Source organism: Oceanimonas pelagia (assembly GCF_030849025.1).
GTDB lineage: Bacteria > Pseudomonadota > Gammaproteobacteria > Enterobacterales > Aeromonadaceae > Oceanimonas > Oceanimonas pelagia.
The window spans coordinates 3505515-3561804 of the sequence record NZ_CP118224.1 but is presented as its reverse complement, the minus strand read 5'-3'; the positions used below and the strand labels follow the sequence as shown (position 1 = coordinate 3561804).

55 protein-coding genes and 1 pseudogene are annotated in these 56290 nt (G+C 62.1%); 31 read left to right on the top strand and 25 right to left on the bottom strand.

What is annotated here, in order from left to right:
- The first annotated feature begins 53 nt into the window (after positions 1 to 53).
- On the top strand, positions 54 to 455 hold the full coding sequence (locus tag PU634_RS17005) for an NUDIX hydrolase (protein WP_306762023.1): 402 nt from the start codon (positions 54 to 56) through the stop codon (positions 453 to 455).
- A gap of 48 nt (positions 456 to 503) precedes the next feature.
- Here the strand turns inward: PU634_RS17005 and metL are convergent, their stop codons facing one another.
- Together metL and metB are read right to left on the bottom strand one after the other, a co-directional pair.
- Positions 504 to 2936, bottom strand: coding sequence for a bifunctional aspartate kinase/homoserine dehydrogenase II (gene metL / locus PU634_RS17000; RefSeq protein ID WP_306762022.1), 2433 nt, complete (start codon positions 2934 to 2936; stop codon positions 504 to 506).
- Complete coding sequence (gene metB / locus PU634_RS16995; protein WP_306762021.1) at positions 2937 to 4097, bottom strand: cystathionine gamma-synthase; 1161 nt, start codon at positions 4095 to 4097, stop codon at positions 2937 to 2939.
- A gap of 175 nt (positions 4098 to 4272) precedes the next feature.
- On the opposite strand from metB, the gene metJ reads away from it, so the two are divergent.
- Complete coding sequence (gene metJ, locus PU634_RS16990; RefSeq protein WP_306762020.1) at positions 4273 to 4599, top strand: met regulon transcriptional regulator MetJ; 327 nt, start codon at positions 4273 to 4275, stop codon at positions 4597 to 4599.
- A gap of 31 nt (positions 4600 to 4630) precedes the next feature.
- Here the strand turns inward: metJ and cysQ are convergent, their stop codons facing one another.
- Positions 4631 to 5446, bottom strand: coding sequence for a 3'(2'),5'-bisphosphate nucleotidase CysQ (cysQ, locus tag PU634_RS16985; RefSeq protein ID WP_306762019.1), 816 nt, complete (start codon positions 5444 to 5446; stop codon positions 4631 to 4633).
- A gap of 2 nt (positions 5447 to 5448) precedes the next feature.
- Positions 5449 to 6006 (bottom strand): ADP compounds hydrolase NudE, encoded by a 558-nt coding sequence (gene nudE / locus PU634_RS16980; RefSeq protein WP_306762018.1) that lies wholly within the window; start codon positions 6004 to 6006, stop codon positions 5449 to 5451.
- Between the two features lie 158 nt (positions 6007 to 6164).
- Here nudE and hslR point away from each other — a divergent pair, with 158 nt between their 5' ends.
- The 3 genes from hslR to pckA all read left to right on the top strand — a co-directional run bounded on the left by hslR (position 6165) and on the right by pckA (position 9356).
- A complete protein-coding gene (hslR, locus tag PU634_RS16975; RefSeq protein ID WP_306762017.1) occupies positions 6165 to 6557 on the top strand; it encodes a ribosome-associated heat shock protein Hsp15 in 393 nt (130 codons plus the stop codon).
- Positions 6558 to 6575: 18 nt separating this feature from the next.
- A complete protein-coding gene (gene hslO, locus PU634_RS16970; RefSeq protein ID WP_306762016.1) occupies positions 6576 to 7439 on the top strand; it encodes an Hsp33 family molecular chaperone HslO in 864 nt (287 codons plus the stop codon).
- A 303-nt stretch (positions 7440 to 7742) separates the two neighbouring features.
- Complete coding sequence (gene pckA, locus PU634_RS16965; protein ID WP_306762015.1) at positions 7743 to 9356, top strand: phosphoenolpyruvate carboxykinase (ATP); 1614 nt, start codon at positions 7743 to 7745, stop codon at positions 9354 to 9356.
- A 59-nt stretch (positions 9357 to 9415) separates the two neighbouring features.
- Here the strand turns inward: pckA and PU634_RS16960 are convergent, their stop codons facing one another.
- Both PU634_RS16960 and PU634_RS16955 read right to left on the bottom strand, forming a co-directional pair.
- Entirely contained in the window at positions 9416 to 11917 is a 2502-nt protein-coding gene (locus PU634_RS16960) for a putative bifunctional diguanylate cyclase/phosphodiesterase (protein ID WP_306762014.1), read from the bottom strand.
- A 117-nt stretch (positions 11918 to 12034) separates the two neighbouring features.
- A complete protein-coding gene (locus PU634_RS16955; RefSeq protein WP_306762013.1) occupies positions 12035 to 12922 on the bottom strand; it encodes a LysR family transcriptional regulator in 888 nt (295 codons plus the stop codon).
- Positions 12923 to 13063: 141 nt separating this feature from the next.
- On the opposite strand from PU634_RS16955, the gene fdhD reads away from it, so the two are divergent.
- The gene (gene fdhD, locus PU634_RS16950) at positions 13064 to 13879 is read left to right on the top strand and encodes a formate dehydrogenase accessory sulfurtransferase FdhD (RefSeq protein ID WP_306762012.1); all 816 of its coding nucleotides are present in this window, start codon (positions 13064 to 13066) and stop codon (positions 13877 to 13879) included.
- Positions 13854 to 16145, top strand: coding sequence for an FdhF/YdeP family oxidoreductase (locus PU634_RS16945; RefSeq protein WP_306762011.1), 2292 nt, complete (start codon positions 13854 to 13856; stop codon positions 16143 to 16145). Before fdhD ends, PU634_RS16945 begins: the two co-directional genes overlap by 26 nt.
- A 6-nt stretch (positions 16146 to 16151) precedes the next feature.
- Here PU634_RS16945 and PU634_RS16940 read toward each other — a convergent pair whose 3' ends face one another.
- Positions 16152 to 17096 carry a LysR substrate-binding domain-containing protein gene (locus PU634_RS16940; protein WP_306762010.1) on the bottom strand — a complete coding sequence of 315 codons (945 nt, stop codon included), beginning with the start codon at positions 17094 to 17096 and terminating at the stop codon, positions 16152 to 16154.
- Positions 17097 to 17258: 162 nt separating this feature from the next.
- Here PU634_RS16940 and PU634_RS16935 point away from each other — a divergent pair, with 162 nt between their 5' ends.
- The 9 genes and pseudogenes from PU634_RS16935 to PU634_RS16895 all read left to right on the top strand — a co-directional run bounded on the left by PU634_RS16935 (position 17259) and on the right by PU634_RS16895 (position 24307).
- Positions 17259 to 17816 (top strand): TRAP transporter small permease, encoded by a 558-nt coding sequence (locus PU634_RS16935; protein WP_306762009.1) that lies wholly within the window; start codon positions 17259 to 17261, stop codon positions 17814 to 17816.
- The gene (locus tag PU634_RS16930; RefSeq protein ID WP_306762008.1) at positions 17809 to 19107 is read left to right on the top strand and encodes a TRAP transporter large permease; all 1299 of its coding nucleotides are present in this window, start codon (positions 17809 to 17811) and stop codon (positions 19105 to 19107) included. Before PU634_RS16935 ends, PU634_RS16930 begins: the two co-directional genes overlap by 8 nt.
- Positions 19108 to 19125: 18 nt before the next feature.
- Positions 19126 to 20127, top strand: coding sequence for a TRAP transporter substrate-binding protein DctP (gene dctP / locus PU634_RS16925; protein WP_306762007.1), 1002 nt, complete (start codon positions 19126 to 19128; stop codon positions 20125 to 20127).
- Positions 20128 to 20179: 52 nt separating this feature from the next.
- The gene (locus PU634_RS16920) at positions 20180 to 21304 is read left to right on the top strand and encodes an NAD(P)/FAD-dependent oxidoreductase (protein ID WP_306762006.1); all 1125 of its coding nucleotides are present in this window, start codon (positions 20180 to 20182) and stop codon (positions 21302 to 21304) included.
- Entirely contained in the window at positions 21282 to 21614 is a 333-nt protein-coding gene (locus PU634_RS16915; protein WP_306762005.1) for a (2Fe-2S)-binding protein, read from the top strand. Before PU634_RS16920 ends, PU634_RS16915 begins: the two co-directional genes overlap by 23 nt.
- Complete coding sequence (locus PU634_RS16910) at positions 21601 to 22995, top strand: NAD(P)/FAD-dependent oxidoreductase (protein WP_306762004.1); 1395 nt, start codon at positions 21601 to 21603, stop codon at positions 22993 to 22995. The genes PU634_RS16915 and PU634_RS16910 overlap by 14 nt, the downstream gene beginning before the upstream one ends.
- 95 nt (positions 22996 to 23090) lie before the next feature.
- Positions 23091 to 23228, top strand: a pseudogene (locus tag PU634_RS16905) (Rid family hydrolase); the annotation flags it as partial.
- A gap of 315 nt (positions 23229 to 23543) precedes the next feature.
- Positions 23544 to 24020 carry an Lrp/AsnC family transcriptional regulator gene (locus PU634_RS16900; RefSeq protein ID WP_306763715.1) on the top strand — a complete coding sequence of 159 codons (477 nt, stop codon included), beginning with the start codon at positions 23544 to 23546 and terminating at the stop codon, positions 24018 to 24020.
- Between the two features lie 41 nt (positions 24021 to 24061).
- Positions 24062 to 24307, top strand: coding sequence for a Rho-binding antiterminator (locus PU634_RS16895; RefSeq protein WP_306762002.1), 246 nt, complete (start codon positions 24062 to 24064; stop codon positions 24305 to 24307).
- Positions 24308 to 24311: 4 nt separating this feature from the next.
- On the opposite strand, the gene PU634_RS16890 is transcribed toward PU634_RS16895, so the two are convergent.
- The 4 genes from PU634_RS16890 to PU634_RS16875 form a co-directional block, all read right to left on the bottom strand.
- Entirely contained in the window at positions 24312 to 25109 is a 798-nt protein-coding gene (locus PU634_RS16890) for a hypothetical protein (RefSeq protein WP_306762001.1), read from the bottom strand.
- A gap of 186 nt (positions 25110 to 25295) precedes the next feature.
- Positions 25296 to 27020: an Lnb N-terminal periplasmic domain-containing protein gene (locus PU634_RS16885; protein WP_306762000.1), complete on the bottom strand. Its 1725-nt coding sequence runs from the start codon at positions 27018 to 27020 to the stop codon at positions 25296 to 25298.
- A 65-nt stretch (positions 27021 to 27085) separates the two neighbouring features.
- Entirely contained in the window at positions 27086 to 27451 is a 366-nt protein-coding gene (locus tag PU634_RS16880) for an adenosine deaminase (RefSeq protein ID WP_306761999.1), read from the bottom strand.
- A gap of 157 nt (positions 27452 to 27608) precedes the next feature.
- Complete coding sequence (locus PU634_RS16875; protein ID WP_306761998.1) at positions 27609 to 28235, bottom strand: DUF1826 domain-containing protein; 627 nt, start codon at positions 28233 to 28235, stop codon at positions 27609 to 27611.
- 98 nt (positions 28236 to 28333) lie between these two features.
- Here PU634_RS16875 and zigA point away from each other — a divergent pair, with 98 nt between their 5' ends.
- From zigA to PU634_RS16840, 7 genes are all read left to right on the top strand, one after another.
- A complete protein-coding gene (zigA, locus tag PU634_RS16870; RefSeq protein WP_306761997.1) occupies positions 28334 to 29533 on the top strand; it encodes a zinc metallochaperone GTPase ZigA in 1200 nt (399 codons plus the stop codon).
- 158 nt (positions 29534 to 29691) lie between these two features.
- Complete coding sequence (locus PU634_RS16865) at positions 29692 to 30699, top strand: catalase family peroxidase (RefSeq protein ID WP_306761996.1); 1008 nt, start codon at positions 29692 to 29694, stop codon at positions 30697 to 30699.
- A gap of 98 nt (positions 30700 to 30797) precedes the next feature.
- The gene (gene greB, locus PU634_RS16860; RefSeq protein WP_306761995.1) at positions 30798 to 31280 is read left to right on the top strand and encodes a transcription elongation factor GreB; all 483 of its coding nucleotides are present in this window, start codon (positions 30798 to 30800) and stop codon (positions 31278 to 31280) included.
- A 3-nt stretch (positions 31281 to 31283) separates the two neighbouring features.
- Positions 31284 to 33608 carry a Tex family protein gene (locus PU634_RS16855; RefSeq protein ID WP_306761994.1) on the top strand — a complete coding sequence of 775 codons (2325 nt, stop codon included), beginning with the start codon at positions 31284 to 31286 and terminating at the stop codon, positions 33606 to 33608.
- Positions 33609 to 33727: 119 nt separating this feature from the next.
- A complete protein-coding gene (locus PU634_RS16850; protein ID WP_306761993.1) occupies positions 33728 to 34831 on the top strand; it encodes an ADP-ribosylglycohydrolase family protein in 1104 nt (367 codons plus the stop codon).
- 35 nt (positions 34832 to 34866) lie between these two features.
- The gene (locus PU634_RS16845) at positions 34867 to 35319 is read left to right on the top strand and encodes a GNAT family N-acetyltransferase (RefSeq protein WP_306761992.1); all 453 of its coding nucleotides are present in this window, start codon (positions 34867 to 34869) and stop codon (positions 35317 to 35319) included.
- 149 nt (positions 35320 to 35468) lie between these two features.
- Positions 35469 to 37034: a BCCT family transporter gene (locus PU634_RS16840; RefSeq protein WP_306761991.1), complete on the top strand. Its 1566-nt coding sequence runs from the start codon at positions 35469 to 35471 to the stop codon at positions 37032 to 37034.
- A 43-nt stretch (positions 37035 to 37077) separates the two neighbouring features.
- Here the strand turns inward: PU634_RS16840 and PU634_RS16835 are convergent, their stop codons facing one another.
- The 3 genes from PU634_RS16835 to PU634_RS16825 form a co-directional block, all read right to left on the bottom strand.
- Positions 37078 to 38034, bottom strand: a complete 957-nt coding sequence (locus PU634_RS16835) for a porin (protein ID WP_306761990.1) — start codon at positions 38032 to 38034, stop codon at positions 37078 to 37080.
- Positions 38035 to 38158: 124 nt separating this feature from the next.
- Complete coding sequence (locus PU634_RS16830) at positions 38159 to 38455, bottom strand: hypothetical protein (RefSeq protein WP_306761989.1); 297 nt, start codon at positions 38453 to 38455, stop codon at positions 38159 to 38161.
- Positions 38456 to 38848: 393 nt separating this feature from the next.
- Complete coding sequence (locus PU634_RS16825; RefSeq protein WP_306761988.1) at positions 38849 to 39583, bottom strand: endonuclease/exonuclease/phosphatase family protein; 735 nt, start codon at positions 39581 to 39583, stop codon at positions 38849 to 38851.
- Positions 39584 to 39687: 104 nt separating this feature from the next.
- Between PU634_RS16825 and PU634_RS16820 the strand changes: the two genes are divergently transcribed.
- From PU634_RS16820 to PU634_RS16805, 4 genes are read left to right on the top strand one after another with little or no spacing between them, the layout of a single operon-like run.
- Positions 39688 to 41196, top strand: a complete 1509-nt coding sequence (locus tag PU634_RS16820) for a thymidine phosphorylase family protein (RefSeq protein ID WP_306761987.1) — start codon at positions 39688 to 39690, stop codon at positions 41194 to 41196.
- Positions 41193 to 42089: a ribose-phosphate diphosphokinase gene (locus PU634_RS16815; RefSeq protein ID WP_306761986.1), complete on the top strand. Its 897-nt coding sequence runs from the start codon at positions 41193 to 41195 to the stop codon at positions 42087 to 42089. The genes PU634_RS16820 and PU634_RS16815 overlap by 4 nt, the downstream gene beginning before the upstream one ends.
- 19 nt (positions 42090 to 42108) lie before the next feature.
- A complete protein-coding gene (locus tag PU634_RS16810) occupies positions 42109 to 42483 on the top strand; it encodes a VOC family protein (protein ID WP_306761985.1) in 375 nt (124 codons plus the stop codon).
- Positions 42484 to 42509: 26 nt separating this feature from the next.
- Entirely contained in the window at positions 42510 to 43865 is a 1356-nt protein-coding gene (locus tag PU634_RS16805; protein WP_306761984.1) for an MBL fold metallo-hydrolase RNA specificity domain-containing protein, read from the top strand.
- A gap of 58 nt (positions 43866 to 43923) precedes the next feature.
- Here the strand turns inward: PU634_RS16805 and cyoE are convergent, their stop codons facing one another.
- The 7 genes from cyoE to PU634_RS16770 all read right to left on the bottom strand — a co-directional run bounded on the left by cyoE (position 43924) and on the right by PU634_RS16770 (position 50225).
- On the bottom strand, positions 43924 to 44811 hold the full coding sequence (gene cyoE, locus PU634_RS16800) for a heme o synthase (RefSeq protein ID WP_306761983.1): 888 nt from the start codon (positions 44809 to 44811) through the stop codon (positions 43924 to 43926).
- 266 nt (positions 44812 to 45077) lie between these two features.
- A complete protein-coding gene (gene cyoD / locus PU634_RS16795) occupies positions 45078 to 45398 on the bottom strand; it encodes a cytochrome o ubiquinol oxidase subunit IV (RefSeq protein WP_306761982.1) in 321 nt (106 codons plus the stop codon).
- Complete coding sequence (gene cyoC / locus PU634_RS16790; protein ID WP_306761981.1) at positions 45395 to 46015, bottom strand: cytochrome o ubiquinol oxidase subunit III; 621 nt, start codon at positions 46013 to 46015, stop codon at positions 45395 to 45397. Before cyoC ends, cyoD begins: the two co-directional genes overlap by 4 nt.
- The gene (gene cyoB, locus PU634_RS16785; protein ID WP_306761980.1) at positions 46015 to 47997 is read right to left on the bottom strand and encodes a cytochrome o ubiquinol oxidase subunit I; all 1983 of its coding nucleotides are present in this window, start codon (positions 47995 to 47997) and stop codon (positions 46015 to 46017) included. Before cyoB ends, cyoC begins: the two co-directional genes overlap by 1 nt.
- A 1-nt stretch (position 47998) precedes the next feature.
- Positions 47999 to 48907 (bottom strand): ubiquinol oxidase subunit II, encoded by a 909-nt coding sequence (gene cyoA, locus PU634_RS16780; RefSeq protein ID WP_306761979.1) that lies wholly within the window; start codon positions 48905 to 48907, stop codon positions 47999 to 48001.
- 168 nt (positions 48908 to 49075) lie between these two features.
- A complete protein-coding gene (locus PU634_RS16775; RefSeq protein ID WP_306761978.1) occupies positions 49076 to 49489 on the bottom strand; it encodes a hypothetical protein in 414 nt (137 codons plus the stop codon).
- A 127-nt stretch (positions 49490 to 49616) separates the two neighbouring features.
- Positions 49617 to 50225, bottom strand: coding sequence for a LysE family translocator (locus tag PU634_RS16770; protein WP_306761977.1), 609 nt, complete (start codon positions 50223 to 50225; stop codon positions 49617 to 49619).
- A gap of 152 nt (positions 50226 to 50377) precedes the next feature.
- Between PU634_RS16770 and yjjG the strand changes: the two genes are divergently transcribed.
- Positions 50378 to 51055: a pyrimidine 5'-nucleotidase gene (yjjG, locus tag PU634_RS16765; protein WP_306761976.1), complete on the top strand. Its 678-nt coding sequence runs from the start codon at positions 50378 to 50380 to the stop codon at positions 51053 to 51055.
- 5 nt (positions 51056 to 51060) lie between these two features.
- On the opposite strand, the gene pyrE is transcribed toward yjjG, so the two are convergent.
- Entirely contained in the window at positions 51061 to 51702 is a 642-nt protein-coding gene (gene pyrE, locus PU634_RS16760; protein WP_306761975.1) for an orotate phosphoribosyltransferase, read from the bottom strand.
- A gap of 50 nt (positions 51703 to 51752) precedes the next feature.
- A complete protein-coding gene (gene rph / locus PU634_RS16755) occupies positions 51753 to 52475 on the bottom strand; it encodes a ribonuclease PH (protein WP_306761974.1) in 723 nt (240 codons plus the stop codon).
- A gap of 153 nt (positions 52476 to 52628) precedes the next feature.
- Between rph and PU634_RS16750 the strand changes: the two genes are divergently transcribed.
- Entirely contained in the window at positions 52629 to 53492 is an 864-nt protein-coding gene (locus tag PU634_RS16750) for a YicC/YloC family endoribonuclease (RefSeq protein WP_306761973.1), read from the top strand.
- Between the two features lie 60 nt (positions 53493 to 53552).
- Here PU634_RS16750 and PU634_RS16745 read toward each other — a convergent pair whose 3' ends face one another.
- Positions 53553 to 54164 (bottom strand): TetR/AcrR family transcriptional regulator, encoded by a 612-nt coding sequence (locus PU634_RS16745; protein ID WP_306761972.1) that lies wholly within the window; start codon positions 54162 to 54164, stop codon positions 53553 to 53555.
- A 190-nt stretch (positions 54165 to 54354) separates the two neighbouring features.
- On the opposite strand from PU634_RS16745, the gene PU634_RS16740 reads away from it, so the two are divergent.
- The gene (locus PU634_RS16740; RefSeq protein WP_306761971.1) at positions 54355 to 55053 is read left to right on the top strand and encodes a glutathione S-transferase family protein; all 699 of its coding nucleotides are present in this window, start codon (positions 54355 to 54357) and stop codon (positions 55051 to 55053) included.
- A 126-nt stretch (positions 55054 to 55179) separates the two neighbouring features.
- A complete protein-coding gene (locus tag PU634_RS16735; RefSeq protein WP_306761970.1) occupies positions 55180 to 55968 on the top strand; it encodes a glycosyltransferase family 32 protein in 789 nt (262 codons plus the stop codon).
- A 3-nt stretch (positions 55969 to 55971) separates the two neighbouring features.
- Here PU634_RS16735 and PU634_RS16730 read toward each other — a convergent pair whose 3' ends face one another.
- Positions 55972 to 56280 (bottom strand): DUF6482 family protein, encoded by a 309-nt coding sequence (locus tag PU634_RS16730; RefSeq protein WP_306761969.1) that lies wholly within the window; start codon positions 56278 to 56280, stop codon positions 55972 to 55974.
- Between the last annotated feature and the right edge of the window lie 10 nt (positions 56281 to 56290).

The window sequence follows — 56290 nt, the reverse complement described above, 5'->3', positions numbered from 1 at the left end:
GCCGTTCGAGCTTTGGCACAATACCCACTTATTCATTCAGCCAGGGAAGACTCATGAAGGCACCCAAGGTCGGCGTTATCGCCGTGGTCTGGCACCGGCAGCGCGTGCTGCTGGTGAAACGCAAGCACGCTCCCCACGCCGGGCACTGGGGCTTTCCCGGCGGTAAGCTGGAATGGGGCGAAACCATGAGTGCCGGCGCGGCCCGGGAATTACTGGAAGAAACCGGCGTCACCGCCCGCATGGATGCTCCCTTTGCCTGCTACGACGTGCTGGCCGAAGACGCCGGCAACCTGGCCCATCACTATGTGATGGTGGCGGTGCGCGGCCACTATCAGCGCGGTACCCCAGTGGCCGACGACGACGCCGAAGCCGTGGCCTGGTTCAGCCCCGAGGCCCTGCCCTCGCCCCTGTGCCCGGATCTGCAAGAAATTATTGAGCGCTCGCAGCAGGACTGAGCAGCGACACGCCTGTATCAAAAAGGCTCCCGCAGGAGCCTTGTTTCGTTACAGTGCCGCCAGCAGCTGCCACAGATCCGCCTGCACGGCGGCGGCGGTCACTTCCCGGCCGGCCCCCGGCCCCTGAATGACCATGGGGTTCTGACGGTAATGGCGGGTTTCGATGGCGAACACATTATCGCCGGGGCGCAGCGGCACAAAAGGATGGTTGGCGGGTACCACCTCCAGCCCCACGCTGGCTGCCCCGCTGTCGGCATGAAAACGGGCCACGTGGCGCAGCACGCCGCCCTGCTGTTGCGCCTCGGCCAGGCGCTCGGCCAGCATGCCGTCGAGCCGGTGCAGATGTTCCAGGGCCTCCGCCTTGTCGAGCGCCGCCAGCTCCTCGGGCACCAGGCTGGCCACCTGTACCTGCTCGGGGTCGAGATCAAAGCCGGCTTCCCGGGCCAGAATCACCAGCTTGCGCTTGACGTCCTGACCATTGAGATCTTCCCGCGGATCCGGCTCGGTCAGGCCCTGCTGCCAGGCCTGCTGCACCAGCTCGGAAAACGGCCGGCTGCCGTCGAAGTGCTGGAACAGCCAGCTCAGGCTGCCGGAAAAGATACCGCTGATGGCCCGGATCTGCTCTCCCGACTGGCGCAACTGGTGCAGGCTGCTCTGTACCGGCAGGCCGGCGCCCACGGTGGCATTGCTGAGAAACTTCACCCTGTGCTCGGCCAGCGCCTGCTTCAGTCCGGCATACACATCCCGGCTGGCGGCTCCGGCCTGCTTGTTGGCAGCAATCAGGTGAATATGCTGCTGCACCAGGGCCGGATAATACTGCACCAGGCTGTCGGAGGCGGTGCAGTCCAGCGCCACCATGGTGTCGAAGCCGTGCTCTTCCAAGCTTTCCAGCCAGTCGGGCCACACCAGGCTGCGGGGTTCAAACGCGTTCAGAACCTGGTCCACTTCCAGCCCCTGGCTGGCCAGCATGGCGCCGCGAGAGTCGAACACCCCGTACAGGGTCAGGCGCAGGTTCAGCTCCTGCTCCAGCCGGGCCTTCTGCTCCTTGTACAGCCGCAGCCAGGCCTGGCCGATGTTGCCCCGGCCAAACAGCAGTACGCCCACCCGGCGGGGACGGCTGAACAGGCTCTGGTGCAGCCGCAGCAGCAAGGGATCCAGGCTGGTTTTACGCACCACCCCCACCAGGCTGAGGCCGTTTTTCGCCGGCTGAACAAACTCCAGCGGCTGCTCGTTGAGGGCATGGTAAAACTGCAGGCACTGCTCGGCCTGAGCGGTCACGTTCTTGCCCACCAGCGCCACCAGGGAAAAGCCGTCCCGTTGTTGCAGCCCTTCAAAGCCGCCGGCGGGCTGGTGATCCCGCAGCAGCAGAAACGCCTGCTCGGCCTGCTCCCGGGTATAGGCAATCTGCCACAACTTGCGATCGGGCCGGCGCTTGCACGCCAGCGGGGCCAGCTCCCGTTTGGTAAGCCATTCGGTGAGGGCGTCCACCCGCTCCTGGTAGCGATCGGAAATGGTCATTTCCACCAGCACGGTGTCGTCCACCGCGGTAACGATGCGCGCGCCCTGCTCGCGGCGGGGCTTGCGCTCAATGCGGGTATGGCCGTCGTCCGGGTGGTAGCTGCAGCGCAGCATCAGTTGCTGGCGGCTGGCGGCCACCGGCCCCAGGGTGCGGCTGTGCAGCACCGGCGAGCCCAGCCGGGCCAGCTCGGCGGCCTCGGGCAGGGCCAGCCGTTTGAGCAGGTGCGCCTCGGGAATGCGTCGCGGATCGGCGCTGAACACCCCGGGTACATCGCTCCAGATGGTGGTGTGAGTGCTGTCGGCCAGGGCCGCCAGCAGGGTGGCGCTGAAGTCGGAGCCGTTACGCCCCAGCAGCCGGGTGTTGCCGTCGTCATCGGCGGCGATAAAACCGGTCACCACCAGTATCTGTTGGCCATGCCGCGCCAGAATATCGGCCAGCAAGCGGCGCGATGCCTCTTCCTGCACCCGAACCGGCGTGCCCGTCACCCGCAGAAAACGGCGCGCATCCAGGCTGTCGGCGGCCAGCCCCTGATGACGCAGCACCTGCGCCAGCAGCCGGGACGACCACACCTCGCCAAAGGACTGAATAAAGCTGCGTTGAACCTCATCGAGCCGGCTGTGCTCCAGCACTCGAGCAATGGTGACGATGTCGTCGTTCAGCGCCGCCAGCAGGGGGGCCGCCTCGGCCTCGGGCAGAGAGGTCTCGATCAGATTGCGCTGAAAAGCGTGCAGGCCCGCCAGCGCCTCGGGGGCGGCGGTGTCGCCGCTGGCGAACAGGCCGAGCAGTTCAATCAGCCGGTTGGTGGTCTTGCCCGGCGCCGACACCACGATCAGGGCGTCGGGCTGGTGCAGGTTGTGAATGATACCGGCTACCCGGTGAAAACAGGCGGCATCGGCCAGGCTGCTGCCGCCAAACTTGTGCACCGGTCGCCAGGCGCCGGCCTCGGGCTCGAGAATGGTCATTTACTTGCTGAGTACCTTGAATGCGTTTTCCAGATCGTGGATCAGATCGCCGGCGTCCTCAATCCCTACCGATACCCGCAACAGTTGCTGGCTGATGCCGGCCTCGGCCAGGGCCTCGGGGCTCATGGCGGCGTGGGTCATGGTGGCCGGGTGGGCGATCAGGCTTTCCACCCCGCCCAGGGATTCGGCCAGGGAGAACAGCTGCAGTTGCTGCAAAAAGGCCTTGAGCCCGGCCTCGTCGGCATCCAGCTCAAAGCTGAGCATGGCGCCGAAACCGGCCTGCTGGCGGGCGGCAATGGCGTGGCCCGGGTTGCCCGGCAGGCTGGGGTGATACACGGCTTTTACCCTGGGCTGGGTTTGCAGAAAGGCCACCAGCGCCTCGGCGTTTTCGCAGTGCTGGCGCATGCGCACCCCCAGGGTGCGCAGGCCGCGCAGGGTCAGGTAGTTGTCAAAGGCGGAACCGGTCAGCCCCAGGCAATTGGCCCACCAGCGCAGTTGCTCGGCCAGATCCGGATTCGCCGCCACCACGGCGCCGCCGAGGGCGTCGGAGTGGCCGTTGATGTATTTGGTGGTGGAATGCAGCACCAGATCGGCGCCCAGTTTCAGCGGCTGCTGCAACGCCGGCGACAAAAAGGTGTTGTCCACCACGCTGAGCGCGCCCACCTCCCGGGCGGCGGCGCACAGCGCCTGAATGTCCACCACCCGCAGCAGCGGGTTGGACGGGGTTTCGATCCACAGCATGCGCGGCTTGCGCGCCATCACCTCGGCCAGAGCATCGGCGTCGGTCTGATCCACATAGGCCAGTTCAAACAGGCCCTTGGCGGCCAGGGAGTTGAACAGCCGCTGGCTGCCGCCGTAGCAGTCGTGGGGCACCACCAGCAGATCGCCGGGTTGCAGCTGGGAAGTCACGATCAGGTTGATGGCGCCCAGGCCGCTGGCGGTGACCGCCGCGCCGGCGCCGCCTTCCAGGTGGGTCAGGGCGTCGAGCAGGGTCTGGCGGGTGGGATTGCCGGAGCGGGCATAGTCGAACTGGCGCTTCTGGTTAAAGTCGGCAAAGGAATAGGTGCTGCTGAGGTAAATGGGCGGCACCACGGCACCATGCTGAGTGTCACTCTCAAGGCCGGTACGAACGGCGTGGGTCTGAGTCTTGTAAGTCGGCATGTGCTTCTCCTTTGCGCGCGGCAGCCTGAAACAGAATTCTGAGGAAGTGCACAGTAACCCGAACAAAATAAGCCGTCAAGCCACCCAGACGTCCATAAGGCTTTGCCGTTGGATTGCCAACACAAAATGCAGGGGTTACAATTCGCCGGAACCAATTTCCGAACGCAGGTGGACGATGAAAACTGAATGGAACGGCGACTATATCAGCCCCTACGCCGAACACGGCAAGAAAAGCGAGCAGGTCAAAAAGATCACCGTCTCCATCCCGCTCAAGGTGCTCAAAGTGCTCACCGACGAGCGCACCCGGCGCCAGGTGAACAATCTGCGTCACGCCACCAACAGCGAGCTGCTGTGCGAGGCCTTTCTGCATGCCTACACCGGCCAGCCCCTGCCCCAGGACGACGACCTGCGCAAGGATGTGCCCGACCAGATCCCCGCCCGGGCCCGGGAAATCATGACCGAGCTGGGCATCGAAATCGAGGATTTCGAACAGGAAGACTGAACAAGGGCGGCCAAGGCCGCCCTTGTTGCATTCAGGATCTGCCGCGAAGAATGTCCCGCCAGGGCAGGTTTTCATCCCCCAGGGTGATGAAGTTGGGGTTGATCAGGCTGTCGCGCTCGTTGTAGCTGAGCCGCGCCAGCTCCAGGTCGAGAATGCGACCGCCCGCTTCTTCCACAATGCACTGGGTGGCACCGGTGTCCCACTCGCCGGTGGGGCCGATGCGCATGTACAGGTCCGCCGCTCCTTCCGCCACCAGGCACGACTTGAGCGAACTTGAGCCCAGAGGCAGCAGCCGGTAGTCCAGCTCGTCGGAAAGCCGCGAGCGCACCCAGTCCACGTTCTGCCGCCGGCTGATGGCAATGCACAGGCTGGTCACCGGCTGGCGCTGGTCATAATGACGGGCGTGAATGCGGGTAATCTCGCCACCGGCTTCCTTGAAGGCGCCCTGGCCACACACCGCGTAATACATGAGATCGTGCACCGGGCCGTACACCACCCCCAGCACCGGCTTGCCATGTTCAATCAGGGCAATCATGGTGGAGAAGTCGCCGCTGCCGGCAATAAATTCCTGGGTGCCGTCCAGCGGGTCCACCAGCCAGTAGCGGGGCCAGGTGCTGCGCTCCGCCAGCGGAATGTCGCCGCCTTCCTCGGAGAGTACCGGAATGTCGGCCAGGGCGCGCAGGGCCCGGTCGAGATAGGCGTGCGCCGCCAGATCGGCACTGGTCACCGGGCTGTCGTCGTCCTTGCTCTCGGCCTGATACTGACCACTGTGGTACATCGACAGGATCAGCCGGCCGGATTCTCGGGCTGCCGCCTTCACCCCCGGCAGCAGGGCACTGGTATCCATGCTTATTCCTCTTTATTAAGCCAGTCCTGCAACAAAAACAGACCACAAATGCTGCGGGCCTCGGAAAAATCGGGCCGGGCGAGCAGTTCGTCCAGCCGGGCCAAGGGCCAGGGCACCACTTCCAGCGGCTCCGGCTCATCCCCTTCCCGCTGTTCCGGATACAAGTTCCGTGCCAGTAAAATGTCCATGCGGCTGCCAAAATAACCGGGGGCCAGGCTCACCTGCTTGAGCGGAATCAGGGTACGGGCGCCATAGCCCACTTCTTCCATCAGTTCCCGGTTGCCTGCCTCCAGGGCAGTTTCACCCGGATCGATCAGCCCCTTGGGAAAGCCAAGCTCATAGCTGTGGGTACCGGCGGAGTATTCCCGAATCAGCAGAAGGGTGTCGTCGTCGAGCATGGGCACCAGCATCACGGCGCCGCGACCGCCGCCGCGCATTCTTTCATAGATTCGCTCAACACCGTTACTGAAACGCAGGTGTACCGATTCCACCCGGAACAGGCGGCTTTCCGCCACCAGTTCGGTGTGCAGTATGGTCGGTTTTTGTTTGTTCCCGGTCATGGCCATCCCGTATTTGACTCGCCTTACCTGAGGTTATCGCAACTGGCGGCCAACGTCTGCCGCAGAATGGCCACAAAGCGTGATTTGCCCCGCCCTTTATACGCCGAAGCAGACCATCTGGTATAATCGGGGTCCCGGTTGTGACGAGAGCAAGTACCATGAACGGAAAAACGGATTCCGTGCGGCTGGACAAATGGCTGTGGGCCGCCCGCTTCTACAAGACCCGCAGCCTGGCCCGGGAGATGATCGACGGCGGCAAGGTGCACTACAACGGCCAGCGCACCAAGCCCGGCAAACCGGTGGAAACCGGCGCCCTGATCCGCCTGTGGCAGGGCCACGACGAACGGGAAGTGGTGGTGCTGGCCCTGTCCGACAAGCGCGGCAAGGCCGAGCAGGCGCAACAGCTCTACCGCGAAACGCCGGACAGCATTGAACGACGGGAGCGCAACGCCCGGGCACGCAAACTCCACAGCCAGTTTGCCCCCAGCCCCGAGCGACGGCCCGACAAGAAAGAAAGACGTACCCTGCTTCGAATCAAGCAGGGCAACTGAGCCGAGACAGGACCCATGATGAACAAACCCGATCAACTTCACCGTTATCTGTTCGACCACTACCCGGTGCGCGGCGAGCTGGTGCAACTGCAGCACAGCTTTCAGCACATCCTTGAGGGTCAGGCCTACCCGGTGCCGGTGCAACGGCTGCTGGGTGAGCTGCTCACCGCCACCAGCCTGCTCACCGCCACCCTCAAGTTTGAGGGCCACATTACGGTGCAGCTGCAGGGCGACGGCCCGGTCAGCCTGGCGGTGATCAACGGCGATCATAACCAGCAGCTGCGTGGCGTGGCCCGCTGGCAGGGCACGGTGCCCGACAGCACCCGGCTGGCCGATCTGGTGGGCAAGGGCTATATCGCCATCACCATTACCCCCGACGACGGCGAACGTTATCAGGGCGTGGTGGAGTTGCATGAAAGCTCCCTCGCCGCCAGCCTGGAAAACTACTTTGCCCAGTCGGAACAACTGGCTACCCGCATCTGGCTGTTTACCGGCCTGCAGGGCGATCACCAGGCCGCCGCCGGCATGCTGCTGCAGGCCCTGCCCAGCGAAGCCGAAGGCCAGCAGGACGACTTCGCCCACCTGGAAGCCCTGACCGCCACCGTCAAGGCCGAAGAACTGCTGCAGCTGGACGCCCAGGAAGTGCTGTACCGGCTCTACAACCAGGAGGCGGTACGGGTATTCGACCCACAGCCGGTCAGCTTCAAATGCACCTGCTCCAGAGAAAAATGCGAGCAGGCGCTGCTGCAGGTGGGCAAGGACGAAGCCATGGAAATCATTCAGGAGCAGGGCAACATCGAGATGCACTGCGACTACTGCGGCCATCATTACCGCTTTGACGGCAGCGACGTACAGAGCCTGTTTGAACAGACCCTGCACTGATCACGTTTTTGGTGATCACTGCCCGGGCCGGCAATGCCGGCCCGGGTTTATTTTTTAACGTTTCCCTTACGCTCCCCCTCACCTTGCCCTGCCTGTTCATTGATAAGCAAAATAAAGGAACAGTAAATTAACACCATGACAGCATAAAAAACGTCATTTTTACCTACATCCTCTTAATTCGTGCCGCAAAATTATAAATTTTGAAGCAGATCCCCTAATTGATATTTAAATCTTGATATCCTCGTATTTCAAAAAATTCAAATAACCAAGCAAACCCCTCTGTACCAAATCCAGGAGTAAACAATGACGCCCAAGGCGCAACAACTAGGCTTGTCCCGCTACGGTATTACCGACGTCACCGAAGTGCTTTACAATCCTTCCTACGAGCAGCTGTTCGAAGAAGAAACCCGCGCCGATCTGGAAGGCTTCGAGAAGGGCGTGGTTACCAGCCTGGGCGCCGTGGCCGTGGATACCGGCATCTTTACCGGTCGCTCCCCCAAGGATAAATACATCGTCCGCGACGACGTGACCCGCGACACCGTATGGTGGTCCGATCAGGGCAAGAACGACAACAAGCCGATGACCCAGGAAACCTGGGACCAGCTCAAGGGCCTGGTCACCCGGCAGCTGTCCGGCAAGCGCCTGTTTGTGGTCGACACCTTCTGCGGCGCCAATGCCGATACCCGCCTGGCGGTGCGTTTCATTACCGAGGTGGCCTGGCAGGCGCACTTTGTGAAAAACATGTTTATCCGCCCGAGCGATGCCGAGCTGGAAAACTTCACTCCCGATTTTGTGGTCATGAACGGCGCCAAGTGCACCAATCCCAACTGGCAGGAGCAGGGCCTGAACAGCGAGAACTTTGTGGCCTTCAACCTCACCGAGCGGGTGCAGCTGATCGGCGGCACCTGGTACGGCGGCGAGATGAAAAAAGGCATGTTCTCCATGATGAACTACCTGCTGCCGCTGAAGGGCATCGCCTCCATGCACTGCTCCGCCAACGTGGGCAAGGACGGCGACGTGGCCATCTTCTTTGGCCTGTCCGGCACCGGCAAGACCACCCTGTCCACCGATCCGGACCGCGCGCTGATCGGCGACGACGAGCACGGCTGGGACGACGACGGCGTGTTCAACTTTGAAGGCGGCTGCTACGCCAAGACCATCAAGCTGAGCAAGGAAAACGAGCCGGAGATCTACGCCGCCATTCGCCGCGACGCCCTGCTGGAAAACGTCACCGTGCGGGAAGACGGCACCGTCGACTTTGACGATGGCTCCAAAACCGAGAACACCCGGGTTTCCTATCCCATCTACCACATCGACAACATCGTCAAGCCGGTGTCCAAGGCCGGTCACGCCAGGAAGGTGATCTTCCTCACCGCCGACGCCTTTGGCGTGCTGCCGCCGGTGGCCAAGCTGACCCGGGATCAGGCCCAGTATCACTTCCTGTCCGGCTTTACCGCCAAGCTGGCCGGTACCGAGCGCGGCATCACCGAGCCGACCCCCACCTTCTCCAGCTGCTTTGGCGCCGCCTTCCTGAGCCTGCACCCCACCCGGTACGCCGAAGTGCTGGCCAAGCGCATGGACGCCGTGGGCGCCGAAGCCTACCTGGTGAACACCGGCTGGAACGGCACCGGCAAGCGGATTTCCATCAAGGCCACCCGCGCCATCATCAACGCCATTCTCGACGGCTCCATCGAGCACAGCGAGTTTGTGGAACTGCCTTACTTCAACCTGGCCATTCCCACCGGCCTGGCGGGCGTGGAAGACGAGTCCATTCTGGATCCGCGCAACACCTATGCCGACGCCGCCGACTGGGACACCAAGGCGAAGGACCTGGCCCAGCGCTTTGTGAACAACTTCGAGAAGTTCACCGACACCGCCGAGGGCAAGGCCCTGGTGGCCGCCGGCCCGCAGCTGTAAAGCCGGCCACTCGGGTCAATACAAACCCCGGCTTCGGCCGGGGTTTTTGTCTGGGCGCATTACTGCAACGGCAACTGCCGGTTCCACTCCCGCAGCCAGTCGGCAATGGCGTCCGCCGGCATGGGGTGGGAAATGCCATAGCCCTGCACATAATGGCAGCCCAGCTGCTGCAGCCGCTCCCCCAGCTCCGGCTGCTCCATGCCTTCCGCTACCACCACCATGCGCAGCGCCGCCGCCAGCTGCACCACCCCTTCCACCATGCTGGCATCGGTGGGGCTGGTGAGCAGATCGGTAATGAACCGGCGGTCGATCTTGATGATGTCCACCGGCAGGCGGTTCAGGTGCACCAGCGAGGCGTGGCCGGCGCCGAAATTGTCGAGAGAGATGGTCAGCCCCAGCCGGCGGCAACGCTCCAGCACGCCGGCCACCCGCTGCACATCGCCGCCCACCGCGCTTTCCTGAAACTCCAGCTCCAGCCGGGCCGGCTCCACCGCCGGATACAGGCCCAGCAGATACTTCAAATTGCAGTAGAAGTCGTCGTGCAGCAGCTGGCCGGCACTGACATTGAAACTGGCATGGTAGTCCTGGCCGGCCTCCAGCCAGGCGGTCATCTGCTGCAACAGCCGCCGAATCACCCACTGGCCCAGCTCGAACTCCATGTCGCTGTCGAGCACCGCGGGCAGAAACTCCGCCGGGGTCAGCATGCCCCTGTGCGGGTGCTGCCAGCGCAACAGCGCCTCCACCCCCATCATGTGCCGGCTGAACAGATCGATTTTGGGCTGGTAGTGCAGCAGAAACTCGCCGCTCACCAGGGCCCGGTGCAATTCTTCATAAAGCCGGTGGCGCTCCTGATCCTGAGAATGCAGACCGGGTTCAAAAAACACATGGCGGTGCTTGCCCTGTTTCTTGGCCTCGTACATGGCCTTGTCGGCATAACGCAGCAGGGTCTGGCCATCGCCGGCATCCTGAGGATACACCGCTACCCCGATGCTCGCCGTTACCCGGGCCTGGTGGCCGTCCAGCCGCACCGGCGTATCGATAACGGCCAGTACCCGATCGAGGATTTCGGTGCATTCCAGCGGCTGGTGCAGCCCGGTGATCATCAGCGCAAACTCGTCGCCTCCCAGCCGGGCCACCACGTCGCAACTGCGGATCACCAGCGCCATGCGCCGGCCCATTTCCACCAGCAGCCGGTCGCCGGCGGCATGGCCCAGGCTGTCGTTGACCTGCTTGAAACCGTCCAGATCCAGGTAGCATACCGCCAGCATGGTATCGCCGCGGCCGGCCGCGGCCATGGCCCGCTCCAGCAGCTCGCTGAACAGCTGGCGGTTGGGAATGCGGGTCAGGGGATCATACAGGGCGCGCTGGCGCAGCTCGGCCTCGTGGCGTTTGATATGACTGATGTCGGTCAGAATGATGGCATGGTGCTGCACCCTGCCCTTGTCGTCACGGATCACCGACACCGACAGCAACAGGGCGCAGCGGCTGCCGTTGCGCCGCCGAATGGTGCACTCACCCTGCCAGTGATCCGGCGTATCGGGACCGGCAGGCAAGGGCGGCGCCTCGGCCCCCTCGCGATCCTGCTCAAACAGGGTGGCCACGCGCGCCACCATGTCGTCGGGAGAATAGCCGGTAATTCGGGTAAACGACGGATTGATGTGCACCACCCGGTTCTCGGCATCGGTCAGCATGATGCCGTCGTAACTGGCCTCAAACACACTGGCGGCCAGCCGTTGCTGGCTTTCCAGGGCCCGCTGTTCGGTAATGTCGTGGCCCACGCAGATCATGTCGCCATTGGGCAGCATGATATTGGCCCACAGGGTGGTAAGCCGGCGTCCCCGGCTGTCCACCGGATGCCATTCGCGAAACTCCGAACCTTTCAGCTCCCTGAAGGTGGCAATCACCCGGCGGCACTCCTCCGGATCCGGATAGAACAGCTCAATGGGCGCCGGATGCTCCCTGAGTTCGTCAAAGGTGCGGCCAAACACACGAGCACACTCGTCATTCCACAATATGCAGTGGCCCTGGGTGTTAAAGCCGTTGATCAGAATGGGCACGTGCATAAACAAGGTTTTCAGCCGGCTGAGCAGGCGTCCGGACGACTCGTCCAGCTGCAGCTGGCGTGCGTCCAGCTCGGTTTCCCGCCACAGCAGGGCGCCGTGCCGGGCCAGGGTGTCGAGCCGCTGCCGGCGCTCCTCGGTCAGGGGCGCGGGCGGGGCGGCAAACTCCAGCAGCAGCAGGCCGCGCTGGCTGCCCCGCACCACCGGCACCGCCATAAAGCAGGCCGGGCTGTCGAGCTGCAGTTCGGTCGCGCTCAGCCCGCAGTAAAAGCCCCGTTGCCGCCACACCGCCAGATAATGGGATTCGCGCCAGCCCCGCAGCCGGCGCCCCAGCACGCGGCTGACACCCCGGGCCTGATGGTGAAAAAAAACGAAACAGGCCCGCTCCGCGCCGGCGTCTGTTGCCGCCTGTTCACACAGCTGGCGCCACTCCCGAACATGCCCGTCGAGCAGCTCAGCCACCTTGCCTGCGCTATCATCCTGATCTTTGTGCGCTCGCATGCTGTTGTTTGTCCTGATAATTCGCCCTGAACGAGCGCCTGGGTCCACTGCCCGCCTCGGTGTAATGGCGGCAATTAAAATTCAAGCATAGAACAGCCAGGTCGGGGACGCGCTGTGTCAGCGGCCTCGCCACAGCTCCCGGGCCACCTCGAAAAAGCCTTTTGCCAGCAGGCTGGCCTGGCCGTCATTGCGCATCACCAGGGCGCCGATACGGGCCATGGGCGGCAGAGCCACCGGGCGGCATACCACCCCCGGCAGCTCGTTGAACAGCACGCTGCCGGCGGGCACCAGAGCACACCCCAGACCGGCATGCACCCAGCGCATCAGCCGGTAAACGGAGTTGGAGGTCAGCACCGGCTCAAGGGCAAGCCCTTCCCGTGCAAACTGGGTGTCCAGATAATGACGAAAATACATGCCCGGCTTGGGCAGGCATAACGGCAGCCCGGCCAGATCCGCCGGCCGGGGGCAGGCCGGCACCCGCGCCTTCCAGTCCGGGCCAAAGGCCAGCACCACTCCCTGCTCGGGCAGCGCCAGGCTGTCGAAACGGGCCAGCACCTCGGGCTCAAAAAAACCGCCGCCAATGTCGAGGGTGTTATGGTTGAGTCCGTCGAGAATGGCATCGGCGGTCATGTCGTTGATCTCAAAGCCCACGCCCTGATGGCGCCGGCGCAGCCCGGCCAGTACCGGGCTCAGATCCATGCAGCTCAGCGGCACCAGCCCCAGCCGCACCGTGCCGGTGAGCCGGCCCTTCATGGCGTCCACTTCCAGCCGCAGGTTGTCATACTGGCTGAGCAGGGTGCGGGCCCGGGCCAGCACCCGCTCGCCTTCCGGAGTGAAACCTTCAAACTGCCGGCCCCGGCGCACCAGGGCCACGCCCAGCTCCTGCTCCAGCTGGCGCAGCCGCATCGACAGGGTAGGCTGGGTCACACAGCAGGCCCGGGCCGCCCGGCCAAAATGGCGCTGCTCCGCCAGGGTGCATAAATAGTGCAGTTGCTTGATGTCCATCAAGGTGTGCCTTTCATCACAAATTAGAATCTAAAGGTTTCTCTTCGATAAGCCATATCTATCACAGTATCAAATCTTTCAATTAGAAAGCACAACCCCGGCTCTTTACACTGGAACCAAACCGTCAGCCGGACCCTCGCCATGCCTGATCCCGACACCCTGCCCGATTACCAATTTGTCGCCACCCCCCAGGGTGACCGCCATGCCCTGGCCAGCGAGGTTCCCCTGGCCGTGGTACTGAACGGCGTCAGCCATGCGGTGATGATGGTCAGTCCCAACCAGCTGGAGGCTTTCATCACCGGCTTTCTGCTGAGCGAAGGCATTATTCTCCACCACCGGGAAATTCACGATCTGGAGTTTGAGTGTGCAGGAGACGCGCTGGAGGCCCGGGTCACCCTGGCCAACGGCAGTCATTACCGCTGGCGGGAGCACAGGCGCAGCCTGGCGGGCCGCACCGGCTGCGGCCTGTGCGGCATCGAATCGCTGGAACAGGCGCTGCCAGCCCTGCCCGCGTTGCCCGGCCAGCCGCTGCCGGCCCTTGCCGCCGTTGAGGCACTGCGCCGCCAGCTGAGCGACTGGCAACCCCTGGGGCAGGCGTGCGGCGCCCTGCACGCCGCCTTTTATGCCGACGCCGAGGGCCGCATTCAGCATTCCTGCGAAGACGTGGGCCGGCACAATGCCCTCGACAAACTGCTGGGCTGGCATCATCGCCACGCCCTGGCCACGCCGGGCATGGTGCTGATCACCAGCCGTTGCAGCGTGGAGCTGGTGCAGAAAATGGTGCGCGCCGGCCTGCCCACCCTGATCACCCTGGCCGCGCCCACCACCCTGGCGGTGCGCCAGGCCCGGCGCCTTGGCCTGAACCTGCTGCACCTGCCACGCCAGCAGGGGCCGCGGGTTTATTCCGTTTCCCTTCACACCGAATGCGACCATGAGCAAGAAGATCAAAGCCTATAACGGCGCCGCCGGCGGCTGGGGCGCCCTCGCCTCCACCACCCGTTTCGTGCTGGGCAGCAAACAGCCCGCCGCCAACCTGCGCAACCTGCTGCGTGCCAACCAGGTCAAGGGCTTCGACTGCCCCGGCTGCGCCTGGGGTGACGAGCAGGGCAAGCATTTTTCCTTTTGCGAGAATGGCGCCAAGGCGATCAGCTGGGAAGCCACCAGCCGCCGGGTCACTCCCGCCTTCTTCAAGCAGCACGCGGTGAGTCAACTGCGCCGGCAGAGCGACTATTTTCTGGAATATCAGGGCCGCATTGAACAGCCCATGTACCTGAACCGGGACAGCGACCACTATGAGCCCATCTCCTGGGACGACGCCTTTGCGCTGATCGCCCGCCATCTCAACGGGCTGGACCACCCGGATCGGCTGGAGCTGTACACCTCGGGCCGGGCCAGCAACGAGGCCGCCTACCTGTATCAGCTGTTTGGCCGGGCGGTTGGCACCAACAACTTCCCCGACTGCTCCAACCTCTGCCACGAGGCCAGCGGCGTGGCCCTGACCCGGGCCATTGGCGTGGGCAAGGGCACGGTGACCCTGCAGGACTTTGAGCGTGCCGATGCCATCTTTGCCTTTGGCCAGAATCCGGGCACCAACCACCCCCGCATGCTGCACAGCCTGCGCCATGCCGCTCGCCGGGGTGCCGCCATCGTCACCTTTAACAACCTGAAGGAGCGGGGGCTGGAGCGCTTTGCCGATCCGCAAAGTCCGCTGGAAATGCTGACCCCCAAAGACTCGCGCATTTCCAGCCTGTATCTGAGCCCGCGCCTGGGTGGCGATATGGCGGCGGTGCGGGGCATGGCCAAGCTGGTGCTGGAATGGGACGCCGCAGCCCTGCAGCGCGGCGAGCCGGGGCTGCTGGATCGGGACTTTATTGCCGAACATACCCAGGGCCTGGACGACTACATGGCGGTCGTGGCGGCCACGCCCTGGCAGCAGATAGAGCAACAGTCGGGCCTGCGCCGGGAACAGATTCGGCAGGCGGCGGAAGTCTATGCCAGTGCCGAACGGGTGATCTGCACCTGGGCCATGGGCATTACCCAGCACAAGCACTCGGTGGCCACCATTCGGGAAATGGTGAACCTGCAGCTGTTGCGCGGCCAGATTGGCAAGCCCGGTGCCGGCCTGTGCCCGGTACGGGGCCACAGCAATGTGCAGGGCAACCGCACCGTGGGCATCAACGAACAACCGGATGCGGCCTTTCTCGACCGGCTGGAGCGTCATTTCCATATCCCCATGCCGCGCCGGCCGGGCCACAACGCCGTGGCCGCCATTCAGGCCATGCTCGACGGCCGCTCACGGGTGTTTATCGCCCTGGGGGGCAATATTGCCGCCGCCGCCCCCGACAGCCACGTTACCGCCGAAGCCCTGGCCAACTGCGAGCTGACGGTACAGATCAGCACCAAGCTCAACCGCAGCCACCTGATGGCGGGCAAAGAGGCGCTGATTTTGCCCTGCCTGGGCCGCACCGAGACCGATGTGCAGGCCAGCGGGCCGCAGTTTGTGACGGTGGAAGACTCCTTCAGCATGGTGCACGCCTCTCAGGGCGTGGGAAAACCCAACAGCCCGCACCAGCGTTCGGAAACCGCCATTATCGCCGGCATGGCCCAGGCCACCCTGGGCAGCAAGCCGGTTGACTGGCTGGCCCTGGCCGACGATTACCACCGCATTCGCGATCATATGGCCGCCACCCTGCCGGGCTTTGAGCGCTTCAATGAACGGCTGCAGCAACCCGGCGGCTTTTATCTCGGCAACAGTGCCGCCGAACACCATTGGCGCACCGCCACCGGCAAGGCCGGCTTTGCCGCCGAGCCCCTTCCTGAAGCACTGCTGCCCGCCGAAGCCAACGGCGAGCCGGTGTCCGTTCTGCAGACGCTGCGCTCTCACGATCAGTACAACACCACCATCTATGGCATGGACGACCGTTACCGCGGGGTGTATGGCCAGCGCATGGTGCTGTTTATGCATCCGGATGAGATTGACCGACGTGGACTGAACGAAGGCGATCTGGTGGAGATGATCTCGCTCTGGCATGACGGGAAGGAGCGCAAGGTGGCTGGCTTTCGTGTGGTGGCCTATGACATTCCCGCCGGCAACGTGGCCGCCTATTACCCGGAGACCAACCCGCTGGTGCCCCTGCACAGCACCGGCGACGACAGCCACACTCCCACCTCCAAGTCGGTGGCGGTGCTGATCCGCAAACAGGCGAGCCCCCGCATTCTGTAAGGGGCGTCAGGGCGTGCCGGCCACGCCCTTGAGCCTGAGCAGGCCATTGGCGTTTTCGGTCAGCACCGTCAGTTCGCGCTTCAGCAGTTCGCTGAATTCCAGCGTCGCCCGGGAGCGGGCCCGGTGGGCCGGATACAGCAGGTGGTAGGAAAACGACACCCAGGGCTCAAAGGGCCGGTACACCAGATTCGCAGACGGAAAATGCAACGCGGTAACGGGGTCGACCAGGGCCACACCCGCCCCCGCGTCCACAAACGAGCAGGCCACGTGGGACAGCTGAGTATCAAACACCAGCTGGCGGCTGACCCTGGCCTGTTCAAAGGCCTCGTCCACCTTGTAGCGCACGCTCTGCTCCGGCCCCAGGGAAATAAACGGCTGATCGCGCAGATCCTCCGGCACGATCACCGCCTTTTCCACCAACGGGTGGCTGGCCGGCAGGGCACACACCAGCGCCGCTTCGCCCAGCACCTCCACCGCCAGTGCCGGATCCGCCACATTGATGGCACCGATACCCACGTCAAAATGCTGGGTGGCTATCCAGTCGGCCACCTGCTGGGAGCTGCGCACCTGCAGGGTCTGGCTCACTCCCTGATGCGCCTCGCCAAATTTCTGCATCACTCGGGGCAAAAAACCAAGGGCAATGGCGGGCATGGCCGCCACCTTCAGGCTGCCACGCTGAAAGTCCCGTAACTCTTCCGCCATACTGGCCAGCCGGTCAATGCCGACAAAAGAACGCTCGACTTCTTCAAACAGCAGCAGCGCCTCCGGTGTCGGCGCCAGCCGTTTGTGATGACGCTCAAACAATTTCACTTTTACCGCCGCTTCAAAATCATGGAGCAGACGGCTCACCGCCGGCTGGGAAATATAAAGCAACTCGGCCGCCCCCGTGGTGGTACCGGCGATCATCACGGCCCGGAACGCTTCCACCTGCCGAAAACTCAACTTGGTCATGGTCTCATCCTGCGCACTGCCACCCCCTTAAAATAACATTATGTTATACAAAGGCCACATAAAACGATTTGTTGTTATTTTCTTGTAAACCCAAAATAACCAGTACGCAGAGGCCGCAAGTCATTGCCGGCGTCGGCTGGTGAACCGCACAAGGACAAAGCTATGGAAACGGTATTCAAGTACACACTAACGCTGTTGATCACCACGGTGGCCGGCTTTCAGGCCGTACAGGTGGTCTCCCGTTATGTGTTTGAAACACCACTGATGGGACTGGAGGAAATGGCCCTGATCCCCACCATGTGGCTGTACATACTGGGAGCGGTCAATGCCTCCCGGGAAGACACCCAGATACGGGCCAATGTGCTCGAGATCTTTCTCAGGACCGATCGCGCCCGTTACTGGCTGACCGCGCTCGCCGAAACCATCAGCCTGATCATCTCCGGCTGGCTGACCTGGTGGGCCTGGGACTACTTCAAGTATGCCAACCGGGTCTGGAAGGAAAGCCCCACCCTCTACATTCCCACCATCATTTACGAAGCGGCCCTGTTCCTCGGCCTGGTCATGATGACCCTCTACGTCGGCTGGCACCTGCTGAAACATCTGCACCCCCTGCTGACCGGTGGTGTGGCACGTCCGGTTGAGACCTTTCCCGAGCCGGCAGAGGTCACCGAATTCAGTCTGCTCACGGAAGAACAGAAAGGAGAAAAGCTCCATGGTTGAAGTCGCGATTCTGGCCTTTGCCGTACTGGTGATCCTGCTCACCATCGGCGTGCCCTTGCCCTACTGCTTCGGCGCCGGCCTGATGGTCATGACCCTGGTGGGCGATGCCACCATGAAGGGCACCATGCTGTGGGGCTTTAACCAGCTCGCCACGCCGGTGCTGCTGGCGGTGCCGCTGTTCGTGTTTGCCGGCACCCTGATGAGCGTCAGCGGCATTGCCGGCAGCCTGCTGAGGTTTGTGAACCTGTTTGTCGGCCGCATTCGCGGCGGCCTGGGAGTGGTGGCGTCCTTCAGCTGTGCCATTATCGGTGCCATCTCCGGCAGTGGCCTGACCGGCATCGCCGCCATCGGCCCCCTGCTGATCCCGGAAATGGAGCGCCAGGGTTACCCCCGTGCCTATGCCACCGCACTGATCGCCAACTCATCCATTCTGGGGCTGCTGATCCCGCCCAGCGTCACCATGATTGTGTATGGCTGGGTAACCGAAACCTCCATCCTGGCGAGCTTTCTTGCCACCCTGGGGCCGGGCCTGCTGATCATGCTCAACTTTGCCCTGGTCAACCTGGTGATGGCGCGCAAGTTCCCGCTGATACTGGACGATCCCAAGCCCTTTAACGAGGTCATTCGCGAAGGTGCGTCCCGCACCGTGCACGCTCTGCCCGCCCTGCTGATGCCGGTGATCATTCTGGGCGGCATCTACGGCGGCATCATGACCCCGACCGAGGCCGCGGCCATTGCCGTGATCTATGCCATTCCGGTGGGCTTCATGATTTACAAGGGGCTGACCTGGCGCAACTTTGTGGAATCCGGTAAGGAATCGGCCACCGCAGTGGGCGCCATTCTGATCATGGTGCTGTTCAGCCTGATGCTGAGCCAGATCTATGTGATGGAAGACATTCCCCAGGCCCTGGTGGATGCCATTTTCGAGATCACCACCGACAAGGTCATGCTGCTGATCATGGTGAACCTGTTCCTGTTCCTGATCGGCATGGTGGTCAACGATGTGACCGCCATCATTCTGACCGCACCGCTGCTGCTGCCGCTGATGTCGGCACTGGGCGTCAGCCCGGTGCAGTTTGCCGCCATCATGGGCGTCAACACCGCCATGGGCGGCGTGACCCCTCCCTACGCCAGCATCCTCTACATGGGGGCACGCATCGGCAAGGTGCCGTTCACCCAGGTGGTAAAGCCGGCCATGATCCTGCTGTTGTTCGGCTACCTGCCGGTGGTGGTGCTGGTGTCGGTATGGCCCGACCTGTCCGAATATATTCCAGCCCTGTTTGGCTACTAACCCTCAAGGAGAATGACGATGAAAACACGGATTGAATACAGCTCCCTGGCCAAAAGCCTGCTGCTGGCCCTGACCCTGGCCGGCACCGCCGCCGAGGCCGCCACCCTCAAGATTTCCCATGTGCGGCCTCAGGGCACCGCCATCGACCAGGACGTGCACCAGCTCTCCGACGAGCTGAAGGCCGCCACCGATGGCTCGCTCAAGCTCAAGGTGTATGCCGCCAACGCCCTGGGAGACTACACGGTAGTCCAGGAGCGGGTCAGCCTGGGCGCCATCGACATGGCGGTGCAACCCCCTTCCGCCGGTGCCGACAAACGCTTTCAGGTGATCTACATGCCCTACATGGTGAAAAACTGGGACGATGCCCGTGCGGCCTACAGCCCCGGGTCACCGCTGCGCAATACCATTGACGAACTGTACCGGGCGCAGGACATCAAGGTGCTGGCCGCCTGGCCGGTGTACTTCGGCGGTATCGCCCTCAACAAGGAGGTGGACCAGGTGGCCAATCCGGTCCACGACAAGGGCGCCAAGCTGCGGGTACCGCCGATGAAGTCGTTTCAGATGCTGGCCGACAACACCGGTTTCATCGGCTCGCCGCTGCCCTTCTCCGAAGCCTTCACCGCGGTACAGACCGGGGTGGTGGACGGCGTCATGGGCTCGGGCGCCGAGGGTTACTACGCCTCGTTCCGGGATGTGACCAAGTCCTATGTGCCGCTCAACACCCATTTCGAGGTGTGGTTCCTGCAGATCAATGCCGAACGCTATGCCGATCTGGACGATGCAGACCGCGCCGCCCTGGACCAGGCCGCCCGGGCCTTTGAACAGCGCCGCTGGGAAAGTGCCCAGGCCGATCAGGCCGCCTACGAACAACGCCTGGCCGACGCCGGCGCCAGCATTGTGACCGTGACCGATGCCGATATCGACGCCTATGCCAATGTGGCCCGGCAGCACGTCTGGCCCGAGATCATGAAAGACATCGGCCAGGACTGGGCCGAGCAGGTGCTGGCCCAGTTCAAGTAACACCCACCGGGGCTTTCCGGCCCGGCTTTCTTATTTGCCAAAGGAGAACACGATGTCGGTTCGCAACCATGCCAGCCGCCACGACACCGATGTGGCCATCATCGGCGGCGGTCTGGTGGGCATGTCCCTGGCCTACGGCCTGTTGCACCAGGGCAAAACGGTCACTGTCTTCGATGAAGGCGATCAGGCGCTGCGGGCCTCGCGGGGCAACTTCGGCCTGGTCTGGGTGCAGGGCAAGGGCGACACCTGCCCCGACTACGCCCGGCTTACCCGGCTGTCGGCCCGGCTCTGGCCAGGACTGGCCAGCGAGCTGCGGCAGGATACCGGCATCGATATCGAACTGCAGCAGAACGGCGGCCTTTACGTGTGCCTGGATCAGGCCAGCCTGCAGCAACGGGCCGACATGCTGGCCCGAATGCAGCAGGATGCCGGCGGCGACTACCCCTATGAGGTGCTCACTGCCGAGCAGGCCCGGCAAAAGGAGCCGGCGCTGGGCCCCACCATCGCCGGCGCTACCTGGTCACCCATGGATGGCCACCTCAACCCCCTGCTGCTGTTTCGCGCCCTGCACCAGGCTTTTGCACGGCGTGGCGGGCGCCTGATCAATGGCCAGCCGGTAGAGCATATTCGGCCATTACCGGACGGCTTTGACATTCGCCTGCCCGGTGCCTGCCTGAGTGCCGGCAAGGTGGTGCTGGCCGCCGGCCTGGGTAACAAGACGCTGGCCCCGCCACTGGGCCTGCATGCGCCGGTGGAGCCCAACCGCGGTCAGGTGCTGATCACCGAGCGGCTCAAGCCCTTTATTCACTACCCCACCGGCCATGTTCGCCAGACCGGCGAGGGTACGGTGCAACTGGGCGATTCCAAGGAGGATGTGGGTCTCGACACCGGCACCACCGCCGAAGAGCTCGGTAAAATTGCCGCCCGGGCCATTCGCATGTATCCGGTGCTGGAAAAGGTGCGGCTGATCCGCGCCTGGGGCGCGCTGCGGGTAATGACCCCGGACGGCTATCCCATCTATCAACAGTCGGACCGTTACCCCGGTGCCTATGTGGTGACCTGCCACAGCGGCGTGACCCTGGGAGCGGCCCACGCCGGTCCGCTGGTCGACTGGCTGCTGGGCAAAGACACAGAGATTTCCCTGGAGGCGTTCAGTGCAGACCGATTCCCCCTTTAACCGGCTGGAGACGGCATCCGCCGCTACCGTGACCATCGAGATTGACGGCCAGCCCTTTACCGCCCGCGAAGGCGACTCGGTGGCCGCCGCCCTGCTCGCTGCCGGCGCCATACCGTCACGCACCACGCCGGTGTCCGCCAGCCCGCGCGCGCCCTATTGCATGATGGGGGTGTGTTTCGAGTGCCTGGTAGAAGTGGATGGCCTGGCCAATGTGCAGGGCTGCATGGTGCAGGTGAGCGAGGGCATGCGCGTGCGCCGCCAGAACGGTGCCCGTGCACTGACGCAGGGAGACGTTCATGAAGCTGTATGACCTGGTGATTGTCGGCGCCGGCCCGGCCGGCATGGCCGCCGCCACGGCGGCCGCCGAACAGGGCCTGACCGTGGCCGTGCTGGACGAACAGGCCGCCCCCGGCGGCCAGATCTACCGGGCCATCTCGGCCCCCGCCCTACGGGATGAAGGCATTCTGGGACCGGATTATTACCATGGCCGCCGGTTGCTGGCGCCCTTCGCTCGGGCCGCTGTGGACTATATTCCGTCTGCTAGCGTGTGGGAAATCACCCGCGAGCGTGAAGTCCGCTTTTCGGCCGGAGGCCAGGCCCGCACCCTGCGCGCCGGCAGAATACTGCTGGCCACCGGTGCCCAGGAAAGACCCGTGCCCTTTCCCGGCTGGCAGTTGCCCGGCGTCATGAGCTGTGGCGCCGCCCAGATCATGCTCAAGACCAGCGGCCTGACGCCGCCGGCACCGCTGGTGCTGGCCGGCAGCGGCCCGCTGCTGCTGCTGATTGCGCTGCAACTGCACCGCGCCGGAGTCGACATTGCCGCCGTGCTCGACACCACCCCCCGCGACAACTACCTCAAGGCCGGCCGGCATGTTGGTGGCGCCCTGCGCGGCTGGAAAGTGCTGGTCAAGGGGCTCGGCTACCTGGCCCGGCTTCGGGCCTCAGGGGTTGCCTGCCTGAGTCAGGTCAGTCAGCTTCGGGCCGAGGCGGGTGAAGACGGCAAACTGGCCCGGGTCCACTTCACCCACCAGGGCCAGCCCCGGACCCTGAGCGCCACCAGCCTGCTGGTGCATCAGGGCGTGGTGCCCAATGTACAGCTGAGCCGGGCCATTGGCATCGACCACCGGTGGGACGAACAACAGCTGTGCTGGCGCCCGGTTACCGACAGTTGGGGTGAAACCAACATACCGGGCATCTTTGTCGCCGGTGATGGTGCGGGCATCGGTGGTGCCGCTGCCGCCGAGCAGGCGGGCCGCCTGGCCAGCTGGCAGATGGCCCGTCAGCTTGGCTGCCTTGACCGGCAGGACCGGGATCGGCTGGCCACGCCGGTGCGCCGGGCCCTGGCCCCTGTACTGGCCATTCGTCCGTTTCTGGATGTGCTCTACCAGCCTGCCAGGGAGTTTCTCACGCCGTCCGACGACACCCTGGTGTGCCGCTGCGAAGAGGTCACCGCCGGTGATGTTCGCCGCTTTGCCCGCATGGGCTGCACCGGCCCCAACCAGACCAAGGCCTTCAGCCGGGTGGGCATGGGGCCCTGCCAGGGCCGCATGTGCGGCCTGACGGTGGCGCAGATCATCGCCGATACCCGCCAGAGCACACCGGCGGAGGTGGGGTATTACCGTATTCGTTCGCCCATCAAGCCGCTGACCCTGCGGGAGCTGGCCAACCTGGGCGACACGGACCAACCCTGACCCTCACCGCCGTGCCAGGCACGGCGGCCTCACTCTTTATTTCAGGAGACCATATGACTCCAGTACGCCATCACACCGGCGAGCGCATTAGCCTGTTTGCCGCGATGAACCGAGTATGGGACGCCTGGGTGCCGGCCGGTCACGCCCCCGCCCGGGCCTGTGTGGAAGCCGCCATGGCCAGCCCCGAGCTGCTGGTGGAAATTTCGGTGATCGCCGCCATACCCGAAGCCTGATCGCCAGAAACACCAAAGCCAGCCCTGAGTGGCTGGCTTTTTGTGCCCTTTGCGAACTTGTGGTTCGCTTATTCTGCGCTGCTGCCCTTCTGTTTAAAGTGCCGTGCTTGCGGTGCGCCCCGAAAGGATATTCCGGCTTGCGGCAGGGTCCGGTGATACCGGTCTGCTGTTCCCGTTAAGGTGTAAACATAGTAACCCCAAGCCGTGAGTGAGTGGTTGCGAACTCATCCCTAAAAAACATTCTTTCCGCAACCATTCACCCCATATAAACTGATAACTGATGAGTTATTGTTTTGCAGGGTAAGTATGAGCAAACTGATACAACTGGATCGCACCGACAGGCGCATTCTCGACCTGATGCAGCGCCACGGCCGCATCAGCAATCTGGAGCTGGCCGAGCGGGTGGGGTTGTCGCCCTCGCCCTGCTCGCGCCGGGTCAAGGCGCTGGAAGACGCCGGTCTGATTGCCGACCACGTCACCCTGCTCGACGCTGCCAAACTGGGGCTGACATTGCAGGCCTATATTCATATTTCCCTCGATAGGCACACGCCGGAGCGGTTTGAAACCTTTGATGCCGCCGTGCTGAACTTTCCCGAGGTGCTGGAATGCGACCTGATCACCGGCACCGAGGCGGACTACCAGCTCAAGGTGATCGTGCGCGATATGGAGCACTATCAGCAGTTTTTGCTGGGCAAGCTGACCCGGCTCGAGGGCGTGACCGGGGTGCGCTCCAGCTTTGTGCTGCGGCGCATCAAGCACGACACCGCGCTGCCCCTGGACCACCTGGTGTAAAACACAGAGAGGAGTGAGGGAAAGGGTGTGAGGAAAAGCACATGATGAGCTGCGAACAACACGACTATATCGAAATCGCCTGCCTGTACCGGTATTCCGTTACCCTGACGCTGGTGTCGGGCGAACAAATCACAGGTCAGGCCCTCGACACCGCCCGCAATAATGACAAGGCCGAGTGCCTGAAAATGCGCATCGGCGACGAAGTGCGGCTGCTGCCCCTGGCCAGCCTGGCGCGCATGACCGCGACCAGTCCCAATCCGCACTTCGTGCAGGTCGACTTCGACTGAGCGGTTACACCGGGTTGCGGGCGGTACCCTGATCGCAGAAACGGCTGCTGTCGTAATAAAGCAGGCCATGCTGGCGTGCCAGGGGCGCCAGCCGGCGGGCAATTTGCCGGCCCATGCGCTGACCGTTGCGGCTGGTGTAGTCGGCGTCGAACTGCATCGCCGGCGGTGCCGGCAGCTGCTCGGGCAGGGCCTCGGCCAGGGGGGCCGACAGCACCCGGCACACCAGCTCGGTCACCACCCGGTTGACCGCCGAGCCCACGCCGTAACCCTGCCATTCCGGCAGCAGATACAGGCTGTTCAGGGTCATTTCCAGCGCCGGCGCCGGGCGTGTTTCGGGAATATCCGCGGCAAAGCTCAGCACCCAGTTGCCGACCATGCGGGGTGTTCCGGCGTCGTGGTCCAGCAGCGCCACGTTGCAACGGTAGTGCATGCCGTAGTCGTGAATGCACGGCGCCGCGTTGGCCCATTGCTGCTCGGGTTGGGTTTCTCCCCAGAACAGCGGCCTGGGCGCATACACGTCTTCGTGTTCGTGCAGGGCCCGATGGCGGAAGCGTTCAAACAGGGGCTGATGCGCAGGATGGTGCCAGTCCATCAGATCAAGAGAAAGCCGGTCGAGCCATTCCGGCAGCAACCAGGGGTAGCCGGAAAATTCGTCACGCAGCCGGGTGTAATCCAGCAGGTGGTTGAGGGTCCAGTGGCCGCGCTTGAGATGACTGGCCTCGCGGACAAAGGCATGCTTGAGGTGTTTGAACAGAGGATAGGTTTTGGCGGCTACCCGCCGGCGTTGCTGTTGGGCTGGCATCAGGTAAACCACCCCTTCTCGCTGTATTCACCGGTGGCCACACACAACAGCGGCCGCGCCGCCAGGCTGATGCCGCCCGGCCGTTCACAATGAGAAACCTGCATCGGCTTTGTCTCCGTTTTCGACACAAAGCAGGGCATTGTAAGGCGAGGGACAGGGAAGTAAAGAAGTCACGACCAAGCGGAATCAGTAAAACCTTCTTATATTGAACAGTGCCTGAGGCTCGGAGAAATGCTGATTCCCCGCATATGACAGACCAACATCCAGAGCATAACTGCCAAGGTGGTAAGTATTTACCACCTCAACATTATTAATGACATCACCCTGGTTCAACTCGTTGAAAACCATACGATATTTCAGGTTAAGCTTGGAGTTATTGGCAAGATACAGAAACGAGCCCAGCTCAAACTGAGGGCTTAGCCACATCCCGTGCCCATTGGCAGACAGGCCAGAACCCAACGTGGCGTAGCTCAGAGCGCCTTCCCGGCTGCTGTTCGCCACTCCCAAGGCAGCATCCACATGAAACCGTCGGTTGGTACTGTAACTGTCGTAACCACCTCGCTCCCATAGCAAACGAAATCGGCCAGACAGGCCACCAATCACCTCATCGCGAGGGATATAACTCTCGATACCATACAATACCACCTCATCCAGATAGAGGTGTTCCTTGTCTATGCCAAGAGTACTCTTTAATACCTGCAGGGTTGATTCGCTAAAGGCATTTCTGTTGTCATCAACAGTCAGGTGTGAAGCCGGTAACCAGGACACCAGCAGGTTGGCATTCGCCTCACGAAGCCGCGCACCAATCATGAATTGTGAGTCGGCGGCACGATGTACCGGGTTCTTGTAGTCTGAAAGATCAAGCAAAAAATGCTGATAATCCCTGTCATGCCTGATTATCTCGGCTCGGTTACGCTCGTACAGTTCCCTGTCAATTCGCTTTTCAAAATACAGCCAGTCATTGAGCGCATGCCGGTATTCGTGCTGTAGCAGGTCTTCAACGCTGCTCAAGGGCTCAAGCCTGCCATGATCGACCAGTTTCTGACGAAGAGCTTCCTTCTCCTGATAGTCAAGGCCTTCTCCAAACGCCCGGACCTTCCAGCCCAGTGAGGGAGAGATACTGACCTTCTCGACCATTCCATGGTCATTAACATATTTGACCACATCCAGCGGGCTCAGCCATTCTTCGCCATGTTGCAGCAACACTGGCTTGGCCAGCGCGAGAATATCCAGAGTCAGGGTGGCACAATTGTTGGTATGGAAGTAGTAATCAATCTGCTTGTCTTTCAGCTCCCACAAGTGCAGCCGAATAAGCTCGCGATCAAAATCATTCAGTGCCAGGCTGTATTCGTAAACGTTTCTTCCTTCAATGTCCTTGTAATAACGTTTGGCTTCCTCATAAGGCGAGACGATAAAGTAGCCTTCTTTACCCGTTACAAGGGCCTCAAACATAATCGCAGGAAGATTGAAACCCTCCACTTCGGTGAAGTAGGATACCGCATGGGCTCTGCGATCTTCCTGGTCTTTCATTTTGATGAATGAGTGCCCCATAAAGCTGCTGGGACTGAGAAGGTTTTCTGATGCATAGACCAGGCTGATGTCATCAGCAGGCACCCGCTGAATGTACTCATACAACTCCTCACAGTGCTCAAAGCCCGGCACCTCCTCACCCAGTAATCTGGATATCCACAGCGATCTGGCCGGAAAACGACACAGGTAGTCCGCCCTTTGTTCCATGTTCATGTATACATTCAGATTACTTTCGAATTCGGCTTGCAGGTCTCTCTCGCTACCGGACAACAAAAACGCCGGATCCGTGATCTTTGGCTTTCCATTCTGAAAATGAAAGAGTGCTGCCAGTTGAGCCCTCTCAGTAGCCGAGAGACTCGGAAGCTGGCTTTCCTTGGCCATTGCTCCATGGCAAATCAAAAAAAAAGAAGCCCAGAGGCTTCTTTTTATCCAGCTGGTAAACCCCATTACTGAGGACACTTGATCTCAACGGAGTCCTGATAACGCCACATTTTTTCGGAAGCGTAATCGGTGGTCGAGCCAAAAGCGCCGCCGGAAAGAATGTTGACAAAGAAAGTCGGTTCAACTTCCTTATTCAGCGCAATTTCCTGCTCACAACCTTCGGTGACAACGGACAAAGTCTTGTCCTTGTTCTCTTTCTGAACAGTGATAATACCGGGCGCATTCTGAGTACGTCCGTCAATCTGCACCTGCAACTTTTGCGAAGATGAAGATACTACATTAATCCGCTGGGTCTTGTCGGTCAAAATACTGGCACAGCCGGACAGGGAAATAACAACACCAGCAGCAATGGCGAGCTTCATTTTGTTCATGAGTATTTTCCGTGCTTATTGATTTCCATTTGAGGACGACAATTATGCGGCTGCGACGGTTTTTGTCAATAACATCACCACCAGGCTTCCGAAATATCAGTCACGCCAACATGAGCCCGTTTGATGTATCACCTGAATGACGCATGGGGGAAACCCATCAGTCCCCAAAATCCATCGACAGAAACAGGCGACGGTAACCCGTCGGCACCGGCGGTGAACGATGCCACAGGCCCCGGCCTTCTTCTCCTTCCCAGCCGTCGCCTTTCATCAGCGCCACCTCGCCAATCGTCAGTTGCTGCCAGTGCGCCGGCTCCTCGCCTTTTTGCTCCAGCAGCTGCTCGCGCTGCCGAGCATTGAGCCAGTGCGTGCCCGGCCCGGAATAGGTGCTCACCAGCCGACAGGGCAACCGGTCCACATGAAAGCGCGGGCACATGGCGGTTTGCAGGCTGGCCAGGCGCACTCCAACCCGCTTCAGCTCAAACAGGCAGGCAAACATCTCCGCCAGTTGCTGCACGTCGCCGGCCAGGGCCTGGCGGCCCGCAAAATCCGGTAACTGTCTGATCAGCGCATCGGCAACCCTGTCCGGCGGCAGCAGCTCCCGCACGCTGATGCGGCTGCCCGCCTGCAGCAGCCGCTGAACATAACCCTCCACCTCGGCCGGCAGGGAGCGCTGCCACACCGCCAGATTGCAGTCGGACTGGTAGATACGAGTGAAAATCGCAGGCCCGCCGCCCTGCACGTCGACAGGGGCGACATGGGACAACGTCGGTTCGGTGATGCTCATGGCCGGAGTTCCTTACTGATACACGGGTCAAAAAGATTATGTTATGTTATAACAACCAAAATCATCATAAACCATGGCAAGCAAGCGGAGCAAACACCATGTCGAGCCGTTCCCCCCTTCCCGTTACCGTGCTGTCCGGCTTTCTCGGCGCCGGCAAGACCACAGTGCTGAACCACATTCTCAACAATCGCCAGGGCCTGCGCGTGGCGGTGATCGTCAACGACATGAGTGAGGTGAACATTGATGCCGCCACCGTGCAGCAGCAGGTCAGCCTGCAGCGGAGCGAGGAACGGCTGGTGGAAATGAGCAACGGCTGCATCTGCTGCACCCTGCGTGAGGATCTGCTGCTGGAAGTGCGCCGGCTGGCCATGGATGGCCGCTTCGACTGCCTGGTGATCGAATCCACCGGCATCTCCGAGCCAATGCCGGTGGCGGAAACCTTTACCTTTGAGGGAGAAGATGGCCAGCGCCTGAACGACATCGCCCGGCTCGACACCCTGGTGACGGTGGTGGACGCGGTCAACTTTCTGGCCGATTTTCAGGCCGCCGAGGCCCTGGCCGAGCGGGGCGAAAGCCTGGGGGAAGACGACGAGCGCAGCGTAACCGACCTGCTGATCGAGCAGGTGGAATTCTGCGATCTGCTGCTGGTAAGCAAGACAGACCTGGTGACCGAGGCGCAACTGGCGGAGCTGACCGCCATTCTTGCCCGGCTCAACCCGCAAGCGGAAATACTGCCCATTCGCCATGGTGAGGTGCCACTGAACAAGGTGCTGGGCACCCGGCGTTTTGACTTTGAGCGCGCCGCCAGCGCCCCCGGCTGGCTGCAGGAGCTGCGCGGCGAGCACCCGCCGGAAACCGAAGAATACGGCATTGGCAGCTTTGTCTATCGCGCCCGCCGCCCTTTTCATCCCCAGCGCTTCTTTGATTTTCTGCACAGCCCCAAGGAACAGGGCCGGCTGCTGCGCTCCAAGGGCTTCTTCTGGCTGGCCAGCCGGCCGGATATTGCCGGTCAGTGGAACCAGGCCGGCGGCATCGCCTATCACGGCGGCGCCGGCCTGTTCTGGCAGGCAGTGCCCGAAGAGGAATGGCCCGAGGATGAGGAAAGCCGGGAGCATATTATGGCCAGCTGGGCCGAACCCCACGGCGACCGCCGGCAGGAACTGGTGTTTATCGGTCAGGGGCTGGATCAGGCCGGGCTGGTACGCGAGCTGGATGCCTGCCTGCTGACCGACGAAGAGCTGCACCAGGGCACCGATGCCTGGCAACGGCTGCCCGACCCCTTTCCGGCCTGGGATTAGGTTCCGGCGCGGGCGGCTCATGACAACGCAGCAAGGCCCCGCTAAATAAGGCCTTGACCCTCACACCAAAAAACAAAAAGTTAACATTTTATGGAAATTTAATTTACACCCTGCAGGTCACATCAGCCCCCGACCAACAATCAAAACAAGGAAGATGTATGAAGAAATCCATCCTGTGCCTGGCGCTGGCCACCCTGGGTGCCGGTCAGGCCGCTGATGTGCACGCGCAGGCCACCCCCGCTCAAATCGTTTCGGCGCTGGAAAACAAGTTTGGGGTTTACCCGGGCGAGCGCCGCAATCACACCAAGGGCATCTGCTTTACCGGCGAGTTTCAGGCCACGCCAGAGGCCGCCGAGCTGAGCCGCAGCCCGCTGTTTCAGGGCGTGCCGGTTGCCGTTACAGGTCGGTTCTCCCAGGCAGGCGGCAACCTGCACATTGCCGACCATACTCCCAACGCGCACGGCATGGCGCTGCGCTTTACCCTGCCGGACGGCCAGCTGCACCAGATGGCGATGCTCGACATTCCCTTCTTTGACGTGGCCACCCCGGAAGGCTTTCTGCAAAAACAGCTGGCGACCACCCCGGATCCGGCCACCGGCAAACCGGATCCCGGCAAAGTGCAGACCTTCAAGAACGCCTTTCCCGAAACCCGGCGGCTGGCTCAGGCACTGGCGGACCAGTCCCGAATTCCCGCCGGCTATCACCGGCTGAGCTACAACAGCATTCATACCTTTATGCTGGAAAACACCGAAGGGCAGACCACAGCGGTGCGCTGGTCCTTTGTACCCGCCGAAGATCAGCCCGCCTACCTGAGCCCGGAGCAGGCCGCATCGCTCGATGCCAACTATCTGTTGCAGGCCCTGCAGACGCAACTCGACGCGGGTGAGATCCGCTGGCACATGCAAATCACTCTGGCCAACGACGGCGATCCACTCACCGATCCCAGCCAGCCCTGGAGCGGCAATCACAAGGTGATTGAGGCCGGGATCCTGAAACTGCAGGCGGTAAATACCGGCGCCGATGCCGCCTGCCGCTCAATCAATTTCGATCCGCTGCGGCTGTCGGACGGCGTAAAGGCATCGGACGATCCCGTGTTGCAGGCCCGCTCCCCCGCCTATGCCATTTCCTTTGGCAAGCGCAGCCAGGAAGCCAGCCTGGCGCAATAACCCCGCCGAACACCACCCGCCCCGGCTCTGCCCGGGGCTTTCTTCTTCCCCCCCGCTGGCGCACAATAACCGCCATTGTCGAGCCACGAGTCCGTTCAATGAAAACCAATCTGATCACCCGCGCCGGCTGGCACAAGCTGGACGACGAGCTCAAGCACCTGTGGAAGGTGGAGCGCCCCGCGGTAACCCAGGCGGTGTCGGAAGCCGCCGCCCTCGGCGACCGCAGCGAAAATGCCGAATACATCTACGGCAAGAAGCGGCTGCGGGAAATCGACCGCCGGGTTCGCTACCTGATGAAGCGGCTGGAAGCGGTGAAAATCATCGATTACGACCCGCGCCAGGACGGCAAGGTGTTTTTTGGCGCCTGGGTCGAGCTGGAAAACGAAGCGGGCGAGATTGCCCGTTACCGCATCGTCGGCCCCGACGAAATCGACACCAAAAACAATCACATCACCATCGACTCGCCCATGGCCCGGGCGTTGATCGGCAAGCAGGTGGACGACGAGGTACAGGTCCGCACGCCGTCCGGCGTGAAGGAATGGTACGTCAACCACATTCGCTACACCCCGTTTGAAGATTAATTTATGACCAATATCAATCACATTCTGGCGCAGGAACTGGGCGTGGCCCAGGCCCAGGTTAACGCCGCCGTGGGCCTGCTCGACGAAGGCGCCACGGTTCCCTTTATTGCCCGTTACCGCAAGGAAGTGACCGGCGGCCTGGACGACACCCAGCTGCGCACCCTCGACAGCCGCCTCGGCTACCTGCGCGAGCTGGAAGACAGACGCGCAGTGATCCTCAAGTCGGTGGACGAGCAGGGCAAACTGAGCCCGGAACTCAAGGCCGAGCTGCTGGCCGCCGATACCAAGACCCGGCTGGAAGATCTCTACCTGCCCTTTAAGCCCAAACGCCGCACCAAGGGCCAGATAGCCATTGAGGCCGGCCTGGCGCCCCTGGCCGAGACCCTGTTTAATGACCCGAACCAGGATCCGCAAACCCTGGCCGAACAATTCATCAATGCCGACGCCGGCGTGGCCGACGCCAAGGCCGCGCTGGACGGCGCCAGATACATACTGATGGAGCGCCTGGCCGAGCAGGCGGATCTGCTGGAAGCGGTGCGCGGTTACCTGCAACAGCACGGTCAGTTGCAGGCCCGGGTGGTGGAAGGCCAGGAACAGGCCGGCGCCAAGTTCAAGGACTACTTCGAACACAATGAGCCCATCGGCAAGGCACCGTCGCACCGGGTGCTGGCCATGCTGCGCGGCCGCAACGAGGGCGTGTTGTCTTTGGGGCTGGCGGTGGACAGCGAGTCCGAACATCATCCCTGCGAAGCCATTATCGCCCGCCACGCCGGCTGGCAGGACCAGGGCCGCCCCGCCGACAAATGGCTGGCCGGGGTGTTCAGCTGGACCTGGCGGGTCAAGCTGTCGCTGCAGATGGAAACCGAGCTGCTGGGCCAGGCCCGGGAACGGGCCGAAGAAGAGGCCATCAAGGTGTTTGCCCTGAACCTCAAGGATCTGCTGATGGCCGCCCCCGCCGGCGCCCGTGTCACCATGGGGCTGGATCCGGGCATACGCACCGGGGTCAAGGTGGTGGTGGTGGATAACACCGGCAAGCTGCTCGAGCACGCCACCGTGTATCCGTTTCAGCCCCACAACAAGGTGGAGCAGAGCCTGCGCACCCTGGGGGAGCTGTGCCGCAAGCACGGCGTCAGCCTGGTGAGCATAGGCAACGGCACCGCTTCACGGGAAACCGAGCGGCTGGTGGAGCAACTGATGAAGCAAAGCCCGGAGCTGAAGCTGCAGAAGGTGGTGGTGAGCGAGGCCGGCGCCTCCGTCTATTCCGCCTCGGAGCTGGCCGCCAGTGAATTTCCCGATCTCGATGTGTCCCTGCGCGGTGCCGTCTCCATCGCCCGCCGGTTGCAGGATCCGCTGGCCGAGCTGGTGAAGATCGATCCCAAAAGCATCGGCGTGGGTCAGTATCAGCACGATGTGTCCCAGACCCGGCTGGCCCGCAAGCTGGATGCGGTGGTGGAAGACTGCGTCAACGCCGTGGGCGTGGACGTGAACATGGCCTCGGCGCCGCTGCTGGCCCGGGTCTCGGGCCTGACCCCGACCCTGGCCCAGAACATCGTCAGCTACCGGGACGAACAGGGTGCCTTTACCGACCGCAGGCAGCTGCTCAAGGTGCCCCGCCTCGGCCCCAAGGCCTTTGAACAGTGCGCCGGCTTTCTGCGCATTCAGGGTGGCAAAAACCCGCTGGATGCCTCGGCGGTACACCCGGAAGCCTATCCGGTGGTGGAGCGCATGCTGAAGCGGCTGCAGAAACCGGTGAAGGAGGTGCTGGGCAATGCCGGCCTGCTCAAGACCCTGAACCCGAAAGACTACACCGACGAGCACTTCGGCCTGCCCACGGTGCAGGACATTCTCAGGGAGCTGGACAAACCGGGCCGGGATCCCCGCCCCGAGTTCAAGACCGCCCGCTTTATGGACGGGGTGGAAAAACCCGCGGATCTCATTCCCGACATGGTGCTGGAAGGGGTGGTGACCAATGTCACCAACTTTGGCGCCTTTGTGGACATCGGCGTGCATCAGGACGGCCTGGTGCATATTTCGGCGCTCACCGACCGCTTTGTGCAGGACCCCCGCGAGGTGGTGAAGGCCGGCGATATCGTCCGGGTCAAGGTGCTGGAGGTGGATCTGCAGCGCAACCGCATCGCCCTGACCATGCGCCTGGATCAGAGCGCCGCCGAACATGCCGAGGGCAAGAGCGCGCCGCGCCGGGACGATCGCAGCCGGGGCGGAAAGCCCGCGAATCCGCGCCAACCCCGTCCGGCCCGCCGGGAGCAACCGGCCCCGCAGGGCACCATGGGCGCAGCCCTGGCGGCGGCACTGCAAAAAAAACGGTAAGGCGCTTGCCGCCATCACAGCAACGCGGGCCCCGGCCCGCGTTTTTCATTTCTGTGGCGGGGCAATCCCGGCGGTGCTGGCTATAGTGAGAGCATCCATTCCGGCATAAGGACAGCACCATGACACCACAGCAGGACAGGGCCGCCGGTGCCCTGATGGGCGCCTTCATCGGCGAGGCGCTGGGCGTGGGCCCGCACTGGTATTACGATCTCGGCGCCCTGCGGCGGGATCACGGCCACTGGATTAGCGACTATCGCACTCCCCTGCCCGGCCGCTATCACGAGGGTTTGCAGGCCGGCGACGGCTCCCAGCCCGCCTTTATTCTCAGGCTGCTGGTGCAGTCTCTGGTGGACTGCAACGGCTATGATCACACCGACTTCTGCCACCGGCTCGACCAGCAGTTGCTGCCCCTGCTGGACGGTACTCCCCGAGGCGGCCCCGGCGGCTACACCAGCCAGTCGATACGGGATGCCTGGCACAAGCGGGTGGAGCAACAGTTGCCCTGGAGCGAGTGCGGCGGCCATGCCGACACCACCGAAGCCATTGAACGCACCCTGGCACTGGCGGTGCGCTACGCCGCTCAACCCGCCCGGCTGGCACAAACCGTGGCGGCCAACACGGCGCTCACTCAGGCCGACGACAGCATACTGGCGATGACGGTGGCATTTAGTGCCGTGCTCGGCCAGCTGGTGCAGGGCCAGCCGCTGGACGGCGAACTCTCGGGTCGGCTCATGACCCTGGTGGCCCGCGGCGAGCTGCCCTTTCATGCGGTCACCTCCGGTGAGCTGAATCCACCGGCTGCCGGAGCCGAGCCGTCCCGGGCCGGCAATTTTGCTTCCCCCGATGCCCTGCTCACGCCGTCTTACATGGCCATGGCGGCCGCCGATACCGGGGTACGCATTGAGCCGGCCTGGAAGGTATCCCTGGTCTACGGCATGCCCTGTGCCATTTATCACGTTTTACCCGCGGTCTATTATCTGGCGGCGCGCTTTGCCGGCGACTTTGAGTCGGCGGTGCTGCACGCCATCAACGGTGGCGGCCAGAATCAGGCCCGTGCCATGCTCACCGGCGCCCTGGCCGGGGCCCGGTGCGGCCTGTCGGGCATTCCCGAGCGCTTTATCACCGGCCTGAGCGACGCCGGCGCACTGTTACCGCTGTGCCGGGAGCTGGCGCGGCAATCCACACCAGCCGGGGGTTCTGACAGCCCCTCTGCTTCAGGGTAGAATGCCTTTTTTCTTATAAAGCACAGGAGCCCGCCATGCACATTCAACTCGTGCCCTTTGATAACGAGCATCAGCCGGCCATTCGCGCCGTGCGCAATGCCGTGTTTATTGAAGAGCAGCACATCAGCCCGGAGCTGGAATTTGACGGCCTCGACGACGATGCCATTCACGTGCTGCTGAGCATCGACGGCCAGTGGGCCGGCACCGGCCGCATGCTGGCCGACGGCCATATCGGCCGCATTGCCGTGCGCAAGGAGTGTCGAGGGCTGGGGCTGGGAGCCAGGGTGGTGCAGGCGCTGGTGGACGAGGCCGCCCGGCGGGGGCTGGATCGCGTCTGGCTGGGCGCGCAGAAATACGCTACCGGCTTTTACCGGAAGCTGGGCTTCACTCCTTACGGAGACGAATTTCTTGATGCAGGCATCGTGCACGTGCACATGAAAAAGGCGCTGCAACATGACCACACAAACTCAACAAAAAACCCTGATTAACAGTAATTTATAACGCAAATTACTCACTTTTCCGCCGTTATGTTTCAAACGGACCATGCCGGCGGTTTGTTTTGCATTCTAATTAAATTTCACTTTTTAGCGCCTTTTCCGTACAATTGGCGCGTTCATGCATTGAACAAAGTGAATTGATGAAAGTTTCCAACCTCAGCCTTAATGAACAAAGGCTGGTGGCCGGCCTGAGTGGCGGCTTCCTGCTCCTCTTCGTAATCCTCGCCTTTTTCGACCTGTCACAGATGACCCGATGGATCAACCAGGGCTTTGCCTGGACCATTGATGTCTTTGGTCCGCTGTGGCAGGTATGGATGCTGGCCAATCTGGTGATCGCCCTGGTACTGGGGTTCACCCGCTACGGCGACATTCGCCTGGGCGGCAACGTGGCCCCCGACAGCTCCACCTTCCGCTGGCTGGCGGTGATCATGTGCACCCTGCTGGCCGGCGGCGGTGTGTTCTGGTCCGCCGCCGAGCCCATGTATCACTATGTGACCACACCGCCGCTGTTTGCCGGGGCGGACGGAGGCGCCTCGCCGGTGTCCGCCGCGCTGGCGCAAAGCTTTATGCACTGGGGGTTTCTGGCCTGGGCGGCACTCGGCACCCTGTCGGCCATCGTGGTGGTGTACGCCCACTATCACAAGGGCCTGGCCATGCGCCCGCGCACCCTGCTCTATCCGCTGCTGGGCGACAGGGTGGAACGCCACTGGCTGGGCACCCTGGCCGACGTGGTCTCCATTATTGCGGTGGCCGCCGGCACCATTGGCCCCATCGGTTTTCTCGCCACCCAGCTGGGTTTCAGTTTTGAGGCGCTGCTGGGCTGGGAAAACAACTACGGCCTGCAACTGGCGATTCTCGGCGGTCTGGTGGCCATTTACACCCTGTCGGCCTCTACCGGCATTGAAAAGGGCATTCAGTGGCTCTCCAGCGCCAACGTGGTGCTGGCGGTGGTGCTGCTGGCCATCATTCTGCTGGCCGGCCCGGGCAACTTTATTATCGATGCCTTCCTCAATGGCATGGGCCTGTATCTGCAGGACTTTATGCCCATGGCCCTGAACCGGCAGGACGATGCCTGGCTGGGCTGGTGGACCCTGTTCTTCTGGGGCTGGTTTATCGGCTACGGCCCCATGATGGCGCTGTTTATCGCCCGTATCTCCCGGGGCCGCTCCCTGCGCGAGCTGGTGATGGCGGTGGCCATCATGGCCCCGCTGGTCACCAACTTCTGGTTCTCCAGCATCGGCGGCGCCGGCATCTTCTACGAGCAGGCCGCCGCCGGCGTGGTATCCGGTCCGCTGCAGGAAAGCGGCCTGCCCGCGGCCCTGCTGGCGGTGACCCAGCAACTGCCCCTGGCCGAGCTGATGGTGCCCGCCTTCCTGGTGCTCACGGTGATCTTTGTGGCTACCACCGGCGACTCCATGGCCTATTCCATCGCCATGGCGATCAGCGGCGACCACACGCCGCGTACCCGCCAGCGCATTTTCTGGGCCCTGACCATGGGGCTGGTGGCGGCGGTGCTGCTGCGCATGGGCGAAGGCGGCATCAATGCGCTGCAGTCCTTTATCGTGATCACCGCGGCGCCGGTGTCGCTGCTGCTGCTGCCGGTGCTCTGGACCGGCCCGCGCATGGCCCACGCCATGGCCTATGAGCAGGGCATTGTCACCGAAGCGCCCCGGGGTGAGGTGGCGGCGTCACGGCCGCTGGCCTGAGCCGGCCAGCCGGTGGCGCCGGTGCGAGCGCCACCGGCCTGGATCAGAAGTAATACTGCAATCCCACGCCGTAAAGGTTGTCCTGGCCGTCCATTCTGTTCAGCAGCAGCTCCGCATATACCTTGGCCTTGGGCATCAGGTAATATTCGGTGGCCAGAATATATTCATCCACCCAGTGCAGGTGCGCGGCCTCACGCAGACTCTGCCGGCTGTACCCCACGCCAAACGCCATGTTTTCACGGGAGTAGGAGAGAACCGATTCCCAGTAATCCACCCTTCTCATGTTGTAGAAACGCTGATCCTTCAGGGAATACACCTGCCAGTTATGCTGAAAATCGGTTCGCCCCCGGGTTACCGCGGCATAAAAACCGCCGGGGCTCTGGTAACTCAGCCCCACCGCCATATTGCTGACATCGCTGTGCGGGCTGCCTTCCCGCTTGTTGTCGTAAGCCACCACGGCTCCCAGGCCATTCTGGGCCTGATAACCCACAGAGCCGCCATACCGGACCTTGGTATCTTCATTGTCGTCCTGCCTGTTGGCATCGTTAGCGGCATAACCGGCGCGCAAATCCCAGCCATCGCCGGCCCAGGTCACCTTGAGCTGATCATCCAGGGTACCGTCCACCAGATAGGCATAGGCATTGCCACCGAACAGATTGAACACATCGGTCTTGTCCCGCAGCTGGTTAAAGGGGCTGTCGCTGCGCCCGACGGTCAGCTCCAGATCATCCCTGATGCGCACCCCCAGCCAGGCTTCGTCCGAGTAAATGTGGTCACCGTAACGGCTGTCATTCACCAGATCCCAGCTCAGCTCGCCGATCAGGATCACATCGGAATTGAGCCGGCCGGCACCGGACAGGCCCACCGAGGCATGAGTATCGCCGCCAAAGGATTCGGCCCTGTAACCCGGCTGATAACCCAGGGCCCCCAGGTTCTGCTCAATTTTGCCGTGCAGCTCCAGCACCTGCCGATGATCGTCCGTACTCCAGGTCACGGCCATGGCCGAACCGGTAAAAAGAAGAAGGGAAAGGATTGCGCGCGTCATCACTGTCTACCGGAAAAACATGAAAAAAGGGTGCTGATAACAGCACCCTCCTTGAGCCGTCAGTAAGTGACGGTTGCAATTAACGGGAAAAGCTTTTTTTGTAAGAGTATTCGTTGCCGTTCACATTCTTGTTGATGGTGACGCCATCCTCAGAAACCTGCTTGTCAACGGTGTAGGTGTAGGTTTCGCCGTTGGCCTTGGTCACTGTCTTGGTGAACGAGACGGTGCCGTCTTCGGATACGGTCTTGCTTACCTGGACATCGGCGTAGTCATTGCTGTAGCTGTTGTTGTAGGAGTAGTTGCCACCGAAACCGGCGTTGGCGGAAGCGGCAAGTACCAGAGCAGCAGCGGAAATAACCCATTTGGCTTTTTGCATCTTTATATTCCTTCTTAATGTGCTTTATGTGTTGGCCCGCGCTTGCGTGACCACTGCGATAAAAGGTTCACGGGTGCGGCTGGCGCCGGGGCCCTTCGCCCTGCGAACGAGATAAATCCTACACCTCAAACTTTGGACACAAAACACATTAAAAATGTACACAAAGTGTAAATCAACGCAATTTTTGCGACACCGGCCATGAAGGAACCCCGTTGTTACGACAAGCCAGCCCGGCGCAAAAGATAAAACCTGACCAGGAAGACAAAAAAGTGAATTATGCTGGGGCAAACCCTGTCGCTTGGTAAGCTCCTCACGTATTTAGTAACGTTTTTAACTAAATGATTACCGCAAAAAACCTCACGATAACCGCTTTTTCGCGGCGCGGATGCCGAACTACAGCAAAAAACGAGCATAGATGGGGTTGTGATCGGAGACGCCGGGCATGTTAATGGCCTCGGCCGAGCGCAGGTAAAGATCCCGGTAAAAGATAAAATCCAGGGGTTGGTGCAGGTAGCTCTTCACATGGTGGGCATTTTCCATCACCGCCTGACGCAGGCCCACGGCCCGGCAGAAGCGGCGCAGGTAAAGCCGCCGCTGGCGGCTCCACACATTAAAGTCGCCGGCCACGATCAGCGGACCGGCATGGCGCAGCAACTCGGCCCGCAACAGCTCCATTTCCTTCAGAAACAGCCCCGCATGCACAAAGTTGATGGCGTGCATATTCACCACCAGCAGCACACCGTCGCCGGGCAGCGGATGGCGGGTGAGGATCAGGCTTTTGTGCGTGGCAAAGCGCAGCTCCCGGCTCTGGCTGAGCAACGGCCGCACATCGTCAAAGGCACACTGGCCGGCGGTGAGCACGCCAAACAGATGAGTGCGGGTCTGCATGTTGGGTGACACCGCCCAGGACCAGTCCTCCAGCCAGGGATCCCCCATGGGCGCCAGCCGGGCCTCCTGCAACAACAGCAGGCTGGTGGCGTAACGCTCGGTCAGCATGGCGAGGCCATGCTGAAAATGCGGCTCCCGGGTCAGCTTCTGGACGTTCCAGCACAGCACACCCAGGCTGTTGCCGGCCAGCGGCTGATGCTGGTGCTGTAACCGGCTGGGAGTAACGCGGGGCCTTAACATCAGAGTCGCTTCCTCCTGCAAAAGGCAATCCTGCCCAAGTGTAGACGGCGAAAACCCGGGCCGGCGGCTAGGCTTTAAACACCACTCATTTTCGGACAACCTGCGTGGCTGCCATTCTCCCTCTGCGTGCCCTTCAGATGGGCATCGACACCCACCAGGAGCCGGTGGTGTTTATTCGTGCCGACAGCGAAGTGTGCCGGGCCGAGGGATTTATTGCCAATACCCGCATTCTGGTGTGTGTGCAAGAACGCAGCCTGATCGCCACCCTGAACGTGGTCACCAACGAGGTACTGCCGGCCCGGCACATCGGCTTTTCCCGCATCGCCTGGGAGCGCCTGGCCCTGAGCGGTGACGAAGCGGTCACGGTGCGCCATGCTCCGGTGCTGCATTCCATGAGCGCGGTGCGCAAGAAGATGTACGGCAACACCCTGTCGAAGCGGGAGATGAACGACATCATTGCCGATATCAGCCAGCACCGCTATTCCGACATGCAGATTGCCGCCTTTCTCACCGCCTGCGTGGAGCGGCTTGATACCGGTGAAGTCACCGCCCTCACCCAGGCCATGGTGGACAGCGGCAAGCGCCTGACCTGGCCCGACCGGTTGCAACTGGTGGACAAGCACTGCATTGGCGGCATTCCGGGCAACCGTACCACCCCCATCGTAGTGGCCATTGCCAGCGCCGCCGGCCTCATCATGGCCAAAACCTCGTCCCGGGCCATCACCTCCCCCGCCGGCACCGCCGACACCATGGAGGTACTGACCCGGGTACACCTGGATCTGGCCGACATTCAGGCCACGGTGCGCCGGGCCAACGCCTGCCTGGCCTGGGGCGGCGCCGTCAACCTGAGCCCGGCCGACGACATGCTCATTCGCATTGAACGGGCGCTGGACATAGACGGCACCGGCCAGATGGTGGCGTCGGTGCTGTCGAAGAAAATCGCCGCCGGCTCCACCCATGCGCTGATCGACATCCCGGTGGGGCCCACCGCCAAGGTGCGCAGCCAGCACGACGCCGAGAGCATGGCGCATCTGTTTGAAACCGTGGGCCGGACGCTGCAGCTGCAGGTGCGCTGCCTGATCACCGAAGGGGTTGAAGCCATCGGCTATGGCATTGGCCCGGCCCAGGAGGCCAAAGACGTGCTGACGGTGCTGCAATGCCAGCCCGGGGCACCGGCCGATCTGCGCGAGCGGGCGCTGTTTCTGACGGCCCACCTGCTGAATATGGCGGGCCAGGGCGAGCTGCCAGAAACCACGACTCTCGCCCGCGAGCTGCTGCAGTCGGGCCGGGCCTGGGCGCAGTTTCAGCGTATTTGCGAGGCCCAGGGCGGCCTGAAACCCATTCCCGAGGCGGTCTGCTCGCTGCAACTGGGTGCCCGCCGCAGCGGCACCCTGCTGGCCATGGACAACCGCCGCCTGGCCCGGCTGGCCAAGCTGGCCGGCGCCCCCAACAGTCCCGCCGCCGGCCTGCGGCTGCATGCCAAGCTGGGCCAGGCCCTGGCCATGGGTCAACCGCTGTTTACCCTCTACGCCGACAGCCAGGGCGAGCTGGACTACGCCGCCGACTACTACGCCCACAACCACGACCTGTTTATGATCGGAGAGTCACCATGACTCCGCTGCTGTTTGCGCTGCCCGGGGGGCACACCCTGCTCGCGCCCCTGTGCCGGGCCCTGCCCGCCACCGCCGGCGAACTGGAAGTTCGCCGCTTTCCCGATGGCGAAAGCTATCTGCGGGTGTTGTCGCGCATTGCGCCGGGGCAGCCGGTGATGATACTGGCGGACCTGTCCCGTCCGGATACACGCTTTCTGCCCCTGTGCTTTCTGTGCGACACCCTGAGAGAGCTGGGGGCCGGCCGGGTGGGGCTGATTGCGCCCTATCTGTGCTACATGCGTCAGGACACCCGTTTTCACCCCGGTGAAGCGGTCACTTCCCGCAGCTTTGCCCGGCTTGTCTCCGAGCGCTTCGACTGGCTGCTGACGGTGGATCCGCACCTGCACCGCTACCATGCCCTCGGCGAGATCTACTCCATTCCCGCCACCGCCGCGCACGCCGTGCCGCTGCTGGCCGGCTGGCTCAGGGCCCGCCGCGATCCCCTGCTGCTGGTGGGACCCGACACCGAGAGCGAGCAATGGGTGTCGGCGCTGGCGGCGGCCAGTGGTCATCCTTACGTGGTGGGCCGCAAGCAGCGCCGGGGCGACCGGGACGTGCTGGTGCATCTGCCGGACTTGTCCGCCTGGCGCCGGCATAGCGCCATTATGGTGGACGACGTGATTTCCAGCGGGCAGACCATGCTGCGGTGTGCTCACGCCCTTACCGCCGCCGGCATTGAACATATTGAATGTGCCGCCATTCACGGCCTGTTTGCCGACCATATCGAAGACCAATTACAGGACGCCGGAGTCAGCCGGCTGATCACCAGCAACTCGGTGCCTCATCCGTCCAACGGGCTGGATCTCACTCCCCTGCTGCTGGACCCGGCGCGACGACTGAGCAGCACTCTCTGACCCTCTAAAGGAGATACTTATGAACCCCGTAGTCTGGTTTGAAATCTATGTGGCCGATCTGGCCCGCGCCCGTGCCTTTTATGAACAATTGCTCGATATGACGCTGGAGCCGATGGAACAGGTGGAAGGTGACTGGCCGGAAATGTGGCTGTTTCCCGGTGACGAGCAGGGCCGGGGTGCCTGCGGTGCCCTGGTGAAAATGGAGGGGGTCGGCCCGGGCCCCGGCGGCACCCTGGTGTATCTGCACTGTAACGACTGCGCCGTGCCCGCCGGGCGTGCCACCGGCCTGGGTGGTAGCCTGGTGCGGGACAAGTTTGCCATCGGCCCCTACGGTTTTATCGCCCTAATCACCGACAGTGAAGGCAATATGATCGGCCTGCATTCCCAGCGCTGAACGCAGCGGAATAACGGGAGCAAACCATGAAAATCACCTTTCTCGGCGCCACCCAGACGGTGACCGGCTCCAAGTTTCTGGTGAGCTGCGACAACCGGCAGATCCTGGTGGACTGCGGCCTGTACCAGGGCTACAAGTGGCTGCGCCGGCGCAACTGGCAGCCGTTGCCGCTGGATATCAACAGTCTCGACGCCATTGTGCTGACCCACGCCCATCTGGATCATTCCGGCTATATTCCGGTGTTGTACAAGCAGGGCTACCGGGGGCCGGTGTATTGCCATCCGGCCACCCAGGCACTGTGCGAGGTGTTGCTGTCGGACAGCGGCCACCTGCAGGAAGAAGACGCCGGCTATCTGGCCCGCCACCGGCTCAGCAAACATGAAAAACCCGCCCCCCTCTACGACCAGAAAACCGCCGAGCACAGCATGACGCTGTTCCGGCCGCTGGACTTTGACCAGCCCAGACAGGTGGGCGGCATGCGCTTCTGGCTGCAACCGGCGGGGCATATTCTCGGTGCCGGCAGCCTGATCCTGGAATGCGAGGGCAAAAAGGTGGGCTTTTCCGGTGACGTGGGCCGGCCCGACGATGTGTTTATGCGCCCGCCCCGGCCGCTGCCGGCACTGGATCTGCTGCTGCTGGAATCGACCTATGGCGATCGCCGCCACGAGCCGGGCGACCCGCTCGAGCAACTGGCCGGCGTGGTTAACGACACCGTCGCCGCCGGCGGTGTGCTGCTGATCCCGAGCTTTGCGGTGGGCCGGGCCCAGACCCTGCAACACCTGCTGGTGCGGCTGATGGATGAACAGCGCATTCCCCGGCTGAAAGTGTTTCTCGACAGCCCCATGGCTATTGAAGTCAGCGAAATTTACGAGCGCTTTGTGGATCAGCACCGCCTGAGCCGGGCCGACTGCCACCGGCTGGGGCAGGTCATCACCCTGGTGCGCAGCGTGGAAGACTCCAGGGCCCTGGCCGACGAGGTTTACCCCCATATCATTATCGCCGGCAGCGGCATGGTCACCGGCGGACGCATACTGCACCACATGAAGCGGCTGCTGGGAGATCACCGCACCACCCTGCTGCTCACCGGTCATCAGGCCGGCGGCACCCGGGGCGACAAGCTGCTGCAAGGCTGTGACAAGGTACGCATTCACGGCGAATGGATTGATAACCGGGCCCGGGTGGAACGGCTGCACGGCCTGTCGGGACATGCCGACTATGCGGAACTGGGAGACTGGCTGGCGGCCTCGGCTCTGGCTGACGGTACCGCCATCGAGCTGGTGCACGGTGAGCCGGAAGCGCTGGAGGCAATGCGCGACTATCTGCGGCAGACCACGAAATTTGAGGTCAATATCGGCGAGTATCAGCGCATTCTCACGCTGTAAAAAAGGGCCGAGACGGCGGCTGCCGTGTCGGCCAAATGGGAGAGAAGCGGAAAACGATTTACAGATTCATCGCCAGCCAGGCGTCGGGCGCGGCACGAAAGTCAAACGCCATGGTGACGCTGATGGCGGTGATGGTCACGATGGACAGCACAAACACACGGCGGGCCCAGCCCAGCGCCTCGGCGCCCCGGCGATAACCGTTAAAGGCCATCACCAGCCACCACAGGCTGGTGGCGCAGGCCACCGTCATAAAGGTGAGGCCGGTGTAACCGCTGAGCGGCAGCAGCGCGGTCACCACACAGAACAGCGCAATATAGAGCACGATCTGGCGTTTGGCCTTGGCCACCCCTTCCGCCACCGGCAACACCGGAATATTCGCCGCCGCATAATCCTCATAGCGGAAAATGGCAATGGCGTAGGAATGGGGCATCTGCCACAGGCTGAACATCAGCAGCAAAATGGCGGCGCCGGCGTCAAACTGGCCGGTCACCGCGCAATACCCCACCACCGGCGGCACGGCCCCGGACAGGCTGCCCACCAGGGTGCCGTACACGGAAGCGCGCTTCAGCCACAGACTGTAAAAGCCCACGTATACCGCATAGCCAAAGGCGGCAAAGCCGGTAGCCACGGTGTTGGTGAACCAGGCCAGCAGGCCAAATCCCGCCACGCCCAGCACCAGACCATAGATCAGCGCGGTGCGTGCCGACAGCTCGCCGGTGACCGTGACCCGGTTGCGCGTGCGGCGCATGCGCGCGTCGATATCGCGGTCGATACAGTTATTGACGGCACAGCCGGACGCCACCACCAGTGACAGCCCGATCAGAGTGGCCCACATCAGCGACCAGTTGATGTCGCCGCGGGCGGCCATAAAAAAGCCGCCGGCCACCGAGATCAGGTTGCCCATGATGATGCCCGGCTTGGTGACCTTGAGATAAGGCCGAATCATACAATGCCCCTTGGGATCTATATCCCCTTACCAAATTCACTTAGCGCTGCCGCACCTGGAGCGGAAAGGAAGCTAAAGGGAGCTGCTTCAACCCTCCGCGCCAGGGACGGCGCGGCGGAGCCCCCATGGGGCGAGCTTGCTCGCCGTGACGAGTCGCTTCTGCCTGCCCGAACATCCAGTGAATGTTCGCAGTAGGCAGAAACGACGAGTGTCATGTCCCACGGCGAGTCGAGGAAGCAGACCCTTTTGCTGACTTACTCCCGGTCTCAGTACATCATCATTTCGTTGGAGCTGAGGATAATCCACACCGACAGGCCCACCACCATCACGATAATGAGGGCGGAGAACAGGAAGGCCACCGTGTTTTCCCGGCTGCCGGGCTTGAAGCTCAGGTGCAGGAAGTACTTCAGGTGTACCACAATCTGCACAATGGCCAACAGCACCACGGTGCCCAGGGTCGCCCCCGGGCTCAGCTCGCCGGTCATCACCGCCCAGAACGGAATGGCGGTCAGGATCACCGACAGCACAAAGCCGGTGAGATAGGATTTCACGCTGCCGTGATCCACGGCGTCATGGTTGTGACTCATGCCATTGCCCCCATCAGATACACCACGGTAAACACACAGATCCATACCACATCGAGGAAGTGCCAGAACATGCTCAGGCAGCCCAGACGGGTCAGGGTGCGGGGACCGGTGCCCCGCTTCATCAGCTCAACCATCAGCACCAGCATCCACACCAGCCCGGCGGTCACGTGCAGACCGTGCATGCCCACCAGAGTGAAGAAGGAGGTCAGAAAGGCGCTGCGGCTCGGGCCGTTGCCGGACTCGATCAGGTGATGGAACTCATACAGTTCCATACCGATAAAGGTGGCCCCCAGGGCAAAGGTGACCAGCAGCCACAGCAGGGTCAGGCCCCGCTTGTGGTTGTGGCCGGCCAGCATGGCAAAGCCGTAGGTGATGCTGGAAACCAGCAGCACGGCGGTTTCCACCGCCACAAATTTCAGATCGAACAGCTCCCGGCCGCCCGGGCCGCCGGCGGTGTTCATGTAGAGCACCGCATAGGTGGCGAACACGGACGCGAACAGCAGGCAGTCGGTCATCAGGTAGAGCCAGAACCCGAACAGGGTGTTGCCCCCGGTGTCGTGGTGCTCTTCGTGGTGGTGCGCCTGCACCTGTTTGAGATCAACGGATACGGCTTCCATCAGGCCTCCTTCATCACGTTACGCAGGTGTGCCTGCTCGATGCGTTCGACTTCGTCGGGCTGCACGTAATAGTCGGTGTCGGTGTCATAGGCCCGGCACAGGAAGATCACAAAGCTGGCCACCAGACCGGCGATCACCAGCCACCAGATATGCCAGATGGCACCAAATCCGGCGGCGGTCGCGGCCGCGCCAATCAGCACACCACAGGCGGTGTTCTTCGGCATGTGAATGGGCTGATAGTCATCCTGCACTCGGTAGGCGGTGCCCTTTTCCTTCATGTCGGTAAAGGCGTCAATGTCGCTGACGTGCGGCAGTTTGGCAAAGTTGTAGAACTGGGGCGGTGAGCTGGTGGACCATTCCAGGGTGTGGCCATTCCAGGGGTCACCGGTCAGGTCTTTATTCTGCTCACGGTCACGGAAGGCTTTATACAGCTGGTAGAACTGCACCACGATGCCAGCCAGAATAAACACGGCACCCACCGCGGCCAGATAGAGCCAGAAGTTCCAGGCCGGGTTGTCGGTGCTGTTCAGGCGCCGGGTCATGCCCAGGAAGCCCAGCACATACAGCGGCATAAAGGCCACGTAGAAGCCGATTTGCCAGCACCAGAAGGACACCTTGCCCAGCTTCTCGTCGAGGTGGAAGCCCATGGCTTTCGGGAACCAGAAGGCAAAACCCGCCAGATAACCGAACACGGCACCACCAATAATGGTGTTGTGGAAGTGAGCGATCAGGAACAGGCTGTTGTGCAGCACAAAGTCGGCACCGGGCACCGCCAGCAGTACGCCGGTCATGCCACCAATGGTAAAGGTGGTCATAAAGCCCAGAGTCCACAGCACCGGCACCGTCATGCGCAGACGGCCGCGGTACATGGTGAACAGCCAGTTGAACAGCTTCACCCCGGTGGGCACGGCGATGATCATGGTCATCACGCCGAAGAAGGCGTTCACATTGGCGCTGGAGCCCATGGTGAAGAAGTGGTGCAGCCACACGATAAAGCCCAGCACCGAAATGGCACCACTGGCGTATACCATGGAGTTGTAGCCAAACAGGCGCTTGCCGGTAAAGGTGGAGATCACCTCGGAGAAAATACCAAAGGCCGGCAGGATCAGAATGTACACCTCGGGATGACCCCAGGCCCAGAACAGGTTGATGTACATCATGGCGTTGCCGCCGGCGTCGTTGGTAAAGAAGTGGAAGTCCAGGTAGCGATCCAGGGTCAGCATGCCCAGCACCGCAGTCAGGATCGGGAAGGACGCCACGATCAGAATATTGGCCCAGGTGCAGGTCCAGGTGAAGATCGGCATCTGCATCAGCTTCATGCCCGGGGTACGCATTCTGAACACGGTCACCAGGAAGTTAACGCCGGTCAGCAGGGTACCGATACCGGAGATCTGCAGCGCCCAGATATAGTAATCAACCCCCACGCCCGGACTGAAATCCAGCTCCGACAGCGGCGGATAGGCCACCCAGCCGGTCTTGGCGAACTCACCCAGACCGAGGGAGATGTTCACCAGCACGGCACCGGACACCGCCAGCCAGAAACTGAGGTTGTTCAGGAAAGGGAAGGCCACGTCACGGGCACCGATCTGCAGCGGCAGCACGATATTCATCAGGCCGATCATGAATGGCATGGCCATAAAGATGATCATGATGACACCGTGGGCGGTGAAGATCTGATCGTAGTGCTCAGGGGGCAGATAGCCCTCGGCCCCGTTGGTGGACATGGCCAGCTGGGTGCGCATCATGATGGCGTCGGCAAAGCCGCGGATCAGCATGACAAAGGCCAGAATGATATACATGATGCCCAGTCGCTTGTGGTCCACCGAAGTGATCCAGTCGCGCCAGAGCACGCCCCACTTGTTGTAACGGGTGATCAGAAAAGCGATCACCACGGCGGCAATGGCCACCACACCCAGAGTCACCATGATAATGGGCTCATGGTAGGGCACGGCGTCGAGTGTGAGTTTACCTAATAACGACATATTATTTCTCAGCCTCCATCATGGTGCTGGCTGACAGGTGATGTTGATGCTCATCGCCCGCAACCGGGTGATGATCCTTCATGAACTTCATCACAACATCGTGGAACAGGCCCTGGCTGACATCGCCAAAATATTCCACCGGGTTGTTTTCACTGGGCTCGGCCAGCTGCTGGTAGGCCGCCATGTCGAGGGTGTGCTGGTCGGCCTTCACCTTCTCCACCCAAGCGTCAAAGCCGGCCTCGTCGGGGGTGGCGATGGCGTCAAACTGCATGCCGGTAAAGCCTTCGCCGCTGTAGTTGGCGGAGATACCGTCGTAACGGCCGGGCTCGTTGGCGATCAGATGCAACTGGGTCTCCATGCCCGCCATGGAGTAGATCTGGCTACCCAGTTGGGGAATGAAAAAGGAGTTCATGGTGGTGTCGGAGGTAATGCGGAATTCCACCGGTACATCGGTGGGGAACACCAGCTCGTTGACGGTGGCAATGCCCTGCTCCGGATAGATGAACAGCCACTTCCAGTTCAGTGACACTACCTGCACCACCAGATGGTCCTTGTCGTGCTCAAGCGGCTTGTACGGGTCCAGCGCGTGGGTGGAGCGCCAGGTAATGGTGCCCAGGATCACGATGATGATGATGGGAACCACCCACACCACGGTCTCGATCTTGGTGGAGTGGGCCCACTTGGGTGCGTAGATTTCGTTGCGGCCTTCCCGGTATTTCCAGGCGAAGTACAGCGTCATCACGATCACCGGAATCACCACCAGCAACATCAGGCAGGTGGCGACGATGATCAGATACTTCTCATCGGCGCCGACCTGACCCTTGGGATCCAGCACGCCGCCTTCGCAGCCGGACAGCGCAAAGGACGCCGCCCCTGCCAACAGCAGGTTAACTAACTTTCGAATAAACAAAGGAAACCTTCCCCTATCCCTAAAGGTGCCAGCTTGCCGCACAGCACGGCAAGACAGTTATGGGTATCGAGCGATACTCAGTGGCGGGATCGACCAGGTTGACAAGCGCGATCGGCAAACGCCTGGCGGCAACCGCAGCAGCGTTCTAGAACGGCGTTTGAAACAGGATCAGAACCCGAGAGAGAACATCGGTGGAGCCCGGCAGCTGTGCGCCCGAAGCAGGGCACGGCGAGGCTTTGGAGATGTGAAGAGAGCCGGCCTGGAATGGTGCATTCGCGGCCAGTTAAGGTGTTGCAGCAGCAGATGCAGCAACAGCAGCAGCCACTGCAGCAGCAGTGGTGCAAACACCAGCAGGCTGGTGCAGAGCAGGTGTTTCAGGGCCTCAACGGGGAACAGGTCCGCCAGTTGCGCCTGATACTCAAAAATATCGGCCGACAGTCCGGTCCAGCTCAGCAACCAGTTACCCAGCACCTCCAGCATCATGATGGCACCGAACACCCCGATTCCGTCCACGCCCGCCCCTGGCAGCGACGTCAGGTCGAGCCATGATTCGGCGGTGGGCAGATACAGGATGGGGTTCAACTGCTGGCTTCCGTTGGTTACAAGTAAGACCAAAACCGTGACCGGGTTAACACAGGCCGATTTTTTGACCGCGAAAGGCTACCAAACTTTGATCCAGCACACAACTGTGACACCTGTTATTGGCTAGCTACCAGACCACTTTCGCGGCCAGCGCCAGCAATACCAGGCCGCTGGCCTTGTCGATCAGCGCCGCTTTGGCCCTGAGCCAGCCCAGCACCGGCCCCCGGGACAGCAACAAGGCCACCAGTACATACCAGAGCGCATCGATGCCACCGGCGGTGAGCATCATGATGCCGCCCTGCTGCCAGCCGGTATCGGCGCGCACAAACTGGCTGAACAGGGCCACAAAGAAGATGGCCAGCTGGGGATTGAGAAAGGCCACCATAAAGCCCTCAAAGGCCCCCTGACGACCGCGCACGGCATGGCCGCCGGCCTCGGCCGCCTCCGGCCGGGGCCTTGCCAGCAGCGCCTTGATGCCGAGCCAGGCGAGAAAGGCGGCGCCGCCGTAGCGGATGATATCGAACAGCAGCGGATTGCGGGTGATCAGCAGCGCCAGCCCCAGGGCGGTGATCAGCGCATACAGCCCCACTCCCAGGCCGTGCCCCAGGGCGGTAAGCACGCCGTGGCCCTGACCACCGCGCACCGTGTTGCGGATCACCACCGCCAGGCTCGGGCCGGGGCTGATGGCCCCCATGATGCAGATGGCCGCCAGCGCCAGCCAGCTGGAAAACTCCATGCTCTTTCCTCGTTCAGGCTTGTTTGCGCCCTATCTTAGGGCAGAACCTGACCGGAATTTAAGCATAACTTGCTGCCACTATTGAGTTTGACCGCGTGAGCTTTCTACACTGGGCCCCCTTGTGCGGCCACTTGCCCCGGAGTTCTGACCACATGCGCTACGACTGGATACTGTTCGACGCCGACGACACCCTGTTTCATTTTGACGCCTTTGCCGGCCTGCAACGCCTGTTCGCCGGCTTTGGCGTGCACTTTGATGAACGGGCCTTTGCGCACTACCAGACGCAAAACGCCCCGTTGTGGGTGGCCTACCAGAATGGCGAGATCGGTGCCGCGGAGCTGCGCCACCGCCGCTTTGCCGAATGGGCCGAGCGACTGGCGGTGACCACGGAGCAGCTCAATGACGCCTTTATGAATACCATGGTGGAGGTGTGCACCCTGCTGCCTGGTGCGAAAGAGCTGATTGCCGCCCTGCAAGGCCAGGTACGCTTAGGGATCATTACCAACGGCTTTGCCGCCATGCAGCAGGCCCGGCTGCAGCGGGCCGGCTGGCAACATGCCTTTTCACCCCTGGTGGTCTCGGAGGAAGTAGGCGTGGCCAAGCCTCATGCGGGCATTTTTGACCATGCTCTGGAGCTGATGGGCCACCCGGAGCGCAGCCGAGTGCTGATGGTGGGCGACAACCCCCATTCCGACATTCTCGGCGGCCTCAACGCCGGCCTGCACACCTGCTGGCTCAATGTGCAGGGAGGGCCCGCTCCCGAGGGCATTGCCCCGCACCACGAAGTGGCCTCCCTCGGCCAGTTGCAGCAGTGGTTGCTGGCGGCGTAACGCCGTCAGATGCCGTACTGCTCCCGGTAGGCCCGCACCCGTTCCAGATGCTCGGCCATGGCCGGCTGCTCGCTCAGATACTCGATCAGGTCGGCCAGCGTAATGATGGCGGTAACCTGGGCCTGGTAGTCGCGCTCCACTTCCTGAATGGCGGACAGCTCGCCCTTGCCCTTTTCCTGCCGGTCCAGGGCGATCAGCACGCCGGCGAGTTCGGCGCCGTTGGCCTGAATGATGTCCATGGACTCGCGAATGGCGGTGCCGGCGGTGATCACGTCGTCCACCAGCATGATGCGACCGGCCAGCGGGCTGCCCACCAGATTGCCGCCTTCGCCGTGATCCTTGGCTTCCTTGCGGTTAAAGCAGTAGGGCACGTCCTGATCGTGCACTTCCGCCAGCTGCACCGCGGTGGCGCTGGCGATGGGAATGCCCTTGTAGGCCGGGCCGAACAGCACGTCGTACTGCACGCCCGCATCCACCAGGGCGGCGGCGTAGAAACGGCCCAGGCGGGCCAGATCGCGGCCGCTGTTGAACAGGCCGGCATTAAAGAAATAGGGGCTCTTGCGCCCGGACTTCAGGGTGAATTCGCCAAATTTCAGCACCTGTTTGCTCATGGCAAATTCGATAAACTCACGCTGGTAGGCTTTCATGCTGCTCTCCGCACTGTCATTCAATCAAAAAGTTAACAGGGTTGCCGTGCTCAGCCGGCAATCACCCGACGCTGATGTGCCACCAGCTCATTCACCGCCTTGCTTGCCAGTGCCAGCATGGCCAGCAGCTCGTCGTGGCTGAAGGGGGCCGCTTCCGCCGTGCCCTGCACCTCAATCATGTGGCCTTCGGCGGTCATCACCACGTTCATGTCGGTTTCGGCCCTTGAATCTTCGGTGTATTCCAGATCCGCCACCGCCTGACCATCGACCATGCCCACGGAAATGGCCGCCACCAGGGTCTTGAGCGGGTTGTGCACTATCATGCCCTCGGCCTGCATCCAGTTCAGGGCATGGGCCAGGGCCACACAGGCGCCGGTAATGGCGGCGGTGCGGGTGCCGCCGTCGGCCTGGATCACGTCGCAGTCCACGGTGATGGTGTATTCACCCAGCTTGTCCAGATCCATGGCGGCGCGCAGCGAGCGGCCGATCAGCCGCTGAATTTCCATGGTGCGGCCGCCCTGCTTGCCCCGGGCCGCTTCCCGGTCCATGCGGCTGTGGGTAGATCGCGGCAGCATGCCGTATTCCGCCGTGACCCAGCCCTGACCCTTGCCACGCAAAAAGCGCGGCACGCCTTTTTCCACCGAGGCGGTGCACAGCACCTTGGTGTGACCAAATTCCACCAGCACGGAGCCTTCCGCATGACGGGTATAGTTCGGGGTAATGGTCACGGGGCGAATTTCGTCCGCCGCCCGGCCTGAAGCTCGTTCGGTCATGGTGTTCTCCTGTAGGTCAAAATGGCGCTGCCCGGCGGGCAAACCGGGGCATTATAAAGAAAGCGCCGGGTCAATGCATGCCGCCCGACGTTGGCGCCTGAGCCCGGCTGTGTCACACTTTGTGATTACCCTTTGACACAGAATGGAAAGCACATGATCCACAGCATGACCGCCTTTGCCCGGCAGGAATTCAAACAGGACTGGGGCACCGCCGTATGGGAGCTGCGCTCGGTCAACCAACGCTATCTGGAAACCTACACCCGGCTGCCCGAACAGTTTCGCGGCCTGGAGCCCATGGTGCGGGAAAAACTGCGCGCCCGGCTGCAGCGGGGCAAGGTGGAATGCGCCCTGCGTTTTGAAAGCAACCAGGCCAGCCAGGGTGAGCTGCACATCAACAAGGCCCTGGCCGAGCAGCTGATTGAAGGCGCCACCTGGGTGATGGAGCAGGCCGGCCAGGGCACCCTGAACCCGGTGGACATTCTGCGCTGGCCCGGGGTGATGGAAGCCCAGGCCCAGGACATGGACGCCATCAGCAGCGCCCTGCTTGAGGGGCTGGACGACGTCATCAACGACTTCCTCGCCGCCCGCGCCAGCGAGGGCGACAAGCTCAAGGTGCTGATCGAGCAGCGTCTTGCCGGCATCGAGCAGGAAGTGGCGAAAGTCAGCGCGCAAATGCCCGCCATCATGGAATGGCAGCGCCAGCGCCTGCGCGACCGGTTTGAAGAAGCCAAGATCGAGCTGGACGCCCAGCGCCTGGAGCAGGAAATGGTGCTGCTGGCCCAGAAGGTGGACGTGGCCGAGGAGCTGGACCGGCTCACCGCCCACATCACCGAAACCCGCAAGATCCTCAAAAAAGGCGGCCCCTGCGGCCGGCGCCTGGACTTTATGATGCAGGAGTTCAACCGCGAGTCGAACACCCTCGGGTCCAAATCCATCAATGCCGACATCACCGCCAGCGCCGTGGAGCTGAAGGTGCTGATCGAGCAGATGCGCGAGCAGATCCAGAACATCGAGTAATACGGACCGGCGTCGAATACCCTTAAAGCCTCTGTAAACAGAGGCTTTTTGTTTTTCTGCTCAGGCCGGACTGCTGCTGGCCTGCGGCGCAGATCTCAGGTTAGCAAACACATCGTCAATCATCGCCCGTATGAGCTCATCCCCTTCGTTGGCCCTGGCATAGGCGCGCAGTCCCATCAACTGCATCTGCAGGTAACGAGCCATGTGCTCCGGGCTTTTTGCGGCGTCAATCTCGCCCTCTACCTGAGCCTGTCTCAGCACCCCGGCGAAGGCCGCTTCCATCTCCTTAAGCAGCTGTCTGGCCAGTGCCAGCAAATCCGCATGCTCCGAAGTCAGTTCGGCAATGGTCTTGACCAGCATGCACATGCCGCTGGGAGCCGTTTCCCGACATTCAATCACCACCTCGATGACAAAGCCCCGCAACCCTTCAAGGGGAGATGGCGCCTTATCAACACAGGCCGCCAGACGGGCCCGGCTGGAGCAGGCGTAATGGGTCAGCGCTTCCTGAAACAGGCCTTCCTTGCTGCCAAAGCTCGCATAGATGCTGCCCGGGCGCATATCGATGGCCGCCTGAATGGTGCGCATGGAGGTGGCATGAAACCCCCTGGCCCAGAACAGCTCGGTTGCCTGCCGAATCGCCTGCGCACGGTCGTACTTTGCTTGACTTACCATGATTCATCCTTTTGAACACCTGTTCAATTCTAGCCCGTTACCAGGCCCAATCCTATCGCCATTGCGCAAGAGCGCCGCACTCGATGTGGCATGGGGCATGAACAATCGTTCAAATTTAGCTTGAACGATTGTTCATATCGCGCTTGAATGAGTGTTCAGGCAGTCATCACCCAACCATAAGGACGAAGCCATGATCACTTTTTATTTTCACCACACCCCCAACCCGATGAAGGTTGCCCTGTTTCTGGAAGAAAGCGGCCTGCCCTACCAACTGGCACCGATTGATACCCTCAAGGGTGAGCAGCACACCCCCGCCTACCGCGCCATCAATCCCAACGGCAAGACACCGGCGATCGTGGACGACGGGCAGCGGGTGTTTGATTCCAACGCCATTCTGCTTTATCTGTCGGAAAAAAGCGGGCAACTGGGCGGCGCCCCCGCCTTGCGCGGAGAACTGCTTTCCTGGCTGATGTTCATTGCCACCGGGCTGGGGCCGTATTCAGGGCAATCGGTGCATTTTCGTCACGCCGCTCCGGAAAAGCTGCCCTATGCCATTAATCGCTACCTGCGCGAGGCACAACGCCATTACGAGGTGCTGAATACCCATCTGGAAGGGCGCGACTACATAGTGGGCGACGAGTTCACCATCGCCGACATCGCCGCCTGGGGCTGGATTGACAAGGCCAATGTGGTGCTGGGTGAAGAGGGTCTAGCTCCCTACGCCAATTTGCAGCGCTGGTTCAATGCCATTGATGCCCGTCCTGCGGTGGCCAGGGCCCGTCAGCTGGCCAAACAGGCCAATTTCAAGACCGAGCTGGACGAAACCGCCCGCCGTGCCCTGTATCCACAGAATTACCCGCCGGCCGAACACGAGCAACAGGGGCAGTGACGGACGAACGCTAACCTCTTCCGCTCAAGGAATTCTGTCGCGAGCCGACATTCGCGGTCGGCTCGCGTTTCGAGCATGCTAGAATCACCGGGTTGTTTACGCCACTAACAATCAAATGAGGTTTTCGTGAAGGCGCATATCGTCCTTGTCAGCCGGTTGATCAAGCTTGTTGCCAACATCACCAAGGTGCTGAGTTACGTTTTTCATTACTTTCTGCCCAACAAGCGCTTTACCCTGCCGGCCCGGTCCGGAGCGCTGATTAAAGGGGCGGACAGACCCATTCCCCGCATCATCTGGCAGACCAACTATACCGACAAGGCCACCCTGCCGGTGTACCTCAACTACCTGTTCAACCGCATCATGTCGCCCACCTTTGAGTATCGCTTCATGATCACCGAGGCCCGGGCCGAGTTTATTCAGGCCAACTACTCACCGGAGATTTTTGCGGCCTATTCCCGGCTGCAGATCGGCGCCGCCCAGGCGGACTTCTGGCGGCTGCTGGTGCTGCAGAAGTACGGCGGCGTGTATCTGGATATCGACGCCCACGCGGTGTGGCCGCTGGGCTGCACCATTCGCCCCGAACATGAAGAGCTGTACATCATTCGTCAGCACAACGAGCTCACCAACTACTTTATTGCCAGCAAACCCGACAACCCCAATCTGGCCAGGCTCATCGACCAGGTGCTCACCAATATTCGGGAGAACACCATTCAGGGCGTTTACGACATGACCGGCCCGGGCGTATTCAACCAGGTGCTGGACTACCGGCAGGTGCCCACCACCTGGTATCGCCACACCTGCAGCCAGGGCAGTTTTACCAACGAATATTTTCAGTACATCGACAAGCCCCAGGGCAAGTGGACCAAGGAGCAGCACAAGGTAGACGTGGTACGCCGGGACACACCCGATGGCTGAAGTTCAGCCCTCGGCCTGCCAGCCGGGCCAGGCCAGTGCCAGCTCCATGGGCGGCGCCGTGTGCGCCGTCTGCCCCACCATTTCCTGGTAGGGCGAAGACTGCACCAGCACACAGCGGGCCACGTTCAGCGGGCCCAGCCGCTCGCGGACGTGCTCTATGCTGCGAAAGGTAAGTGTGCTGCCACCGTCCGCCAGTGGCCGGCATTCGCCGCCGATTTCCGCCTCCACCGTATACAGGCTCATGTCGTGAGCATGAATCCTCAGGGTGTCGATGGTGGCGTGCTGCCGCAACAGGATGTGTGTATCCCACATGTTCTGGCTC

Excerpts from the sequence above, each read along its gene's own strand:
- nudE (WP_306762018.1), bottom strand. The coding sequence starts at position 6,006 with ATGACCGGGAACAAACAAAAACCGACCATACTGCACACCGAACTGGTG.
- dctP (WP_306762007.1), top strand. The coding sequence starts at position 19,126 with ATGAAAACACGGATTGAATACAGCTCCCTGGCCAAAAGCCTGCTGCTG.
- cyoD (WP_306761982.1), bottom strand. The coding sequence starts at position 45,398 with ATGAGTCACAACCATGACGCCGTGGATCACGGCAGCGTGAAATCCTAT.
- PU634_RS16740 (WP_306761971.1), top strand. The coding sequence starts at position 54,355 with ATGATCACTTTTTATTTTCACCACACCCCCAACCCGATGAAGGTTGCC.
- PU634_RS16875 (WP_306761998.1), bottom strand. The coding sequence starts at position 28,235 with ATGAGCATCACCGAACCGACGTTGTCCCATGTCGCCCCTGTCGACGTG.
- cysQ (WP_306762019.1), bottom strand. The coding sequence starts at position 5,446 with ATGGATACCAGTGCCCTGCTGCCGGGGGTGAAGGCGGCAGCCCGAGAA.
- PU634_RS16805 (WP_306761984.1), top strand. The coding sequence starts at position 42,510 with ATGAAAATCACCTTTCTCGGCGCCACCCAGACGGTGACCGGCTCCAAG.
- cyoB (WP_306761980.1), bottom strand. The coding sequence starts at position 47,997 with ATGTCGTTATTAGGTAAACTCACACTCGACGCCGTGCCCTACCATGAG.
- PU634_RS16880 (WP_306761999.1), bottom strand. The coding sequence starts at position 27,451 with ATGAACAAAATGAAGCTCGCCATTGCTGCTGGTGTTGTTATTTCCCTG.
- PU634_RS16890 (WP_306762001.1), bottom strand. The coding sequence starts at position 25,109 with ATGCCAGCCCAACAGCAACGCCGGCGGGTAGCCGCCAAAACCTATCCT.
- hslO (WP_306762016.1), top strand. The coding sequence starts at position 6,576 with ATGAACAAACCCGATCAACTTCACCGTTATCTGTTCGACCACTACCCG.
- fdhD (WP_306762012.1), top strand. The coding sequence starts at position 13,064 with ATGCCTGATCCCGACACCCTGCCCGATTACCAATTTGTCGCCACCCCC.
- PU634_RS16955 (WP_306762013.1), bottom strand. The coding sequence starts at position 12,922 with ATGGACATCAAGCAACTGCACTATTTATGCACCCTGGCGGAGCAGCGC.
- PU634_RS16850 (WP_306761993.1), top strand. The coding sequence starts at position 33,728 with ATGACACCACAGCAGGACAGGGCCGCCGGTGCCCTGATGGGCGCCTTC.
- cyoC (WP_306761981.1), bottom strand. The coding sequence starts at position 46,015 with ATGGAAGCCGTATCCGTTGATCTCAAACAGGTGCAGGCGCACCACCAC.
- cyoE (WP_306761983.1), bottom strand. The coding sequence starts at position 44,811 with ATGATTCGGCCTTATCTCAAGGTCACCAAGCCGGGCATCATCATGGGC.
- PU634_RS16930 (WP_306762008.1), top strand. The coding sequence starts at position 17,809 with ATGGTTGAAGTCGCGATTCTGGCCTTTGCCGTACTGGTGATCCTGCTC.
- PU634_RS16830 (WP_306761989.1), bottom strand. The coding sequence starts at position 38,455 with ATGCAAAAAGCCAAATGGGTTATTTCCGCTGCTGCTCTGGTACTTGCC.
- PU634_RS17005 (WP_306762023.1), top strand. The coding sequence starts at position 54 with ATGAAGGCACCCAAGGTCGGCGTTATCGCCGTGGTCTGGCACCGGCAG.
- PU634_RS16960 (WP_306762014.1), bottom strand. The coding sequence starts at position 11,917 with ATGCGAGCGCACAAAGATCAGGATGATAGCGCAGGCAAGGTGGCTGAG.
- PU634_RS16895 (WP_306762002.1), top strand. The coding sequence starts at position 24,062 with ATGATGAGCTGCGAACAACACGACTATATCGAAATCGCCTGCCTGTAC.
- PU634_RS16845 (WP_306761992.1), top strand. The coding sequence starts at position 34,867 with ATGCACATTCAACTCGTGCCCTTTGATAACGAGCATCAGCCGGCCATT.
- PU634_RS16770 (WP_306761977.1), bottom strand. The coding sequence starts at position 50,225 with ATGGAGTTTTCCAGCTGGCTGGCGCTGGCGGCCATCTGCATCATGGGG.
- PU634_RS16750 (WP_306761973.1), top strand. The coding sequence starts at position 52,629 with ATGATCCACAGCATGACCGCCTTTGCCCGGCAGGAATTCAAACAGGAC.
- PU634_RS16825 (WP_306761988.1), bottom strand. The coding sequence starts at position 39,583 with ATGTTAAGGCCCCGCGTTACTCCCAGCCGGTTACAGCACCAGCATCAG.
- PU634_RS16865 (WP_306761996.1), top strand. The coding sequence starts at position 29,692 with ATGAAGAAATCCATCCTGTGCCTGGCGCTGGCCACCCTGGGTGCCGGT.
- PU634_RS16815 (WP_306761986.1), top strand. The coding sequence starts at position 41,193 with ATGACTCCGCTGCTGTTTGCGCTGCCCGGGGGGCACACCCTGCTCGCG.
- PU634_RS16730 (WP_306761969.1), bottom strand. The coding sequence starts at position 56,280 with ATGTGGGATACACACATCCTGTTGCGGCAGCACGCCACCATCGACACC.
- metB (WP_306762021.1), bottom strand. The coding sequence starts at position 4,097 with ATGCCGACTTACAAGACTCAGACCCACGCCGTTCGTACCGGCCTTGAG.
- PU634_RS16910 (WP_306762004.1), top strand. The coding sequence starts at position 21,601 with ATGAAGCTGTATGACCTGGTGATTGTCGGCGCCGGCCCGGCCGGCATG.
- hslR (WP_306762017.1), top strand. The coding sequence starts at position 6,165 with ATGAACGGAAAAACGGATTCCGTGCGGCTGGACAAATGGCTGTGGGCC.
- zigA (WP_306761997.1), top strand. The coding sequence starts at position 28,334 with ATGTCGAGCCGTTCCCCCCTTCCCGTTACCGTGCTGTCCGGCTTTCTC.
- pckA (WP_306762015.1), top strand. The coding sequence starts at position 7,743 with ATGACGCCCAAGGCGCAACAACTAGGCTTGTCCCGCTACGGTATTACC.
- PU634_RS16835 (WP_306761990.1), bottom strand. The coding sequence starts at position 38,034 with ATGGCCGTGACCTGGAGTACGGACGATCATCGGCAGGTGCTGGAGCTG.
- PU634_RS16945 (WP_306762011.1), top strand. The coding sequence starts at position 13,854 with ATGAGCAAGAAGATCAAAGCCTATAACGGCGCCGCCGGCGGCTGGGGC.
- PU634_RS16810 (WP_306761985.1), top strand. The coding sequence starts at position 42,109 with ATGAACCCCGTAGTCTGGTTTGAAATCTATGTGGCCGATCTGGCCCGC.
- greB (WP_306761995.1), top strand. The coding sequence starts at position 30,798 with ATGAAAACCAATCTGATCACCCGCGCCGGCTGGCACAAGCTGGACGAC.
- PU634_RS16935 (WP_306762009.1), top strand. The coding sequence starts at position 17,259 with ATGGAAACGGTATTCAAGTACACACTAACGCTGTTGATCACCACGGTG.
- pyrE (WP_306761975.1), bottom strand. The coding sequence starts at position 51,702 with ATGAAAGCCTACCAGCGTGAGTTTATCGAATTTGCCATGAGCAAACAG.
- metL (WP_306762022.1), bottom strand. The coding sequence starts at position 2,936 with ATGACCATTCTCGAGCCCGAGGCCGGCGCCTGGCGACCGGTGCACAAG.
- metJ (WP_306762020.1), top strand. The coding sequence starts at position 4,273 with ATGAAAACTGAATGGAACGGCGACTATATCAGCCCCTACGCCGAACAC.
- yjjG (WP_306761976.1), top strand. The coding sequence starts at position 50,378 with ATGCGCTACGACTGGATACTGTTCGACGCCGACGACACCCTGTTTCAT.
- rph (WP_306761974.1), bottom strand. The coding sequence starts at position 52,475 with ATGACCGAACGAGCTTCAGGCCGGGCGGCGGACGAAATTCGCCCCGTG.
- PU634_RS16840 (WP_306761991.1), top strand. The coding sequence starts at position 35,469 with ATGAAAGTTTCCAACCTCAGCCTTAATGAACAAAGGCTGGTGGCCGGC.
- PU634_RS16745 (WP_306761972.1), bottom strand. The coding sequence starts at position 54,164 with ATGGTAAGTCAAGCAAAGTACGACCGTGCGCAGGCGATTCGGCAGGCA.
- PU634_RS16920 (WP_306762006.1), top strand. The coding sequence starts at position 20,180 with ATGTCGGTTCGCAACCATGCCAGCCGCCACGACACCGATGTGGCCATC.
- PU634_RS16885 (WP_306762000.1), bottom strand. The coding sequence starts at position 27,020 with ATGGCCAAGGAAAGCCAGCTTCCGAGTCTCTCGGCTACTGAGAGGGCT.
- PU634_RS16940 (WP_306762010.1), bottom strand. The coding sequence starts at position 17,096 with ATGACCAAGTTGAGTTTTCGGCAGGTGGAAGCGTTCCGGGCCGTGATG.
- PU634_RS16855 (WP_306761994.1), top strand. The coding sequence starts at position 31,284 with ATGACCAATATCAATCACATTCTGGCGCAGGAACTGGGCGTGGCCCAG.